The organism is Bacillus sp. J33 (assembly GCF_000518885.1).
Taxonomy (GTDB): Bacteria; Bacillota; Bacilli; order Bacillales; family Cytobacillaceae; genus Cytobacillus.
In genome coordinates, this window is the sequence record NZ_JAEL01000018.1 from 1 (window position 1) to 57,671 (window position 57,671).

The window sequence follows — 57,671 nt, forward strand, 5'->3', positions numbered from 1 at the left end:
TCTTTCCCAAAGGCTGTTCAGTATAGGCTCTTGCTTCATCGAATGTCATTTCTAAATACTTATAGACAGTCGGTCTTGAGATCTTAAGCTCCTTAGCGATTTGTGCTACTTTAAACTTTCTCTTATGTAATTCCTGAATCTTTATATATAACACTAACTTCTCCTCCAAAATCCTAACCTCCAGTAAAATAACGTCACGATCTATTTTACTAAAGTAGTAGGTTGATTGAGCAAAAGTGTAAAATCTTATCGAGCAAAAAGTGTCAACTTTATTCTAGCGTTTACAGTTGAATTCACTTCGGCTGAGACATCGGAGGTATTAATAAGTAATAAAAATATCATACTAATAAAAGCAAAAATCTTTTTCATGCTTCACTCCCCGTTATTTTTATATAGTATTATTGCATTATTTATTTTCCAATTATAACATATTATCTTACCTTGCTTTTTGGTATTTTAAAAATACTAAAAAAAGCATTGAATCCACATATAGGATTCAATGCTTTTTTAGCACATTTTTAGCTTCTCTTTATACTTTCTAATGTATATTCGAGGCCAGTACGAAGATCCACTTCTGGTTTCCAGTTTAGCTCTTTAATGGTCTCTCCGTTAGACAAAATACTGTGCTTTATATCTCCCTTTCTTTCAGGGCCATAAATAGGTTCTTTGCTATAAGAAGATAACTCAGCCATAATTTTATAAAGCTCGTTAACACTTACTTTTTCTTCTCTGGAAACATTAAGTATTCTGTTATCCCCACTCTTTAAAGCCTTAACATTTGCCTGTGCAACATCTTTTACATAAACAAAATCTCTAGTTTGCTCTCCATCTCCGTCGATTGTCAGTTCTTCCTGACTGGAGATTTTATCAGCAAATATAGCTACCACTCCGCCTTCACCTTTTGCGTCCTGCCTAGGACCATAGACATTCGCATACCTTAAAATGGTGTAGTCCATGCCGTGCAGCTTTTTAAACATCCTCAAATAGCGCTCCACAGCGTATTTTGACACTCCATACGGTGCTAAAGGCTCTACTTCATGATGGATATCAACAGGCAGATAATTAGGAGTTCCATACACAGCAGCACTTGAAGCAAAAATTAATTTTCGGACATTATGCTTCACTGCATTTTCAATTACATTTAAAGAGCCGCGTATATTAATTTCTTCATCCTGCATTATATCCACTACTGATTCCGATACACTAACCTGCGCTGCCTGATGGATGACATACTGAGGCTTATGCTTAGCAAATATCCCGGTAAGCTTTTTATCTAAAATAGACATTTCATAAAATTTCACTTTACTTATATCTATATTATTAATATTTCCGGTCCTAAGATTGTCCACAACGATGACTTCAAATCCTTGGTCGATCAGCAAATCAACGATATGGGAACCAATAAAGCCGCATCCACCTGTTACTAACACTGTCTCCATTTTTACACCTACTTTTTTCTTTCAATAAACTCATTATATAGAATGGGAACTCTAAATTCTACTACGATTCGTTACATATCAGCATACCATTAGTGCGATAACTGTCAAAATTTATTAATACCACTAATTTATATTTTATGTTTCAATTATAACTGCTTATTATGACAAATTATATTTTATCAGGTTACATTTTAATTATTTTTATACATTAGTCTTGAAAGAATAACCAACATATTTATGAAAATTCAGCAGATGAAATATAGAAATAGAACTATTGATTTATATGGATCTTTTGTAACAAAAAACAAAAGCTTATCGTCTATATTTATATAGAGTAAGACTTACCTCCTAAATTAATCACTATTCTATTTAAAATTTGGTATTCATTTGAATATAATTCTGTTATTCTATATTTTATGATGTAACTTTTTGTCAATTTATGTGGAGGGAACAGCAATGAGGTCTGAAAATAAAAAGAAAAAAAGAACCTGGCTTAGGGTAATGGGTATTTTGGTCCTATTAATCTTAATCGGTACAGGAGTATATGGCTACACAGTATACAAATCATTAACTACTGCAGTAGAAACCATGCATGAGCCAATAAAGAGGGAAAAATCCGAGAAGCGTACAGAACAAGTCACGCTCGAAAAGAAAGAACCGTTCTCTGTTTTAATCCTCGGTGTAGATGAACGTGAAGGAGACCGTGGTCGGTCTGACTCAATGATTGTTTTGACAGTCAATCCTAACCAAAATTCTGTAAAAATGCTGAGTATTCCAAGAGATACCAGAACAGAAATTATTGGAAAAGGATTTGATGATAAGATCAACCATGCTTATGCGTTTGGCGGGATCGAAATGTCAATGAATACAGTAGAAAACTTCCTGGACATTCCTATTGATTATTATATGCAAATCAATATGGAGGGATTTAAAGACATCGTTGATGCTGTTGGCGGTGTTACAGTCAATAATGACCTGGACTTTACCTATAAAGGAGTGCATTTTACGGAAGGGCAGTTAAAGTTAAATGGAGAAAAGGCTCTAAAGTTTTCCCGGATGAGATATGAGGATCCACGAGGAGATTTCGGCCGCCAGCTAAGGCAACGCGAGGTTATACAAGGAGTACTTAAAGAAGGTGCTAGCTTATCTTCATTAACCAACTTTGATGAGATTTTCCGCGCTCTTGGCAATAATATAAAAACGAATCTAAAGTTTAATGAAATGGTAGAAATACAGAAAAACTACAGGGCAGCTGCCAAATCTGTAGAACAAATGTCCGTTAAAGGGGCAGGTACAAAAATTGATAAAATTTATTATTTAATAGTTTCTAATGAAGAAAAACAACGTGTACAGAATGAGTTAAAATCACATTTAGAAATAAATTAAATAACCATTACTAGTTCCATTTTTAAAAGTATTATTTAAATTCTTAAAGTAAACAACTTTAAATTACTTTTACTTTAATCATTGAAACCCTTCATTGAATTAAAAGGAAGTACACAAATTATATTATTAAAAATAAACAGTGGAGAAAACCTCTCCACTGTTTTTAATTTTGGCTAGCCCCAAACGCCTCTGGTGCCTGATCTATCTTACCGTAATAGTGTAATATAGCTTTAACTATTCTGTTGGAGGCATTGCCATCTCCATAAGGGTTAGAAGCCATAGCCATCTTTTCATACTCCTCCCGATTAGTCAATAATTCTTTTGCTAACTTATAGATATTCTCTTCCTCTGTACCAGCAAGCTTTAATGTACCTGCTTCAATTCCTTCAGGCCTTTCAGTGGTATTTCTAAGTACTAGTACTGGGACACCTAAAGAAGGAGCTTCTTCTTGTACACCACCAGAATCGGTTAATATAACATACGCCCTTGATGCTAAGTTATGGAAATCAATTACTCCTAAAGGATCAATCATGTGGATTCTAGAATTTCCCCCTAGGATTTCATTCGCTACTTCTCGGACTGCAGGGTTTAAGTGTACTGGATAAACGACCTGGACATCATTGTGTTCATTTACCAATTGTTTAATCGCCTTAAACATATTTCTCATCGGTTCCCCTAGGTTTTCACGACGATGCGCAGTAAGCAGAATCATTTTGTCATTACCTAGCTTTTCTAATATTGGATGACTGTAATTCTTTGAAACTGTTGTATTTAAAGCGTCTATTGCTGTATTACCTGTAACAAATATAGTTTCGGGTCTTTTATTTTCACTTAATAAGTTTTGCCGGGACTTAATTGTCGGTGCAAAGTGCAAATCAGCAATTACACCTGTTAGCTGCCGGTTCATTTCTTCAGGAAAAGGTGAGTACTTATTATAAGTACGTAAGCCAGCTTCAACATGCCCTACAGCAACTTGATTATATAAAGCAGCTAAACTAGCAACAAATGTTGTAGAAGTATCACCATGAACAAGAACAAGATCAGGTACAACTTCTTTCATTATTTGGTCTAACCCCTCCAAAGCTCTTACCGTGACTCCTGTTAATGTTTGGCGTTCCTTCATAATGTTAAGATCAAAATTTGGTTCTACATTAAATACATCTAATACTTGGTCTAGCATTTGCCTATGTTGTGCTGTAACAGTTACAATCGAATCGATTTGATCAGGATATTTCTCTAATTCTAAAACTAAAGGAGCCATTTTAATAGCCTCAGGTCTCGTTCCGAATATTGTCATTACTTTTATTTTACGATCCACTAATAAGTCCACTCCTCTAAATAGGTACCCCTTATTGGGTGGTTATAGAAAAAGTTGTTTTTTCTTCTACTAGATCAACAACTATATTAAATTCTTCCGTTTTATAAAAATAATATTGGCTATCACTAGAAATAAATGTAGCATGCTCTCTAAGTCTGTACCATTCATCCCTTTTAGTGTCAATATTACTTACAGTAATTGATTTTGTAATACCCTTTAAATTAGTTTTATATTGCGTATTATAGCCACTATAGTTTAAAATGATTTCTCCGCTATTTGAGATTTCTTCATTTGTAAGTCCTCTTACCTTAGTCTTTACTTCATCCGTTTCTGTATTAAGGAATGTAAAAAAGTACTCAAAGGCATTGGAAAAACTTTCGGGAAATAATGGCAAGAAATCAACAATCCCAACATTAACAATTGGCAGGTCATTTTCCATGAGTTTTATTTTATATTTATGTGTAAACCCCGAACTATCATTTACTCTGATTTTATATATTTCATTATTTATTTGTTCTTCCACATAAACCTCATTACCAAAAGATACTTTACTAATTTTTTCTGTTAAGCTAAAGTCTGAGTAGATGTCAGCATGTCCTGTAAAGACAATTCCCTTTTTCTTTATATCTTTTAAAATAACATCGATTTTTTTATTTTCATTAGTTGCTTCTTCTTTATTTTGTTCCATTTCTTTAGAACTAAAATAATTTTCAATGCTTTGTACAGGTTTTATACCAAACATTAGAGAAGCACTAAGGGCAACACCAAGGAGAAGTAAGAAAAACTGAAATACTAAGGTACCACTCCCTTTTTTCACCTTTTTATCTCTGGTCACTTTCCTAGTGGCGCTCTTATACAGATTTTCATTATCCTCTCTATATTGGTTGCCTAACATTTCTTTTCTATATTTTTTCTTCTCCTGTTCACTTAGTTTATTAAACCATTGTATAAATTCCTTATACTCTTTAATAACTTGACTTGTTTGAGCAATCATCTCTACTTTTCCAAAATGAACCCAAATTACCCGATCACAAAATGACTCAATTTGGGAAAGTGAATGGCTAATAAAAATAATTGTTTTGCCTTGACTCTTAAACTCATTAATTTTTACAAGACATTTTTCATAAAATGTTTGGTCACCTACTGAAAGTGCTTCATCAATTATTAAGATATCAGGGTTGGTGTGAATAGAAATAGCAAAACCTAACCGCGATTTCATCCCACTTGAGTAATTTTTTACTGGCTGACCAATAAACTTACCAATATCAGCAAATTCAATAATATCGGAAGTTAACCTGCTAATTTCTTCTTTTTTTAATCCATGCATTAAACATTTTAATTCAATATTTTCTAACCCTGTCAATTGGTTGTTAAGTCCGGCTGATATAGCTATCAAAGAGGTTTCCCCATTTATTTTTATAGTACCAGATGTAGGAGGGATAATCTGAGCGAGCAAATTTGATAAGGTAGATTTGCCGGATCCATTAAGACCTACAATACCTATTGCTTCACCTTCATAAATTTCAAAAGACAAGTTATTAAGAGCAAAAAAATTATCTTTACTTTTATTGAAAGAAATAATCTCCATTAACTTTTCAGACTGTTTTTTATATAAGTTAAAGCTTTTAGAAACATTATAAAAAGCTATTTTCGGCCTCATAAGATAAGCCTCCAATTAAATGTAATCAACAAATTTATGGCGAAATTTCAAATGAATAGTTGATCCAATAAATAATATCAATATGCTGATAAACCAAAAATATAAACTATATTGAAAATCATGAAAAAACCATTTACCACCCAGCAAAGAGTTTCGGAACCCTTCAATTATATAGAAGAAAGGGTTTAATTTAAGGATATTGACAAATACATCAGGCAATGTATTAACATTCCAAAGAACAGGAAGCATATACAACATAATTCTCATGATTGATTGAACCATAGATTGAATATCCCTAATAATAGTTGTAAGTGTTGATAGCAATATAGTTAATCCAAATAACAAAAAATACAATGCAAATAAATAATAAGGCAACTGTAACAAATAAATCCCTGGAAAGAATCCATAAAGCATTAAAATGACCATTGCTATGAATAACATGAATATAAACGAGAATGAATTAGATACAATTTTTATTGATGGTAATACACTTACAGGAAACTTCATTTTTGAAACTAAATTGATATTGGAATAAATGCTGTTTGATGCCTGTGTGATAGTAGGGGCTATAAAAAGCCAGGGAATTAGTGCAACTATCAGCCACAGGAAAAATGGGGTCTCTCCTACAGGAGATCCCCCTCTTATTCCAAGTCCAAATACAAACCAATAGATTGTTATCTGTATTATTGGATTTAGCATTTGCCAAAATGCACCTAAATAATGCATTTTGTATTTACTTTTCTCTTCATAAAGACCCAGCCTAAATATAAGGTTTAGATTAAGAAGCTGTTCCTTTAAGACTTGCCAAATTAAAGTCATACAAGGCTTGCTTCCTTTTTTAGATACTCATGAAGATTTCCATAGTTAATGTAGTCAACCCCATCTGCCACACTCTTGACAACATTCTTTGTATCAAAAATTCTTATGTTATTCATGCCCGTTAAATTCGCTGCTTCTAAGTTCTTAAATTCATTATGATCAGAAAGAACAACAATGAGGTCAGAACCATTTACTGCTTTTTCCATTTCATTTATTACCCAATCTAATTGAACATGTGGGTCAAACGCTCTAACTTCAAAGTTATTTTGCTCTTGAAGAAGTTCTAAAATCTCTATTGCTGGACTTTCACGAATATCATCAACATTACCTTTATAAGTTAAGCCAAAGACAGTAATTATTTTGCCCTCAACATTCTCCATTAATTTATTAATATTTTCAACCACATAGTGCGGCATCGATGTATTAATAGACCGTGAAAGATTAATTAACTGAGCTGTTTCAGGAGCCTTGGCTACAATAAAGTATGGGTCAACTGCTAAACAATGTCCTCCCACTCCTGGACCCGGGGTATGCAAGTTAACACGTGGATGCTTGTTTGCCATATCAATAACATCTAATGCATTAATTTCTAGCTTATTACAAACTTTAGCTAGCTCATTAGCTAAGGCAATATTAACATCTCTAAAAGTATTCTCCATCAGTTTAGACATTTCTGCTGTTTTTGCATTTGTTTTAATAATTTCACCTTTAACAAAGGTACTATAAACTAATACACCAGCTTCAGTACACTCCGGAGTAATCCCCCCAACAATACGATTATTATAAATAAGCTCATGCATAATTTGACCAGGAAGTACTCTTTCAGGACAGTGAACAAGGAATACGTCCTTACCTACGACAAAACCCGCTTGTTCCACTAAAGGTTTAACAACATCGTCCATACTTCGTGGCCCAATCGTTGACTCGACGATAATGACATTTCCTTTTTCAACATAAGGCAATACTGAATTTACTGCATTAACTACATATGTAAGATCACAAGATTTATACTGATCATTATGATTTGGCGTAGGAACAGAGATTATAAAGGCATTAGCTATTTCTGGCTGTAAAGAAGCTTTAAAAGTGCCCATTTCAATTACTTCCTCAAGAGCTTCCTGTAAACCTGGTTCTTCAATATGAATCTTACCGCTGTTTAGTGAATCAATTACTTCCTGTTTAACATCTACTCCGACGACTTCAACATTGTGTTTTGCGAACATGATGGAAGTTGGTAAGCCAATATACCCTAAGCCTACTGTGCAAATTTTCAATTTAGTTCCTCCTAATAATTTGACTATTTTATTTACTATTTATCGAGTGAGCTAATTTATCAATTACTATTTTCCGGAATATATTTGTAGCTTCTTTAACATTACCTAACTCTGATTTGTAATTAAGCGGATATCCACTTAGAATACTGTTTTTCTCGTATATTCCCCAAATTTTTGTTCCACTTCCAAGATAATCACTTAGTTTAGAAGGGAGATAAGGGTTTATTGACTTATACTTTTTGGTATTTGCATCATTAACTACTAAACAATCAAATTTAGTTGTTAAATTAAGAAACTCATTATAGTTAACATATGGATTAACATTTATATATTTTTCAATTATACTTCCTTTTAACTCCTTCTGAAGATCAGTTGGGTTAGCAGTGAAAATATGGAGCCTTGTATTATTTCTGTGCTCCTCATTCAAATTTTCCAGCCCTCTAAATAAATCCTTTAAATTTCTGGTTTTATAAAAATTACCAAAATATGCAATATTAACTTTACTTGAATCTAAAACATATTTGCTCTTATTAATTTTGTAATAATCCAATTCCAAAGTTGGATGAGGAGAAATAACTGCTTTATCTTTTATAATACTTCTAACTTCCTTAATAGGAAAATTATCAATCATATATTTTAATTGATTTTCATTGGTAAAGATAAGTTCCTCGGCAAAAATATAGGGCAAATATTCACACCAAAGAAACAAATTGGAATCACTAACATACGGTAGTTTATAATTCTTTCTAATCAACTTGTTAGCCTTCTTAACAAATGATCTATCTTCAATATTGGCCTCTCTCTTTTTGCCATGAATATCAAGTAGTATTGGATCTGAGAACTCCGCTACCCATCTTACCCTCGGATTAAGTAATTTATAATGGTAAGCAAGAAAATGAGAACCTGGCCACATTGCCCTGCTATAGATTTCTTTATAATTTTTTGATTTATTAATTTTATTAATCCCTAATTTACAGAAATCTTCAATTGCCTCCCAATTTGAAAAACTAGGATAAGATGGTACTTCTATCCTTTCATCAATAAGGTCATCAACCATAGTGTTTAGTTCTAGGTCTTTCTCCCTTACCTTATCCATTTTATTGTAAACCACATCCACGGTGGAGTTCATATTACGGAGTCTTTTCGCCATTACATTTCCACTTGTATCTACATACGGTGGGAAGCAATAAGAGATAATTAATTTTGAGCCTAATCCCCTGTTCATTATTAAGAATGGGAAATAAGAAAAACACCGTTTTTTTATCTCCTTGATAACTAATTCCTTTTCATTTAAATTCTCTTTAATATATCTATTAATAAATGTTGTCTGTGCATTTATTTTCTGCTTAATAAACGTTTGTTTTTTAATATCAGAAGTGTTACTTAGAAAACTATCTAACCTTTTAATTACATCTAGCCTTTGATTTACATAAAACTCAAATGTCATAGATTGTCTAGATACAGAATTACTACGTAATACTCTATAATAGATAACCTTCTTATCAATAGGTATTACCTTAAATTTCAAATCATTATTCACAATAAGTTCAACAAAAAATACGATATCTTCACCACTTCTTAAAGTAGGATCATATTTTAAATTCTTCAAGCATTTTGTTGGTATCAATTTGCAAGCATTTATAGTAGCGACCATATTTAATGAGGCATAATCATTATTCTCATTTTTCTCTACATTGATTATTTGTTTATTAATAGGATTATTATTTTCTATTTGTCCCTTCTCGTCCACATCAACAATTTGTGAGACAACTACAGCATCAGAACTCGCATAATTATACATTGCTTCTAAATAGTTATCTGAAAGATAATCATCGTCATCTAAAAATAAAGTATATTCTCTTAATGCGTATTGTATCCCGACATTCCTGGCTGATGAAGCACTTGCTTTAGATGAATACAATAGGATAATATTATTCATCCCAGTTTTGTTTATAAAGTCATTCACTATGGATTGGGTAGAATCTTTTTCACCATTAATAACTATAATAATATCAAACAAATCATTTTCTAGAGTTTGTCTATACAAGGAATTCAGACATTTAAGTATTACTTTCTCTCCCCTATATGTGGGTATAACAATACTAACTCCTACTTTAAAAACAGATTTATTATTTGGAACGTCACTTTTGGATAACGAAGGAATAATTGTATTTTGAATTTGCTTCTTTAACTCTGAAATCTCTTTTATTCTTGCTAAAATTTCTTCCTTCTTCATTCAATATTACTCCTTTAAAACTCATTTAGAGTATTTTCGTCTAAGCTGCCAGTATTTTAAGGTAAAAGAACCAAGTTTCGAATTCTTCAAAGCCAAGTATCTTCTTTCTAAAGTACTTATTTTATTTTCTAACTTTTTAATAGAAATTTCATAATTACTTAATTTTTCTTTTTCCTTTAGGCTATTTTGAAGCACGTTTTCTTCACTTTCTAAACTAGAAAGTAACTCGTTTTTTAAGGTATCTACCTGCTTTGTTAACTGTAAAATCATGTTATCTTTTTCTTTAATTTTTAGTAATAAACCCTCAGTCTTTTCGTTATTAACTTGATCGATTTCTTGTTTATTTGTTATTTTTGATTTCAATTCATTAATACTACTATGAAGTTGTTTTATCACATTCAACTCTTCATTTTGCATTTTTAAATCTTCAACTTGTTTGCTTTTACTGACTATTTCATCAGTTATTGTATTGATATTAGATTGGAGAGTCCTTAACTGTTGTTTAAGGTTTAGGATATCTTTTTCTTTTTCTAAAAATTGTTTTTCAAAGGTTTCAAGATAACGACGGTGTTGATTATCAATATTTGTGGTTAAATATTTCAACTCTATGTTTTGTTCTTTAATTTGTTCTAATAACTTTCTGTTTGTTGCTTTTTCTTCATTAATTTCTTCAACTCTTAAATGGTTTAAATCATTAAGTTCATTAATTTTGTAATTTAAGGTCTTTATTTGGTCATCACGTTGTGAGACTTGATTCTTTAAATTCCCAATATACTCTCTATGTTGATTTTGTAACCTGTTTATATAATCATTTTTGTCACGAATATTTTGTTGAAAGTTCTCAATTCTGTTCAGTAACTCTCTTTCAACAATATAAAACGCCTTTTCTAACCTTTTAATTGTTTCCTGGCTAAAAGAATTACCTTTTGAAAAGGATTCTTTTTCTTTATTCTTCTTACAAATAACACCTACCCATTTACCAAGATATTCAATTTCCTCTATTGAGAAGTGCGTTGATAATTGTTCAAACAAATCTAAAAAATAATATGTTCGTTTATGATCAAAGTAGTCATTTATACCAAAAGGAACTGTCACAACCAAACGCCCATCTTCAATTAGGTGTTTTTTTATCTTACATAAAAAGCTGTAGGGGTCTGAAATATGTTCCAAAACTTCAGTTAACAAAATTGTCTCATATGAAACATCTAGCTCCTGATCAGTCATAAAATTGGATATCTTGAAAGTGACATTTTCCTGCACTGTTGTATGTTCATTTCGCAAGTCTAAATTAGCATATTCAATTGACTCCCTAGCAATATCTATTGCATCGACCTGTTTACCTTCCCGGCCTAAAATTATAGGTACTATTCCTTGGGAACATCCAACATCTAAAACCTTGCTTCCCTTAACATTGTTTACAATCCAGTTAATTCTCTCCCTGGTTTTTTTACTGAAATCCTCTCCCATATTTCCTTTATAGGCTTCTGTTATTCTATCCAAAGGCCTTTTAATATCGGTGTTCATGTACATCACCCTCAAGCATAAAAATTTTAAAACAATCATTTAATCATTTTGCTTTTAATAAACATCCCTGTAAATATTTAGTAATTCTTGCTTCTCAGTTTCCCAGTTATATTTATTTCTTGCAATAGAGCAATTTTTACTAATTTCATTTCTTACGTCAGGATTTTCAAGTAAATAGTTTACAGCCCGAGCGATAGATTTATAATCATGTGAGTCTACGCATATTCCAGTTCTCTCATCCTCTACCACTCTCTTAATTTCCGGAAAATCACAAGCTACAACTGGTACTCCAGACATCATGTATTCAAATAATTTATTAGACGATGCAGAATAATGATTGAAACAAACATTGTTCAACACTTGAAACCCTAAATATGCATTCCTTGTATACTTAGGAAGTTCACTTAAATGTACTTTTGGTATAAATCTGACTTTTTCTTGCAGCCCCATCTCATTAACCATTTTTATCAGTTGTGGCTTAATCTTGCCGTCCCCAATTAAAACAAGCGTTCCTTCTTTGAACTTCGGTGCTGCCTGAATTAATTTATCTAACCCTCTTCCTATTTGAATGCCACCCTGATATAGCAAAATCTTTTCATTTGCTGGCAGATTAAGCATCTCGTGTATACTTACTTTTTCACTTGAATTTGAAATCTGCTTAAATGGGTAATTATGAACTACGTTTGGATAAAAGCCATATAAATCTTCGTTATATTTAGCTCTGGTATGATTCTCAACAATCATAGAATCAATTCTTTTTACAAGAAATCCCTCTAAACGCCCATAAATCGGGCCATCATATCCTGTTCGGCTTGTTTGTACCTCATGTGAATCATATATAAGTTTTTTTCTATTAATTCGCCACTTCGCACAGATGTAACCTTGCGGAAGCGTATTTAGGTCATTTGAATGGTAGATACTATATTTTTTTGAGAATCCTCGAAGTATCATCCTTAAAATAACATTTCCCTTGATAATAATTCCTTTTAATTTCGTTTTTAGAATTAGTAAAATAAGTATTGTAGCTGGCATAAAAATAACAGGCAGATACAAACACAACAAGAGCCATAAAATTAAAGATAGAGCTCCTATAGCCTTATATTTAAAAAAGGCCCGATATAATCTTTGAAGTGCTATTAGAGTTACCGGATATCTCCTCACTCTATATATGTGAAAGTTTTCACTTCTTTCTTCGATATAAGGCATTTCCTTGTCTTTCGGGTCATGTATACATACAAGATCAACATCATAACCATTTTCAGAAAGTGCTGTGCACTCCCTTAGTACTCTGGCATCATTGGTAAAATGATTCCAGACAAACATGCAAACTTTTTTATTCATTATTCTTAAACCTCTATTATTTAGTTAGAATGACTTTCAATAATTTCTTCTAATTTAATTATATTTTTCTCCCAAAGAAAGCTTTCACGAATTGACTTCTCACAATTGTTGGACATTTCGCTACTAAGCTGGGGATCTTTAAGCAAATACTCTATATGCTTTAAAATTTCATCAACATCCCTGGTTTCTGATACTAAACCAACTTTATTTTGTTCTATCACCTTTTTCGAATATCCAGAAACTGAGGCAACGATTGGAATTTTACATGTCATGTAGTCAACAACTTTTCCAGGTAAAACTGTATCAAATACTTCCTTGTTATTAAGGCTTACAATTCCTACATGATGGCGGGATATGGTATCCAGACATTCTTTTCTTGTTAGCGGTGAATGCAATGTGACATTCTTAAGTTCCTCCTGCTGGATGTACTCTATTAATTCCTTACTCTTTATCCCATATCCAATAATAGTAAGTTCTATATTTTTCTGACTTAACTTTTTAGCTAGTTGTTTAAAGAATTCAATATTTTGCGCAAGTCCAATATTCCCAGTATAAATTACTTTTGCCTTCCCGGTTGAACTAGGGTTTCTGTTAATCTCAGTCTCCTTTGCAGCATTGGGGATATAGCTGATTTTCCCAAAAGGAATGGATGCCTTATCATGTATATAATCCATGAAGCCCATACTATTAACGATTATATGGTCTGCTTTCTTGTATAAAAACTTTTCAACCTCGCTAAATATTTTTATAATAAAAGTGTTATTAAAAATACCAACACCTTTTAATGACTCGGGCCATAAATCCCTAATATCTAACAGAAAATGGCATCTGAATTTGACTTTAGCAAGAAATCCTACTATTGCGATGAAGATGGGCGGGGACGTAGCAAACACAATGTCGTAATTTCCCTTATCTTTCAGAATTCTTATATATAGCTTTATTGCTACTTCTACATAAAAAAACAGCCTATTCAATATGCTTCTAGAATATTTTCTATTAGTCACCTGAATTCGGCTTATTTTCGAAGTGTTATCCTCAATAGATGGATCATCCCAAAAGTTACTTTGCTCATATATTTTCATATTAGGGTAAGCTGGATCGCTTGTGATAACTGATACTTCGTATCCTTTTTTTGATAATAATTGATAGATATTCTTAATTCTATTTCCTGCACTACCAATTTCGGGATAGAAATGCTGTGAGATAATTAGGACCTTCTTTTTCACCCTCTATCCTCCTAATTGTGTAGAACCCATTAAAATACAGACCAAAATTCCCTATTTTTTAACATAATTCTACATCATTTTATTATTACATTTATGACTTTTTAATTACAATTATCGAGATTCACTTAAAAAGTCAATCAGACTATGTATTTTCACTTTACAATTATATTACAAAATTCTACATAAAAAAACAGTTTGTGTAAATACTTAGGACGATTTCACTAATATTAATTAAACTTTTTAATATGAAACCAAAAATTTTATTATTAGATAGAATAAATAATTTAGTTGAAATGAAAAATAATTCTTTTATAGCATTAGTAACCCCGTTTCACTTTATGCCTTTCCAGAGAAAGAATTTCCACAGAATCCTTTCTCTGGTGCAAGTTTACATAGTATTTATATTTGGGGTTTTTTAACAAAATATAGTGATTGCTTCACAGAATATCCAGTTTGATCTATCTTATTTTACCAAGTAAGGAAAAACACCTTTCCCCACTGAACCTTCTCCTCCCAAAATCGTATAGCTTTTCGAATTTCCTATCTCTATTATTTTTTGGGCGGATGTAGGGAGTTCGTCTCTCTTTGTTAAAAGAATGGTTGTTTTGTCGAATGCCATCAGGACAGATCCTGTTAACGCGTCTGAGAAAGTTGTTCCTGTTGCAATATATAAATGCTCTGCTGCAGGAAAGTACAGGCTTTTAATATTGGCTGCTACTTCATAACGGTCTTTGCCGCCAATCCTCATAGGAGAAGATAACTGATTATAAACAACCGGTTTGACGCTTGCTTCTCCGCCAACAACAATTGTCTCCTCGACAGGATGCTTTACTAGAAGAGCTTTTATGTTTTCGGGCAGTTTATCTGGCCGTGTGAGAAGAATGGGATATCCTTTTTCGGCAGCATAGGGAGCAATTGCAAGGGCATCCGGAAAGTTCAATCCATTGGCTATAATTACTTTTTGATACGTGCCCATCATCTCAGCAATATTTTCAGCCACTACAAAACGATTTTTTCCATCAATTCTGCTTGTTTTAATTCCCAATTTTTTCAGCTCTAATCGAATATTTTCAGAAATGCTTCCTGTTCCGCCAATTAACACAGCTTCCTTTGGCTTCAATCTTTTAATTTCCTCCATGGTTATAAAATGAAGCTTATTTGAAGTAGTTAAAAGAATTGGAGCATTGTATTTGTACGCTAACGGAGAAGCTGCTAAAGCATCCGCAAATGCCTGATTATTAACTATAAAAACAGTATTGGAGGTTTCCCATCTTTCCCTTGAAGTATTTGCAGCTACCTCAAAACGGTCTTTCCCTCCAATTCTTTTGGCATTGACGATAGGTTGGACCAGCCCAAACCCATATAAGGGATCCTTCCCTTGGGCACCTAGATCCTTGGCACTTTCTCTCATCTTACTCCTGATCCATGAGCTTGAGGCAGCTGGAAACATTTCCTTCAACAATGCCAATTTACCGGAAACGAAGGCTGCAGCCATTGAAGTTCCGTCATAATATGCGTATTGGTTATTGAGTACAGTGCTCTCTATACTTACTCCAGGCGCAGAAAATTCTATTCCATCCCCTGTAGCTGAAAAAACTCCCCTGGCATTTGATTTATCGACTGCTGCCACCCCAATAACCGATTGATACTTTGCGGGATAAGATATCGTATCGCCCTCTCCATCCATTTTCCCATTATTCCCTCCTGCTCCTACAACAAGAATGCCTGAAGCTTCAGCTTTATCAACTGCATACTTTAAGGCCTCAGAATGCCCATTTATTACAAGGCTAAGATTTATAATATCCATTTTGTTTTTTATGGCCCAGTCAATACCCTTAATAATATTTGATAAAGACCCGGTGCCTGTTTTGTCCAGAACCTTAACAGCATACAACTGTGAACCCGGAGCAACTCCAACAATTCCTATTTCATTATTGCCTGCACCTATTATTCCCGCTACATGCGTTCCATGTCCGTTATCATCATGGTATGAGCTTGTATAGCCAGAAAACGATGTGCCGCCTGCAATAGATAAATCCGCATGTGGAGAGATCCCTGTATCAAGAACAGCGACTTTAACCCCTTTTCCGCTGAAATTTAGGTCCCAGGCACTTGGTGATTTGATTGATTTAACTCCCCAGCCTAGTACCTGGCCACCTACTTTTGCTTCCAATTCCTTTTCAGCACTTTTTATAGCTGAATTTTGCTTTAATTCATTTAGTCCAGTCTTATCAAAGGAAACCTTTAAGGCTGGTATATTGTCAAACTCTGCTAGAATAGTACCTCCAGCACTCAATATTATCTCTTTCTCTACTTTTTCATGGAAGAGAACAATTAACTCAATTCTTTCTGATTCACCATTTACTTTATGATTGCATATTGGCCCAATAAAGAATGACACAAAAATCAGAGCAGCTATAATAGATTTAATTTTACTCAACTCCCTCTTATCTCTCTTAATAGTTGAAACTATTATATTATGAAAGATTAGATGCTTTAACTTTTATTATCTCTATGGAGTAAAAAAACCCAAAACTTTTGGGCCTCCCGTAACATTATTTACCTTTCAACTTTATTTTAATTCTTGTTAAAAATACACTCTCCAACTTAAATGCCCTATTAATCTCACTGGCGATATTCCAAAACTAGCTATAAAGCCTTCTAGCATGTATCTTAATATTATTTTACAACTACACTTTAAAAGTAAATGGAAATCTTCCTACGGGCAATCAGGAGCAGGGGCCAAATAAAAATATCAAATTGGTTCATGTTGCTTTTATTACAAGACTATTGTATTCGAATACAATTCTCCAAAATTTTGTCGGAAAATTTATGTGCACAACTTCAAATATTTTACAAATTTTTATTTACAGCCCATTAATTTGAAATTAAAATAGGAGTATTAAATTAAAGGGAGATAACCAAATGAAACTTTCAAAATTCATTTCTAGTTTCACCATTGCTGCTCTTCTAAGTTCAAGCATTGCCGGCCATTCAGTATTTGCAGAATCAAATCTTCCTCTTGAGAGAGAACAAAAAAGACTTCAAATTATTAATCAGCTGGAACAGCGAAACATTGAAACTAAATCAGTTAAAACTTCTTCATTACAAGAGCAAACTGCAACAGAGATCCAGTACAATGACTATATTGATGCGTATGAAATACATGAATACTCTTTTTCAACTGCTGGCGGAAACTTCTCATGGGATCTTGTACCGCAAGAAGATGTTGATATATTTATTTATGGATATGACAATGAGGAACTAATCGATCCTGAAGAGTACTCTGCATTTAAACTTCCAGCAGGTGATTATGCTATAGTCGTCATGGGTCTTAGTGAACATCCTGTTGAATATGACTTTTTCCTTGAGGGAGTATTTTCAGGTACACCTGATAATACCTTGCCGGATTTAATTATTCATAATCCGGCGGGTCATGAATTTCGTCTAAGTAAAGGTTCCTCTCCTATGCTAACAGTCTCAGGAGAAACGAAAAATTCAGAGTTTGTAGGAATTTATAGCAATCTTAGAGAATATGAGGTTTATCCTGGGCCATTTAAAGAAGAGATTGAATTGGGCAAAGGGTTTAATACGGTTTCCGTTTATGCTGTAAATTCTGGAGGAAATTCAATCACGTCTTTTTATAATATAACCCTTCCCGGTGTTAGCCGAATTTATGGAAAAGACCGTTATTATGTATCAGGGAATGTAAGCAGTACACTGGATTACTGGGGATACAACAGCGGAACAATCATTATTACACGAGGAGACCTATACCCAGATGCTTTATCTGGCGGACCGCTTGCAAGTCTTGAAGCAGCCCCTATCATGCTGACCCAGACAAATAAACTTCCGGACAAAATTAAAGAAAAAATCTTAGACTATGATGCTAATAGGGCAATAATCCTGGGTGGCACGGGTTCTGTTTCAACAGAAATAGAATCACAACTAAAATCCCTTGGAGTATACGACATTGAACGAATTGGCGGAAAGGATCGGTATGTAGTATCTTCCAGTGTTGCCGAGCAAATTTCATCTTACATGGAATCTGATACCGCAATCATTGCAAGCGGAGAGGTTTTTCCAGATGCACTTTCTGCTTCTACAATAGCAGGAATAGCTGGAATGCCTATTCTGCTGGTGAAATCCCAGGAGATCCCAAGCTCCATTCAAACATTTATTAAAAACCATCCTGAAATTACTAACTTTATTATTGTGGGCGGCCCAGCAACTGTTAAAGACTCTGTTACATTAAAACTAAAAGAGCTGCGCAGGGGTGCAAGCATTGATAGGATTGGCGGAAAAGACCGTTACGAGGTTTCAATTAATGTTGCAAAATATGCAATGGAAAATTTCGGAATGAACTTAAGTACAATTGCTTTTGCTAGGGGAGATCTATTCCCTGACGCATTATCCGGGGCACCTTTAGCAAACTTCTTCTATGCCCCTATCTTATTGACCAGAACAGATAGAGTTGAAGAAAAAGTTAATACCTTCCTAACAAATAACCGCAGTCAGTTGGAGCATATGTACTTAATTGGAGATGTTGGTTCTATTTCTCCGAATACTGAAAATCAATTGTACAATTTAATACGCTAGATGGAAAATTAATAATTACTGCAGAATAAAAACAGCACCCAATTAATAAACCATTTAATTTGAGTGCTGTTTTTGTTGTTATTTAGGGAATTTAAACTCCTAGTTACTGGATGTGCCTCTAATAGTTTAATATTTCTCATTATGTGACGGGAAAGCCATGAAAAAGACTTTGGTGCAAGCCAAATACACTCCCTATTTCCCCCCGGTTAATCCATGTGCCTTGTTATTATCTCCGCATTATTATGTTCAATTCATAAGCAGTTCTAGAAGGTGTCTTTTTTCAATTCCTACTATTCTTTGTACAGAGAAATAATTTTTCTTTATATGTTCTCATATTTAATGTAAGTAAAATTTATCCTGCTATATTCATCCTAATTACCAGCCTTCTTTCTTTGTTAACTTATTAGGACAGCAAAAAACACATCTCCTCTTGTTTGTTCAAGCTCTTCAAAATTGCCCCAGCACCTTTTATTCATTTATCCATTTAATTACGAATAGGGTAAGAAGAATACAACCCTTAGCGTAAAAGGAGCGTTACCATGTTGGGATTCAAAAGGGAGCAGAATAATATCTTTATGCTACTGTCAGTATTGATTGCGACGGCGGTGATCCTTTTGCTTTCAAATCATTACTATCATCACCTGAAAAGCAAGCCAAAGATATCGTCGAGGAATTCTATTCCTATGAACAAGATGGTGAATTTTCATCCTCCTGGGTACTCTTCCACTCCAGCATGAAAAAGAAGTTTACAAATGGGCACTATATCCAAGATCGAGCCAACGTCTTTATGAACCACTTTGGTGTAGATACTTTTACATATACACTTAGGAAGCCGGAAAAGCTTAAATCCTGGAAGAAGTCAAAGGAGGATACCGCTATACAGGATGTCTATAAAATACCAGTAATTCAGACGTTCAAAGGAAAATATGGAATTTTAACATTGAGCAGGATATCTTTGTAGGGAAGGAAAAAGAAGAATGGAAAGTGATTTGGGATTATAAAAAATAAATAGCATTATCTTTAGCGGACTTAAGCTTTTTAAGCAAGTCCGCTCTTTAATTATAGAGATCTATAGCTCCATAATTGCGATAACTAGCCGAGCCTTCAGCAAAAGATTTGAAGTATACAATTTAACGGAATCCTTAGTCTTAAAAAAAAAAGTGTGGAACATAGTTCCTGTTACTGTCCAGCCGTTACTTTATTGCAAACATCAGCAAGATTTTCCAAACACTTTTTTTTAATTCTCTCATGGCATGTGAAATTATGACGTATTTCTGTTTAGAGCATTGAAGCAATAGAAGAAATGTGTTCCATTTTTGGATGTTTAATTCTTTTTTTTCTAAGTATTTTCCTATTTTTTGTTCAAAATATTCAACTTTTCCGAAGAATGCACCCAATTTGATCTCCTCCAAGTTAATATGTTTCCTAATTAACTGTTTCCCTATTGTTTAATGGACGAACCAATAAGATTAATCAGCTGCTGCTTAATGTTAAATAAATAAAACAATACTTATAACCTAATACCATTTCACTATTAGATTCAATAATTTTCTATTTTATTTATTCAAGCAAAATTCCACTCTTCAAATAGGAATTAACCTAATGGAAATTTAAACTTAAATAACCAGTTTTCGGATTTTTTATTAAGTGCAAGCTAATTTTTTATTAAAGTTATTTTACAATAGGGATAAATGTCCATCTTTCGTTTATGATGTGAAACGAGATAGATTCATTTCCAATTATATTAGCAAGGATGTGAGAACAATGAGCAGTGCTCGCGGACATATATCTGAAATTCACATATTAAGGGCAATCGGCTGCCTCTTCGTGGTTGCTGTCCATGTTTCTGGTTCCTTTTACTATGCTCACGGTCAACAATATAATGAATGGACATTATTTATAAATCAAATCAGCCGCTTTGGGACACCTATGTTTGCACTTATAAGCGGTTTTCTGCTTTTTTATCAAACGCGCAATAGAGGATTTAACTTTAAGAAATTTACCACTAGCCGTTTTACTAAAATCGGCCTGCCCTTCCTCTTTTGGAGTAGTTTTTATCTGCTATTTACGTACTTTGTTTTAGGCGCAAACCCGCTCGCATCAGGGGAAAAGTTATTCTTGGTGGACTTTGTTTTCGGTAATGCATTTTATCATTTATACTTCATGTCGATCGTCTTTCAATTTTATTTGCTGTTTCCGCTATTGCAATTATTTAAATCTAAATGGCAATGGCCTGTCTTACTCGTAATATCAATTTTTATCAACTTCTATTTTGTAAAATCCTTTAACCCTGGACAATTTGACGGGATACTCAACAGCATTCTAAGTCAGCGTGCATTTCTTCCCAGCTGGCTGTTTTATTTTATTTTTGGGGGATTCCTGGCTTACTTTTGGGAACCTTTAAATGTTTTTGCCAAAAGATATAAAATCCTTTTAGGCCTTGCAGTATTATTCATTACCGCTGCCGCTGTATGGGAATACAAAACAGCCGGATCTGCACCATCAAATAGAGTAAGCAATATGCTTAATATTCCTGTTATTACTCTATTCGTAATAGGGATTGGCAGCCACTTACAAAAAGTGAAATGGCTAAACAGCTTTTTTATCAAAATTGGGACTCTATCAATGGCTATTTATTTAGTTCATCCATTTGTTCTATATACTTTCGTTCAAATTGCTCCGGACTACATTTGGAAAACCTCTCTTTTCCCAGTTGTTTTCGCCATTATCCTTCTGGGATCGATTGCGATTGTTAAATTAATTAAATTAATGCCGTTTAATCAATATATATTAACCATACCCAGTAATAAGAAGCATAATATCAATACAACTTTCAAGTCTGCGATTGAAAGTTAAATCAAATCTTCAGTAATATCAAAAACCGAGCATCCTAAAAGGCCGCTCGGTTTTTTAATGTTAGCCTTACACACGTCATTGTTGTCAGGCAAATATATACACTTTCATTTTATAATAATATTAGTGGATTTTTCCAGCAGACGATTCTTTCTCGGTAGAATTTTATGTAATAAATGTATATAAGTATATAATAATACCAATCTCTAATTCGACAATTTCTTTTCAATTTCCCAGGAAAAATTTTTAATTCATGCAGATTTTACAGCAAAAGACAGGTTATCGACAGAGATCAACTGTTACCTGATACTCAACTCCTGACATCCCGGTAAGAGGCATAATGCAAAGTCTCGTCCTTCGCCAAGCGGCGGAGCAGGTTGGACAAATTACTATCATTCGAAACTGTCACTTCCTCTACTTTATAATAATACACCTTGGTGGACAGCTCCTGCATAGAGGTATAAACCATCATTTCAAATAGTTCATCTTCCGTAATGGAACCGAGAATAGCCGATCATTGGGCTGCAGCCACGCCGAAGGGATAAATTCTACCTTTGCTATCATTTTTTAAAACACCTTTTAAGGCAAAAACTCTATCTATAGATAACCCTATCAATTTTTAATGATCGACCGGAAAATTTATTTTTATAAACTCTAGTTTTCCTTTTATGAATTAGGTTAATACGAGAAAGAAGCAATTTTTATAGAGGTTGGTACCAAGAAAGCGAACCCAATAAAAAAAAAACGGGATATTCCCCGCTTTTGATAGACTCAATTTTATTTTTAATGTTCAGAAGGGATTCCAAATGTTGAATACGCTGGGCTGTGTTCTGAAGGAATTCCAGCTAATTCCATGCTTTTTACTGGACTATGCTCGGATGGAATTCCTGCCTCTAAATTGCCTGCGAAAGATGAAGCTGCTCCTATTACACTCAAAGCTAAGGCACCGGCTAAAATCAATTTTTTCATATACCCTACTCCTCTCATTTTTTATTAATTTATTATGCATTTAATTATTACATATATCATCATTTATTGAGCAATTTTTCCATTTCTGATTTTACGATTTTAATAAACTTTTCATTTCGCTGCAGCTGAAGAATATAGATAGATTTTTGAAGATGTTCTTTTCCAATTTCTTCATTGCCTAATTTAATATAATTCTCACCACATTGATAATGTAAATTGGCAAATAAATATAGGATTTCTTCATGTATACAAATGTCTATTCCTTTTTGGCAATATACCAGGGATTCTTCAAATTCACCTATTTCAGTTAATGCCTGCGATAAGCCAAACAAAATCCTAACCTTTCCTCTGGATTCTAGTATGTGAGGGAGTTTTTCCAGATCATTTAGAGCTTTTTTAAATATTTCAATGGCATCCTCATATTGGTGAGTATCTTTATACAATATTGCAATACTTGCCAGTATTTCAACTTCTCGTTCTGTAAGGTTTTCTCTTTTAGAATTTGTGAGATCTAACGCTTCGTGCAGTAAATTTATTGCCTTTTCAAAATTATCCTCTAGATAAAAAACACAGATCCCCTGATGCCAGATTAGAAATTGTTTTAACATAACAGGCTGGAATATTGGGTTATCCAATTCTTTTTGAATAATCTCATTAATTGCTTGATAATTCCAATTGCGTTTAAGCTTATTAATAATTTGCATCACAGCAGTAGAATAATTTATAGTGGCCTTAGAGGCAATATTAAAAAAGTAAGTAAGATCAATGTTTAATTTATTTGCTAATTGGTTTAACGTTTCTAAGCTTGGGTATACTCTCTCTTTTTCATAAGAAATAAGTTCTTCCTCAGAACAAATTCCTTCTGCCAACTCCTTAACACTCAAATTTTTATACTGACGAAAAGACTTTAGGCTGTCACCAATTAAATACTCACTTAAATTCATCATCTTTCCCTCACTTAGCATGTTTAGTAGTATTATCGTAGTACAAATATTATGGTTTAATAGAGAATAAGCTTATACCTGAAATTTTAATAAGATATGAAGGAATTTATTAAAAGTTCCTTTAGCTTTAAGAAGTCAGACAGAAAAATACGCCCAAGAATATTACTTCATTAATAAGGGGTAAAAAATAAAAATTCTTCTGGTGCTGAAAGAAAACCCAATTATCATTTAAAGCCCTCTTTAATAATAATTTATATTCGATAAATCAAACATATATCCTTTCAATTTTATTAAAATTATATATAAATTGGTGAAAAAGAATTTCTTTTTGAAACCTATGTATTATAATTAATCTCCAATTTAAAAAAGCCTGTTAAACATATTGGTGTTTAACAGGCTTTTTTTCTTTGTTTAAATCTGCTTGCCCGGTTTAATCGGTTCTATAGAGGCGCTTAGCAGTTGAACAGGCATAATTTTACCAGGATCAGTTTCAACTGCTATAGTCTGTAATTGCGATATTCGTTGCAACCGAAATGGATACTCATGTTTATAATTAGTTGTTGATGTTGTTACCACAATATATCCTTCAACCGTTGCTGTTTATTCGCAATGGCATATACAGCAGATATAAATTATTCTGCATCAGCAGAAGTATATGGAGTAAAAAGACTTAGTATCAAGGTAAAAATACTCAGAAGGCTGAACATGCTTTTCCAGCGCTTTTTACAGTACAATTAGATATTGTAAAAATTGCATAAATATAGGGAAAATAAGAAAATAGAAATGTTTTTATGTAGGTATTTATACTTGGAAGAGTATTTTGTTTTTAGCTCTTACCCTTATAACCTAGTAAGCAATGATTCATTTAAAGGGTAGAGGAAATAAATATTAAACAACTCCGTACTTTTGTAGTACCGCCTCAAAATAAAACCCCTTTCTTTTAAAAAGGGGATCGATTTTTTGCAGAAATATTTAAACTATATAATAATAGATAATTAATTTGCCATTATCTTTCTCAAGTCATTTTCAATTTCCATAAGCAGCTGGTTTACACTTATATCTTTATCCCAAATGCCCTTTTCATATGCTCTCGTAAGCATGTCCATAAAAAGCTTATATATAGCATCAGAATCTTCTTTTCCTAACAACTTAACCCCCTCCTTTTTTTCTAATCTTATAGACACTATTCTATTCCTTTCCCGATCATTTGACAATATTTTTCCAAATATTATTAAAAAGAACCACCCCTGAGTAAGGAAGTGGCCAAAAGTGGAGATTTAAAAGGATTAAAACTTTAGTAACAACATACTTTTGTTTAGGGATTTACCCTTAACATAATTGGTTCTTAACCATTAAAACATTTTTATAATATTTTTGTATCAATGATTAAATCTCAAAATTAGAGGATTTCAATCCTAAATCACTTGTTTATGACGAATTTCAATAGTAAAAATAACTATAAGAATATTTTTAGGGGGGCATTAGATTGGATTTTTCTGTGATAGGGAAAAAAATAAAAGAATTGCGGAAATCAGTAGGTTTTTCTCAAAGAGATCTGGCTAGAGACATATGTACACAAGCGCAAATAAGTAAAATTGAAAAAGGAGATGTACTTCCACTAGCATCCACTTTGTACTTCATTTCACAGCGTTTAGGAGTTGATATAAACTATTTCTTTGATCTCGGCACAACACCTAGACTTGATTATGTTCAGGAAGTTAATAACCAGCTTAAATTGGCTAGACGCAAACTTGATTATCCCCTTATAAAAGAAATAGTGGAGATTGAAGAAAAGAATCCTCTTTTTACAACAAACAAGAAGAATTATCAGACTCTTCTCTGGCATAAAGCTATATACGAATACCATGTTAATCACCATGCTGAAAAAGCTCTCTCACTAGTCGATAAAGCCATTACCTTAACATTTGAGAAGGTTTGGGCTGAAAGAGAGATTGAAATTATAATAAGCAAAGGTATCTTTTTGTACGAAGAAGGAAGGTACGAAGAGGCTCTTGATATCTATTTGCCAGCAAAAGATCATTTAGACGACATTATTTATTTAAATGACGAAACCATTCGCAGCAGGCTACTTTATAATATGGCTAAAGCGTTCACAAAGTTAGAAAACTATAAACAATCTATCAATGTTTGCGAGCAGGCCATCCAAACCTGTATTAGGAAGGATCTCCTTTTTCTATTAGGCGAGCTCCATTATCATATTGGATATAATTACGAACTTAGAAACCAGTTCCATTTGGCAAAAAAATTCATGCAGCAAGCCCTTGACATTTTTCACCTTCAGAAGAACGACCAATACAGTGACTTTATACACAAAAAAATGGTTATTTTCGACAAACATCTACAATATTAACTAATCGACGCGTCGAAATGAGTATACAGACCTAAATTATTGTAAAATAATAACTATATTTTGTATAATGATGTAAATAAATGATCTTTTTGGACGATATATGTGATAAAATGATTAAAAAAGTCCAAGGAGTGATTTGGAAAAGTGAAAAAACAGATGGTTTCAATTGCTGCCGTTGCGATGCTCTCTTCTACTTTTGCCTCACAGGCTTCTGCTGATACATACATAGTAAAAAAAGGGGACACCCTATATCAACTAGCTATTAAATACAAAACCACAGTAACAGATTTAAAAAAGTTAAATGATTTAAATTCTGATTTTCTCTCAATCAATCAAAAGATTCACATACCTGGGGCAACAGCAAAACCTGAATCCAGTCAGCAAACACCAGCATCTCCTGCCAGCAATTCAGCCAGCACATATACAGTTAAGAGCGGCGATACCCTTTCTAAAATTGCGTTAAGTCATAATATTAGTTTAAAAGATTTAATGAGTTGGAATAATCTAAACACGCATTTGATTTTCCCGGGGCAAGTTTTAAAAGTATCAAAATCTGCCGATAATACATCAGGTGATAATAAGGAGCAGGCAGGCTCTCCAACGTCAGCCACTGCCCCAGAACCAGAAAGCAGTTTAGCCATTTATGTTGTTAAAAAAGGGGATACATTGAGCGGCATTGCCACCAAGTATAAGACCACTGTTCAACAAATTAAAACATGGAACAACCTTAACACGGATCTTATTCTGATTGGACAGAATCTAAAATTGGGCGCAACCCAGAGTTCAGGTGAAACAGCAGTTAAAGAACAACCTGCTAAGGAAGCAGAAAAAGATAACCCAGAAGGATCTTCCCTTCTTGCAGAAGCTCAAAAACATGTAGGAGTCCCTTATAAATGGGCCGGCTCCACTCCTTCAGGATTTGATTGCAGCGGGTTTATCTATTATGTTCTGAAACAAACAGGTTCCAAAATGGGACGCTACTCTTCTGAAGGCTATTACAGCCGCTCTTATTATGTAGACAAGCCACAGCCAGGCGATTTGGTATTTTTTGAGAATACATATAAACCGGGCATTTCTCATCTGGGTTTCTATATTGGGGATAATACGTTTATCCACGCTGGTTCATCTGGCGTTGAAATCTCCAGTCTGGATAACTCGTATTATAAGAAACATTTTGATGGGTTTAAGAGGTTTTATTAAGGCACCTTTTTACAGGTGTCTTTTTTCATATTCTGGAAGGGAAATTCAAATGCTTTGAAGAATGATAAAGATAACGGGGTCTAAAGGAGGAGATAAAATGAACTTCGTGGGCATTATTACATTTTTGTCATTATCTTTATTATTCATGAGTCTACTATTAATCTATTCCAAGTTTCATAATAAGACCTTGGGTAAATTATTGATGATTATTATTTTCTTCCTATTTAATGCACTCCCCCTTGTCTACATAGTCTATATGGAACAAAGATTTCCATTTAGGAGCAAAACCATTAATCTTGGCTCTGCCTTTCTGTTTGTGTGGCTTATTACTGCCTGTTCCCTATTTTTCGGTATCCTTTTTAGATTTCGCGTTAAAAAAGAAGATTCTTATTATTAGACAATCAAAAAACCAGCAGCTGTTCACGGCTGCTGGTTTTTTGCTATCTCGAGAGGAAGCCCCTGGCTGAGTATTTTAGCATATCGTTCTTTCCTAACTCTCTTAGATCTTTCTTTTTCAGTTTCGGAATCTCTATTGGCGTAATGAATGGAGAGCCGCTTTTCAGAAAGAGCGGCCGCTCCAGGAGAACCAGTTCCCCTTTCTGCAATCCTTCTTTTACTTCTTGGGTTTGACTGATATTCAGGCCTGTTTGGAGTTCCCTTTTATCTAGCTGTCCGTTTTGCAGGATGGTATATGCATACTTACCTTTCTTTGTTTTTTTAATCGCCTTGGCAGGAACAGTCAACGTATCGCTTACTTCATTTGTCACGATTTTCAGGTTCACATGCTCACCATGAAAACTTTGCTGTTCTGGAGCTTCATCCATCACAACCGTGAATTCATAATGGCTCTCTTTATCTGCATGGGGCTCTGAAACAGGATAATTATAGATTTTTTCTATCGTTCCGTCTATCTTTTTGTTGCTGCCTTCAGGAGTGATAAAAACCTTCATTCCTTGTGCTGCTTTCTTTATTTCCTTTTCAGATAATGTGCCTTCAATTTTTTGTATGTTTGAAATGATCGTCACAATAGGATTTGTAAGATCATGCTTAATGCTTTTCACAGTTCCCGAAATTTCACTTAATGCAGTAAGGTTTAGCAGGCTCTCATCCGCTGCATCAATAAGATCCTCATACTTTTCGATTTCATTCTTAATCCTGCTGATTTGCAGCTCTTTTTCATAAATATCCCGTTCGAGCGTTTGGATCATATATTCATTCTGATTGAGCTCATCATCCAATGTAGTAATCCTGAGATCATCCTGCATATCCTCAAGATCTTGTATGTGGTTTTCTAAGCTTATTTGTTCGCGTTCAAGCTTTTCTTTTTCTATTTTGAATTTTTCTTTCGCTTGCGTGATATCTTCAGGAGAGTATTCAAACAATGCTGTTCCTGCTTCGACCTCATCTCCTTTTTCTACGAGAAATCCGTTAAAATTCCCCATATTGCTTTCGTAATATAAATATTGTTCTTCCTTTGGAGCCAGTACTCCTTTTGCTGGCATCATTTCAAGCAGATCCTGCTTTTTTACTGCAGTCCACTCATCAATATAGTAGGTTCTGCTTATTTTTTCACTTTTCATGAAAAGCAGGGTAAAATTGCAAGCTAGGAATAGAAGCACACCGATTATAAGTAATCTGGTTTTCCACATCATAGATGAATCCCTCACTTAAATTAGCTTTTCCAATTGGATGGATGAAAGCAGCGCTGAGACAATAATGAAAAACAAATTTATTCCGAGCACCAATAGGAAAAGGAACCGCGGACTCTTCTCGGAAATAATTTTCAAGTACTTATATTGCAGGACAAATGTCCATATTTTAAAAAGTGTGATGGCAGAGAACAGATAGACTAGCGTCTTGATGGATATTGCTGCTTGAGCAATGATTCCGAATGAAAAAATGGAAGAATCAGTGTTGAGTCCCAGCAAGATAAAGAGTGGTATATTAATCGCTTTTTCTGTTAATAAAATAAGCAGAACCAACAGCTGAATAGCAATTAACTTACGGTATTCAACCTCTACAAGCGTCCAAAAGAACAGCGAAGGTACAAAAATGATAATGATCGCATAGAAAATGCCCCAGACGACCTGTCCAGCTCCAAAGAATAACTTGTACAGATTATACTCGCTCTCGGAAAAATCCGTGATATTCCTTGTAACCTGCTCACTGCCTATACCAAAGAAAGCACTAAGTCCATAAACAAACGCACTTAGGGCAATCAAAAGCAGCATTTGCTTCCATAGACCAGCAAGCCTTTCCTCTTTCCTTAACTGATGTGATACCAAATAAGGCTCCTTCAACCCTCTCAAGAGCGGCACCCGATAACCCATAAATAATCCCCCAACCAAATAATCTACTATTCTCCTATCTTACCCCAAAATCAAAATTTTGGGAAATAGGCAGAATTGTGGAGAATTGTCATCTGGTACCCCAAAAATTTTGTCGAACATCTGGGACAACTGTACTTTTTCTATATTTTATACGGAATTTCACCATGCAGCGCTGTCGGAATTTGCAAAAACTTTTGTTGTTTTAATCTGATAGAATGGCGGTATAGATAAGTAAAAATTTTACAACTATGTCCTTGTCCCATATAAATAATAATGAGGAGGGGTTAATATGAAAATTAAAGCAGGTAATTGGAGAATGCTGAGCATACAAGAGAAGTTATTTATATTAGAGGCTGTCAGCTTTTTTCAATCCAGAACGAAAAAGAGGCATTAAAATTAAATGCGGAATTTGTATATCTACTATAACCTTCAATTAAAAAAATAGGCACCTTTGCCTTACACGAAAAGGAAAGGTGCCTATTCATATTAAATAAGGTTTTTATTCCTCAAGTTCCTCGCCTAAAGCCAGACTAAAATTCTGTCCTCTATTAAATAGGGTACACAAATTCCAATAGGTATAGCTCCTTATTTACTCCTTCCCTCGGCCCTTTATAATTTAGTCTTTCCCCCCTGCCAAACTACAACTTTCTCATATAAATCTTGAATTGCCTGATGAGAAGAATAAATACAAGTGCCTCTATCAGGGATAAGTGACACCTGTAATGGCACCTCAGTATTTCAACGCCACATTCTTCACCTGCGTATAATTCCGCTATGCTTATAGCCGCCAAACGGCTGGGTAATGCCTCCATCAGCTCCATAATGGTTGATAAAGACCTGGCCGCATTCAAGGGCATTGGCTACGCGATGGACACGGCCGGCATTTTCAGTCCATCCCACTGCAACAAGGCCGTATGATGTGCCGTTTGCAATTTCAATGGCTTTTCTTCTGATTCAAAAGTAGTAACTGTAAGAACCGGTCCGAAGATTTCCTCCTGAGCGAGATGATGGTTTGCTAAAAATCGTCGGCTGCAGATAATAGCCTGATTCGCAGCCTTCTACCGGATGACGCTTTCCGCCTGTTTCCACCCGAAGAGAACCTTTTTCGATTCTTATGCCAGGTCATCCAGGGAGTGATTAATAAGGGTGCCAGCTTTAGTTCATTAACGCGTTTTGATGACATTTTCGAGGCCTTAGGCAAAAATGTGAAAACAGACATTACGTTTAATGAGATGATTGACATTCAAAAGAATTATAAGGATACCAGGCATAATATAAGCCAGCTGACCATTGAAGGGGATGGCCAATACATTGGGAATGTATGGTATCTCATTGTGCCAGATGAAGAAAAACAAAGAGTGCAAACTGAACTTAAAGAACACCTGGAAATATAGCCAAATTCCTGCTAAACAGCAAAAAACAGTGCCATTCTGAGAAGAGTTGCACTGTTTTTTAATTCATTTTTTAAGTGAAAACATTCAGGGAGAAGTGAACCTGTCGAGGTTTACATAAAGATTAAACTGAAGTTTTTGAAGCCTTTCATAAACAAATATTCCACTAATATAAAGGACTTGCGGAAATCAGGTCTAAACGGCTGCCAATTTCCCTTTGCTGATTTTTCCGCATGCTTTAGATAAATTTTCAAGACACTCTTTCCTAAGTCTCTCGTGACAGTGAAAATCGTATAAAAGCTCATTTTCCAATTTAGAAGTAATGGTTTTAAATTTTTCCAGCTTTGATGCCTTTAAACGGTTATCAGAAAGATACGTTGTGATCTCCTTTTCAAAGTACTCCACCGTTCCAAACAGTACGCCCAATAGATTCTCCTCCTATTTTTTTATTTTTCAGTCATTAATCCGTTCCCTTATCTAAAACAAACAAACCCATAAAACAGCAAAGAGGCCCACCATAAGGGCAGACCTGTTTTCCAGTTACAAAAAATGCGAGATAAATAAACCTCCATTTCTTCTGCAACCCGACTATCCTAGTCCATGACCTTAGACTCGTGGCTTTGCGTCCCAATCTTTCAATAGGTTTGCCAAATATACAATTCTGTTACTATTATAATAAAACTTTAGACTTATATTTTTCAACATTTTTCGATAATTCCACTAATAATAATCTATTTCGACTATTTATATTCCAAATATTTCATGTTATAACGTGGTGTATTCAGCTCCTGTTTATGTAATTTATATGCTGGCATTTTTGTTTTATTTACTTAATGAGTTGTTTTTGCAGGTTTCCTCTTAAATAACAGAGTTACATTTATCCAGTCAGCGTGCAATTTTCCAGCATTTTGAGCCCGCAAAAAAAGGATGCAGCAAAGTATCTGCATCCTTTTGTAAAAGTAGATTAATATTTCAAAGCCACATTCTTCACCTGCGTATAATTCCGCAATGCTTCCAGCCCTTTTTCCCGGCCAAAGCCGCTATGCTTATAGCCGCCAAACGGCTGGGTAATGCCGCCGCCTGCTCCGTAATGGTTGATGAAGACCTGGCCGCATTCCAGTGCGTTGGCTACGCGATGGGCGCGTCCGGCGTTTTCAGTCCATACCCCTGCAACAAGGCCGTATGATGTGCCGTTTGCGATTTCAATCGCTTCTTCTTCTGTTTCAAAGGTGGTGACGGCAAGAACCGGTCCGAAGATTTCCTCCTGGGCGAGATGATGGTTTGCCGGTACATGATCAAAAATGGTCGGCTGCAGATAATAGCCTGATTCGCAGCCTTCTACCGGCTGGCGTTTTCCGCCTGTTGCTATCCGGATTCCGTCGTCCTCAGCTAGCTGCAGGAAGCCCTGAATCCGTTCAAATTGCTTTTGGTTTAAAACCGGCCCAAGATCCGGATTGTTTATTCCCGGTCCAATGGTGAGCTTTTCCATGGCTGCAGCGAGCTTTTCCACAAATGGATCCTTAATTGATTTTTCAATGACAAGCCTTGAGCCTGCAGAACAGGTTTGGCCGGCATTCTGGACGATTGACTTCAGCACCCACTCTAAGGCTTTCTCTTCATCGCAGTCAGCAAACACAATGTTCGGCGATTTGCCTCCAAGTTCCAGAGTAACTGGTATGACGTTCTTTGCCGCTGTTTCCATGACTCTTTTCCCTGTTTCGACCGAACCGGTAAAGGTTACATGGCTGACGCCAGGATGAGCGGATAATGCCGCTCCAGCCTCATGACCATAGCCGGTTACCACATTAAGGATTCCCTTTGGCAGTCCAAGGCTCTCCATAAGTTCAACAAGCTTCAAGGTCGATAAAGGAGTATCTTCTGCAGGCTTCAGCACGGCTGCGTTTCCGGTTGCGATCGATACAGCGATGCTTCGTGCCGCAATTTGCAGCGGATAATTCCAAGGGATGATATGCCCGACAACCCCAAGCGGCTCTCGGACCGTGTAATCTATGATGCCGCGTTCCACCGGAATCGTTTCGCCCATGATTTTATCGGCCACGCCTGCGTAAAACTCAAAATAGCGGGCAGCAATTTCCACATCCGTTTCAGCCTGGACAAGCGGCTTTCCGACATTTAACGTTTCCAATCTGGCTAATCCTTCTTTGTTGCCGCGGATAAGATCGGCAGTTTTAAACAGCAGTCTTCCCCGGTTATGGGCCTGCAAAGACTTCCACTCCTCTGAACGGAATGCCTTTTTAGCTGCCTTGACCGCTTTGTCCACTTCTTCCTGATCTCCGCGGGGCACTAACGCCAGAACGGAGGCGTCAGCAGGATTTTTCACTTCTATTAATCTGCTTTCATCCGGAACGGTCCACTCTCCATCAATATAGCATCCTTGAATTTTTACATCTGTTGCTTTCATCAATTAGATCCCCCTTCCGCCATCCACGTTCAGGACAGAACCTGTAACAATAGCAGATTCTTTTGAACATAAATAGACTAATGAATTCGCAATATCAATTGGCTGAATAAGCCTTCCTAATGGCACGCTCTTCTTGAAAATCGTATCCTTTGTTGCTTCGATGTCTGCATCCCTTGCTGTGAACTGGCCGAGCATGCCTGTGTCTGCTGGCCCCGGATTCACGACATTTACGCGAATACCGTATTCAGCAAGCTCAATGGCCAGGGCCTGTGAAAAAGAAACGGCAGCCCCTTTGGAGGCGATATAGGCATTCAAACCAGGACGCGGACGCACCATCGAAATCGAAGCGATATTAACGATAACCCCTTCTCCCTGCTTTTTCATATAAGGAACCGCTTCACGGCATGTTAGAAAAAGGGATGTTGCGTTGACAGCCATAATTTTCTCCCAATCTGCCAGACTCACTTCTTCAATTGGGGTTGCTGGCTGGGCAATGCCGGCAATATTGACCAGGCCGCTGATTTTTCCAAAGTTCTCGCTTGCTTCAGAAAAAATTCTCGCCACATCTTCTTCCTTTGTTAAATCGCCGGCAATGGGCAGAAGGCGGTCTGTCTTTTCGGCCTCATCCACATTCAAATCAACCGCTGCCACATAGGCGCCTTCTTCCAAAAAGCGCTTAACCGTTTCTTTTCCCATGCCGCCCTGGGCACCGGTAACAACAAATACTTCATCCTGCAATCTCATTTTACAAACCTTCCTTCACTAGAAGTTTTTGCTGTAAAGCCTCGCTGATGGCAGCTCCCATTTCACTTGTTTTAGAAGTTCCGCCTAAATCAGGTGTACGTACAATGCCTTTAACCAGCACGTGTTCAATGGCATCTATAATAACGGCACTTAAATCCGCTCTGCCCAAGTGCTCAAGCATAAGTGCAGCTGACCAGATTTGGGCAATTGGATTGGCAATTCCTTTCCCTGCAATATCAGGTGCGGAGCCATGGACAGGCTCAAACATCGATGGGAAATCCCCTTCCGGATTCAGGTTGGCAGAAGGAGACAGGCCAAGGCCGCCCACCACTGCAGATCCCAGATCGCTTAAAATATCGCCAAATAAATTGGACGCGACAACCACATCAAAATCAGCAGGCCTTGCTACGAAATAAGCGGCAAGTGCATCAATATAATAGCTATCCAGTTTAATAGACGGATACTGTTCTGCCACTGTGCGTACCACATCATCCCATAGTTTCATTGAATGGATGATGGCATTGGATTTTGTTGCACTCGCAACGGATTTTTTGCCATGCTTTTGTGCATAGTCAAATGCAAACTTTGCGGCTTTCGCTGTGCCAATTCGCGTAATAATCGTATTTTGGACAGCCACTTCCTCTTCAAGGCCAGGATATAGCCGGCCGCCGCTGTTCGAGTATTCTCCTTCTGCATTTTCACGGACGATGACGAAATCAATATCTTCTCCCTCAAAACGGGAAGGAACGCCTTTCAGCATTTTGACAGGCCTTAAATTAATGTACTGGCGGAATTGCTTCCTGATCGGCATGATCAGCTCCCAAACCGTTACATCGTCAGGAACCCTTTTGTCGCCAATGGCGCCGAATAAAATAGCATCATATTTTTTCAGTGTTTCAAGTGCATGATCCGGCATCATTTTTCCATGCTGGAGATAGTACTCACTGCTCCAGTCAAACGTTTCAAACTCCAGATCCAAAGTTGGGTCCAGCTTTTTTAAGAGCTCCAATACCTTAACTGCTTCATTTACTACCTCAGGGCCGATGCCGTCACCAGGCAAAACGGCGATACGATGGCTTGCCATTAATTATGCACCTCTTCCATTTCTACGATTTTTCCAGGGTTCAGAATGTTTAGCGGATCCAATGCTTTTTTGATCATTCTCATAACCGGCAAAGCTGTGCTCCGCTCTTCTTTTAAAAATTTCATTTTTCCAATGCCGACGCCATGCTCACCTGTACATGTGCCGCGATGGTCAATTGCGAACCTCACCATTTTTTCATTAAACGCATGGAAGCGTTCCATCTCGTCTCGATTATCTGTGTCCAATCCGAACGCCACATGGAAATTCCCGTCGCCGACATGTCCAAGAATTGCCCCATCAAGCTTGTACTCATCGAGCAGCTTGCGGGTATGGGCAATCGTTACAGCCAGTTGTGAAATCGGCAGGCACACATCTGTCGCAACCAGCTTGCATCCGGGCTTTTTGCCGAGAATTGCGAGCGCTGCCTGATGGCGGGCTTCCCAAAGCTGCGCCCGTTTCAGGGAATCCTGCTCAAACTCAAACTTCACTGCTCCGGCATCTTCCATCAGCTCTTTTATAACTGCAATTCCCTGAACGGCCGCTTCTGCCGTCCCGCTGTATTCCAAGAAAAGGGTTGGCACTTCTTCAAAATCTGTCCCTTTGAATTCATTCACTGCCTGAATCGTCGCAGCGTCCACAAGCTCCATTTTTCCAATATCCACGCCAGACTGGAGGACAAGCTCAGCCGCCTTTCCGGCTTCCTCGACGCTGTCGAAGGCTGCTTTTGCTACGACGGTAGCTTCCGGGATTCCGGCAAGCTTCAGTGTCAGTTCTGTAAAAATGCCAAGTGTTCCTTCCGACCCGATCAGCAGCTCGGTCAGGTTATAGCCAGCCGATGATTTAACCGTCTGTCCGCCGGCCGCAACAACACTTCCATCTGCCAGGACCGCTTGAAGACCAAGGACATTATGCTTCATTGTTCCGTATTTAACGGCATTCGTTCCGCTTGCATTCGTTGCAGCCATTCCGCCAATCGTGGCATCTGCACCAGGATCAATCGGAAAGAACAGCCCATACTTTTTCAAATGCTTATTCAGCTGCATCCTCGTCACACCCGGCTGGACTTTTACAAGAAAGTCCTCCGGATAAACGGCAACCACTTCGTTCATTAATGTAAAATCCATGCTGATTCCGCCATTAAGGGGGAGGAGATGGCCTTCCAGGCTGCTTCCTGCCCCAAAAGGAACGACAGCAATCTTGTTGGCAGCTGCGTATTTAACAATGGCGGCAACTTCTTCTTCGGTTTTCGGGAAGACAACTACATCAGGCTTTTTCCTTTCGTGGTAATCCATGCCGCCTGCATGATGCTCAAGCACCGTTTCATTCACACTGACACGTTCAGGGTCTTTTATAATCTCCAGCAAATCTTGATACATTTTTCCTTCACCTCTATTTATCTAGTAAAAACAAGCTGATTGACGGCATAAAACTTAGAATTAATACGTCAATAATTAAAACAATAATAAATGGCATAATCGCCCGGACGATGTGCTCCAGCCTGATCTTGGCGATATTGGACGCCACGAAAAGGTTGATGCCGACAGGCGGTGTAATCATTCCGATGGCCAGGTTGACCACCATGATGACCCCAAAATGGACAAGATCCATACCTGCTGCAGAAGCAATTGGGACAAGAATGGGCGCCATGATGACGATCGCTGCAGATGTCTCCAGGAATGTCCCGACAATCAGCAAAATCACATTAATAATGATCAGAATCATAATGGCATTTGACGTAATCCCCAGCATGCCATCTGAAATCTGTGCAGGAATCTGTTCCCTTGTTAGAAGGAAACCGAAGATGGATGCACAGGAAATGATGAATAATATGACGGAAGAAGTAATAGCCGAGGAAATGAAAATTTCCGGCAGATCCTTCCACTTAATTTCCCTGTAGATTAATAGACCTACAATCAGGCCATATACAACTGCCACAACAGAACCTTCTGTAGGTGTAAAAATTCCGCCGTAGATGCCGCCAAGAATAATGACTGGCATTAAAATGGCTAAAATGGCGCTTCTGAACGCAGCAGCCACTTCCTTGAACGAACTCTTCTGTTCCTTGCCGTAGCCCTTTTTACGGGAGATAAAATACGCGACTAAAATAAGCGATATTCCAACAAAAACCCCTGGGATGATTCCGGCAATAAACAGGTCTCCGATTGATGCCCCTGCAATGACGCCGAATAAGATCAGCGGTACACTTGGCGGAATCATGACCCCAATCGTGCCGCCGGCCGCCTGAATGGCAGTTGAAAAGCTTTTATCATAGCCGCGCTTCACCATTGCCGGAATCAGGATGCTTCCGACTGCAGCCGTTGTAGCGGCTGCCGACCCTGAAATAGCCGCGAAAAACATACACGTAACGATTGATACCATTGCCAATCCGCCGTGAAGGCTTCCGACAAGCGTACTGGAAAAGCTGATTAGACGCCTGGATATTCCGCCTGATTCCATCAGCTTGCCGGCCAGGATGAAAAACGGCACTGCCATAAGCGTAAAAGAATCGGTTGACGTAAACATTTTTTGGACAATCACCATTAATGGAACATTGTCCTGAACCATTAACACAATCATGGAAGCGAGCCCAAGTGCCACCGCAACCGGGACATTAATGAGAAAAAGCACTAATAGCAATCCGAATAATAGCCATGCCATCAGCTGCTCGCCTCCTTTCCCCACTCCGATACAGTGATATAAAGCAGATTGATCACAAATAAGATGCTGGCGATCGGGATAACCATATAAACCAGTCCCATCGGGAGCTGCAGGGCCGGGGAGGTTTGCATCATGCTCCGTTCAATAAATACGAAGGAATTGACGATAACCTGATAGAAGAAGAAAACGATTAACAAGGCAGAAAGAACCAGCATAATTCTTCTCACTGCCTTATTGGCTTTTTCAAAAAGCAGCTCGATGCTCGGATGTGCTTTTACACTGACCGCATAGCCCGCCCCTAAGAAAGTCATCCATACGAGCAGGTATCGGGATAATTCCTCCGTCCAGGCAAGCGGCTGGTCAAGCACAAACCGGAAAAGCACCTGCAGGAAAACCACGATAACCATAATGAAAAAGAGAAGGATCAGTATCCATTTAATAAACGCATTCAATGAATCTACTATTTTTTTAACCACCATAGACTTCCCCTTATGAGTAAAAAACTTGGTCTGTGCCGGCATCTCTTATCCGGCACTCGCCAAGTTTTCCTTTTTTTATTTCGTATTTAAAATGGCGTCCAATTTTTCCTTGCCGAATTCAGATTCATATTTTTCATAGACAGGCTGGATCGCTTCACGGAAAGGAGCTACATCCACTTCCTCCACGATTTCCATTCCCTGCTCTTTCAGTACCTCTAAGGATTCTTCATCAGACTTTGTGATCAGGTCGCGGATCTGGTCGCCGGCCTTTTTCGATTCTTCTTTCAGGATATCCTGGTACTCTGCAGGAAGCGTATCCCACACCGTTTTACTGAACATGATGACAGCCGGTGAATACAGGTGGCCTGTTAATGACATGTGCTTTTGGTTTGCTTCATAAAGCTTGTACGTATCTGCAACAACAATTGGGTTCTCCTGGGCATCCACTACTCCCTGCTGAAGGGCTGTCAATGCTTCTGTCCAGGCCATTGGCGTTGGCTTTGCACCTAAAGCATTAAAGGCATCAAGATGGATCGGGTTTTCCTGCGTACGGATCTTTAAGCCTTTCAAATCTTCCGGCTTATTAATTGGCTTCTTGGCATTTGTGATATGGCGGAAACCATTTTCACCCCAGGCAAGGCCGACAATTCCTACATTCTCCATGCCTTTTAGCAGCTCCTGGCCAATTTCGCCGTCCAGAACCTTGTAAGCGTGTTCTCTTGATTCAAATAAAAAAGGCATGTCCACAATCCCAATTTCCGGATAGAAGTTAGCGATTGGCGCAGTAGATGAAATCGACATATCTGCCGTTCCAAGCGTAAGGGCCTCAGTCAATTCCCTTTCCGCTCCAAGCTGGCTTAACGGGAATACTTCTATCTTCACCTTGCCGTCAGTGCGCTCCTCCACATTCTTGGCAAGCTCTTGTAAACCAATATGATAAGGATGGTCCTCTGTTAAGGAGTGGCCTGCCTTTAAACTAAATGTCTTGCCGCTATCCTTTTCCCCTGATTCAGCATCACCGCCAGCCGAACTGGAACCGCCGCCTCCGCAAGCCGACAAAATCAGACTCAGCACCAGCATCGGCACTAACCACAATAATCTCTTTCTCATAGCTAAATCCCCCTTCTATTTTTATATTTATTAGAATATACAGGCAATTATAACACCTTTCGCGCTTTTATGCGGTAAATTTTTTATGAATTTTTAGAATAATATGTGTGCCAAATTTTGTTGAAAAAAGAAGCATTCGAGTATTATAAATGCTTCTGGATTTCGGCCCGCCCGGTTTGTTCGCCAGTTATACTATTTTGTTCGCTAATTTCATCAATTTGTTCGTCAAATTTTAAGTTTCTTCGCTAAAATTCACCATTTATTCGCTAAAAACAGGAATTTATTCGCTAAGTTCACAATTTTTCAAATTAACTCCATCCTTAAACCCAATTCAAAATATAAACATACACAAAGGCTATGACCGTTATGGAGAGAAAATAAATTCCATTCCACCTGAAAGCAACTGTTACTCCGTTCCTTTGAACACATTGGCTAATGATGATATTCATGGCGTTTAGTGGAGAGATGGCGGAGGAAAGCATCCAGGTAAAAATACACATAAAGGCCACACTGGCCACTGCGACATTAGGCATATCAGCAAAATTCAAAGAGGTCAGGACAAGCGGGATCACAATAATTTGATGTACCCCCAAAAAGGCCATAAGGGTAACAAACAGGATAATGAATAAAAATAAAATACTAATGGATTGAGTGGCAGACCATTGCATGGACCGCTCCAGCAGCTGTTTTACTGGTGTATGTGAAACAGCATTGCCAAATAGCCCGGCACTCAAAAAAAGGCAAATCTCCATTTTTTGAGAAATCATTTTATTTTTATAAAGAGAAAGCTCTTCTTTAATTACCTTATATCGATTCCGCAGAATGACCCAAGCTGCCGGAACTATTATGCAGACAATGCTTACTAACAAAAGCATTGACTTATGAAATACTTGCTCCATAACAATTAGAATCAGAACGAGACCCAGGACAAATCCTATTAGCATATAAATATCCCGTTTTCTTCCTCTTCCCTCAGACGCAATTTCCTTAGCAGCTTCAACAGCAGCATCTTCTTCAACAGAACCGGGACGGAACAATAAGAATCCCACAGCCATTTGCATAACGGCAAACAAAACACCGACCACCACATAAGACATATATGTGATATCTAAATAAAATAAAACAATGCCTACCGACGCAAAAAATGGCGACCAAATTACAGCTGGGGTAAACCCTACATAATAGGATCTTGACAATAGTTTTGAAGGGAATTTTATGCTCTCCACAAACCCGTGTACAATCCTTAATGCGCCCATATTTAAGATAGGCGCCAACGTTAACATAAACGAACTTATGCCATAAAAAGTATTTCTGGGATTGGTTTTCAGCTCATTTAAATAGATGATTACTGTTTCAATAACCCCTTCTCTTCTTAAAGGAACCGATAAGAGCGGCGCTAAAATCAGAATGGAAAGCAGCGCTAGATTCTGAGTGATTCCCTCGACCAGGTGAATACCCGTGTCCCCAACTATAAAGTGGATCAGCATTCCAGTACTAAACAGACCCAATGTAAAAATCCTGCCTTTCCACTCCAATAGTGGAAGCATGACAAAAAAAGCAGCGACAGCCACTAGGTTAAAAATAAAACCAATATATATATTTGGCACAAATGCTTCAGCAATATATAACAAACACATACTCAATACGAGAGAAAAACGTATCATTTTGTCCCTTCTCTCTGTAGTTTAAATCATGATCAAACTAGTTTTTTGGTAAACATTATCTTCCGGCAGGCGAGTAGCCGAAAAGATTCTCTAAAACTTTTTCAAGCCGGGCTGGTCTAAAGGCGATTCCTCTGCCTCAATAAAAAAGGCCCCTATGCTTTTGGACCGCCGGCAGCATATAAGACCTGGCCGCTAATAAAAGAAGAAGCCGGGCTTGCAAAAAAGCTTGCCGCCTAGGCGATATCTTCTGGCTTCCCAGCCCTATTGACCGGTATTTGCTTCACTTTGGTTTCAATGAATTCTCAAATGTAATATCTATTTCAAATTCCTGTACAATAGCTGGAGTCGATGCTCATATTCCTTCACGATATCCTGAATAATCTCTTTTGCACTTTTAATTTCCTTAATCAAGCCGATTGTCTGCCCCAATGAAATAACACCTGCGTTTTCATTTCCGGTATTTATTAATTCCAGGTAGGATTCACCGCTGATATAAGGAAAAATCTCCTCCAGTGAAGCTCCTGCTTCTTCCTTTTCTGCCAGATCGATGGCACGTTCCGATTTCATAACCCTCATCGCTTTTCCAATTGATTTTTTCACCAGAATAGTATCCGTTTCCTGTAAATCTATTAATTTATCTTTAATAGATGAATGCAGGGCAGCTTCCTTGGAAGCTAAAAATCTTGTACCCATCTGGATACCTTGGGCCCCTAAAGCAAAAGCAGCAAGAGCAGATTTCCCTGTCGAAAATCCTCCTGCTGCAATGACAGGTATCGAAAGCTCATCTACCGCCTTTTGGATCAAGGTAAGGCTTGTTACGTCGTCTCTCCCGGGGTGGCCGCCGCACTCATATCCGACCACAACAACTGCATCACATCCGATCGCTTCAGCCTTTTTGGCAAACCTCACAGACGGGACCACATGGACCACTTTAATCCCGTTTTCTTTTAAGCGATCCATATATTTCTCCGGGTTGTTACCCGAGGTAAAAACAACCGGAACACGAGCTTCTATGGCTCCCTCAACAAACTCATCCATCGGCTTGCGGAATCCAATTGCAATATTTACGCCAAAAGGCTTTGATGTAAGCCTTCTCGCTGCCTCAATATCCTTCATCATCTCTTCCTTGGAAGCAAAGCTGCCTGCTGTTATAAGCCCAAGCCCGCCCGCATTTGATACTGCTGAAACAAGCGGAGACGTTCCAAGCCCTTGCAGGCCCCCTTGGATGATGGGATATTGGATATTAAACATTTTGGATATAGCTGTATTCATCATACTTGTTCACCTTTAAAAAGCTTAAAAGTTCCTGTACAATGGCCAAGCAGTTCACCGTCTTCATTCCTAAGCCTTCCTTCAATGAATACCGTGTTTCGGTTTTGGTGAATAATCTCCGCTTCTGCTGTTACGATTCCTTCCATAACAGATTTTACATACTGGATGTTTAAATGCAGTGTGGCCACTTCATCAAACCCCAATGACCTTCCTGCCATTCCCATAGCTGTATCCAGTACTGATGCATACATGCCTCCATGAACTGTATTTCTCACATTAATAAACTCTCTCTGGATTGGCAGGGCCAATAAGACATACCCGTCTCTTAACTCTCTTAATTCCAATCCAACAAAATTCCAGAATGGGCTGTTTTCAAAATCTGTTTTTACGTTCTGTAAATGTTCAGCTGTCATGAGAATAACCCCTTTCCCGCTTTAGCCAGTTCAGCTTGATTGGCAATGACAGAAAGCTTTTTACCATAAATTGCGCTTATAAGATTCTCAGCAATCAGCACGGAGGTTTTTCTTGCTGCCTCAAGGCTTATTCCGCCAATATGGGGGCTCGTGGTTACTTGCTTCAGCTGAAACAAGGGGTGATCAGCAGGCGGCGGCTCATCTGAAAACACGTCAATCCCGGCGCCAAGAATTCGTCTCTGGCTCAGTACTTTCACTAAATCAGGTTCATTGATAATGCCCCCACGGGCTGTGTTTATTAGAACAGCCGATTCCTTCATAAGAGCCAGCAATTTATAATCCACAAGCTTTTCTGTTTCTCTGGTTAATGGGATATGTAAGCTTACTGCATCACTTTCCGAAAAGACTTTTTCCAGAGAAGTGGTTAATTCCACCCCGATATGATTAGCAGCCTGCATTTTTTCTTCATTAATATTTCTGACATATACCATAGCCTTCATTCCAAAACCATGGACTAGAATTTTAGCAGCTTTTTGTGCAATACTGCCAAAGCCTATTAGCCCCAGCTGTTTTCCTTCCAGTTCATAGGAATAGGCTCCATCCCTTGCCTGAAAGTTTCCGCTTCTTGTTTCCCTGTTAAAATAGACCGTTTTTTTCATGACCGCCAAAAGCAGGCTCACCGCATGTTCTGCGGTTGCCGTACTATTCAGCTTTGGTGCATGCAAAATTGGAATCCCCTTTTTCGTGGCATAGCCCACATCAATATTATCAAGTCCCACTCCTGCTCCGGAAATCGCTTTTACTTGCTGGCAGCTGTCCAAAATGGCAGGCGTGATCCTGGCTGGGGCCCGAAGGATGATTCCATCGACACGATGATGCTGGAGATAATCGCATATCTCCGGTTCAGTAAATTCAGCAAATTTCTTCACTTTAGCATGTTTGTTAAGAAGATCCTCCCCATCAGGATGGTACATGGGGAGAATCTGAACAATATGAGGCTTGCTCATTTCAACACTTCCTTCTTGGACATACCCATTTAGGCATGAAGGTTCTCGATAATAGTCGATATTCCCTGGCCGCCGCCGATACAAAGAGTGACTAAACCATACTTTTCGCCTCTTCGTTCCATCTCGTGAAGCAGCTTTGTCATCAGGATTGCTCCTGTAGCCCCAATTGGATGTCCTAATGCAATGGCTCCGCCGTTTACATTCACCTTGTTGATATCCATGCCGGATTCACGAATGACTGAAAGCGCCTGGGCAGCAAAGGCTTCATTCAGCTCGATCAGCCCGATATCATTGATGGATAGTCCGCATTGCTTTAAAGCTTTAAATGTGGAAGTTACAGGACCAATCCCCATAATTTCTGGAGACACCCCGCTCACTGCCTGGGCTATGATTTTGGCTTTTGGTTTTACACCATACTCATTTAATTTCGCCTCATTCATCATTAAGATTGCTGAAGCTCCATCATTTCGCCCGCTTGCATTGCCTGCTGTTACTGTGCCATTTTCCTTAAAAACTGCCTTCAGCTTTGAGAGCTTCTCGATTGTGGTGCTGCGCGGATGTTCGTCAACAGTAAATAGCCGAGTTTCCCTTTTTTGCTTATATTCAACCGGGACAATCTCCTTTTCAAAACGGCCTGATTCGATTGCTGCCTGCGCAAGCTCCTGGCTGCGAAGCGCAAACTCATCCTGTTCTGTTCTGGAAATATTATATTTTTCTGCAAGGTTTTCCGCAGTCAGTCCCATTGTCAGATGGCCGTATTTTTCGATAGGCTGGGAACAAGGCTGGCTTTCTGTATTCGGATCCAGTATTTGCGCATTTCCGGCTTGGAAGCCATAACGGGCATTGCGGATATAGTAAGGGGCTGTGCTCATGCTTTCAGCTCCGCCTGCTATTACTACATCAGAGTAGCCAAGCTTAATCTGCATATCGGCATTATTGATGGCTTGAAGCCCGGATCCACATTGCCTGTGCACGGTATAACCTGTAACCTCAATAGGGAGCTCAGCCCTCAAGGCCGCAAGACGTGCAAGATTGGAGGTATCCGCACTTTGCTTTGCCTGGCCAAGAATCACTTCATCAACTTCAACTTCAGAATGGGAACGGTTTAGCACTTCACGAATCACTTTCTCTGCCAGATGGTCTACCGGCACATCTTTTATCGTTCCGCCCATTCTTCCAATAGCTGTTCGGACTGATTCAACAATATATGGCTGATTCACTCCTTACACCCCCACATATGAGGCTTCGCGTTTTAGTTCATTGGCAATAATATTACGCTGTATTTCCGAGGTGCCTTCATATATTTTCGTAATTCTCGCATCACGGAAGTAACGTTCGATTGGATAATCTCTCATATATCCGATGCCGCCATGAATCTGTACAGCTAAATCAGCCACCTTGTTATATACTTCTGACGCAAACAACTTTGCTATGGCAGCCTCTTTAACCACTCGCATTTTTTGATCGGTCATCCAGGCAACACGATAAGTCATCGATCTAAGAACCTCTATTTGCATGCTGATTTCTGCAAGCATATGCTGAACGGCCTGCACCTCGATGATTGGCTTGCCGAATTGCTCGCGTTCCTGTGCATATTGCAAGCAATGCTCCAGAAGCTTTACACAAGAGCCAAGATTTCTTGCAGCCAGACCAGCACGGCCATTGGCAAGGATTTTTAAAGCATTGATATATCCCTGTCCTTCCGTTCCAAGGACGTTTTCTGCAGGGACCTCCATATTTTCAAAGAAAAGTTCAGCAGAATGGGAACCTCTTAACCCCATTTTTTGTTCAACATTTCCAAGAACAAAGCCAGGGAAATCTTTTTCTACGATAAAGGAGGTAATCCCCTTTGCTCCCTTAGCACGATCTGTTACAGCCATTACAGTAAAAACGTGCCCATCGACTGCGTTCGTAATATAATGCTTGGAGCCATTCAGGATGAATTTATCACCCTTTCTGACAGCAGTGGTTTTCAATGCTGCCGCATTTGAGCCAGCGCTCGGTTCGGTTAAAGCAAAAGCACCAATCCATTCTCCGGTTGCCATTTTAGGCAGATACTTTTGCTTTTGTTCTTCCGTCCCCAGCTCCACAATCCCGACAGATCCAATCCCAGTGTGAGCGCCAATCAATGTTGTATAGCCATTGTGCGTCTTGCCAAGCTCCTCATAAATGGCACACTTCCCAACCATATCAAGCCCCAGACCGCCGTATTCTTCCGGAATACTTAAGCCGAATAAGCCCATTTCCTTGGACATTTCCACCAGTTTTTCCGGTATCATGTCCTTTTCCTCTATTTCCATTGCCAAAGGTTCTGCTTCCTCTTTGACAAATTTGCGCACATTATCCTTTAAAAATTTTATATCTTCCGAAAAATTAAAATCCAATTCTATCTCTCCCTTTTTATTGATTGCTGAATTCAGCTGCCCTTTTTTCCAGGAATGCTTGAGTTCCCTCTTTTTTATCATCTGTCCCAAACGCAACAGCCTGTGCCAGCTTTTCAATCAGCATGGCCGTTTCAAGATCCGCATCGTACCCTTTATGGATTGCAAGCTTTGCCAGCCTGATGGCAACAGGGCCCTTTTTCATAACCTGGGAAGCTACCTCTGCTGCCTTTTTCTCCAATTCATCTTCCTCAGCAAGATAAGAAGCAAGACCGATTCTTTCCGCTTCCTCTCCATTAATCATTTTTCCGGTAAGGACCATATCCAGCGCTCTCCCTTTGCCGACAATCCTGGATAGGCGCTGTGTGCCGCCTGCTCCAGGAATAATGCCAAGGTTTAGCTCAGGCAGCCCGAATTTTGCATTTTTAGTGGCAATCCGGATATCACAGGCCATAGCAAGCTCACAGCCCCCGCCCAAAGCGTAGCCTTTTACCGCAGCAATGGTGACTTTGCTGGATTGCTCTATTTTCTTATAGAGACCCTGCATGCCAGGTATTAGTGCCTCAAGCATTTTTCTTTCATGAAGCTGCCTTATATCTGCTCCTGCCGCAAAAGACTTTCCCCCTGCCCCTTGAATAATGATCACTTTTACATCATGATTGGCTTCTGCCCACTGAAAGGCATCCTCAAGTTCCTGAAGTGTTTCCCGGTTTAATGCATTCCGGGATTCTGGCCGGTTTATTGTCAGCCACATAGAACCCTGTTCGATTTGAACCTGGAGATTTTCATACTGGTGCATATTCTTAACCTCCTTATGAATATTGGTAGAAACCGCTTCCGCTTTTTTTGCCCAGACGCCCGGCTTTCACATACTTGATCAACAGCGGACAGGGGCGATACTTTTCGCCAAGCGTCTGATATAGGTACTCCATATTCCGCAATCGTGTATCCAAACCGACTAAATCTGCCAGTTCAAGCGGACCCATTGGGTGGTTAAGCCCCAGCTTCAGCGCTTTATCAATGTCTTCAGCAGACGCAACACCCTCCATTAGCATATTCATAGCCTCATTGCCTATCAGGCAATTCATGCGTGAAGTAACAAAACCAGGAAACTCATTCACTTCAACAGTTTCCTTCTTAAGCTTTTCGCCGACCTCTTTCACAATGCGTACAGTGTCATCAGAGGTTTCCAGTCCACGGATGATCTCGATCAGCTTCATTTTATGAACCGGATTGAAGAAATGCATAGCTGCCACTTTTTCCGGCCGGGATGTTTGAGCCCCAATCTCCGTAGGGCTCATGGTTGATGTATTCGTTGCTAAAATCGTTTCTGGAGAACAGATACGGTCCAGCTTTTTAAAAATATCAATCTTCAATTCTATTTTTTCCAGAACAGCTTCAATGACCAGATCTGCACTTGTTGCAGCAGACTCCAGATCTTTTTCAAAGAAAAGGCGGTCTTTTGCCTTCCCATATTGAGCTTCAGAAATAAACCCTTTTTGAAGGCTGTCTTCCAATAGGCTGTAAATCTCGTTTTTCGCTTTTTCCAATATTTCTTCATTAATGTCATTCAAGTAAACTGTAAAACCGGAAACGGCACAGGTATAAGCAATTCCTTTTCCCATTACACCCGAACCTACTACTGTGATGGTATTCATCCTGTTCCCCCTTAGTTTGATATCGTATTTTCAACCGTTGAATTTTTAGATACAAACTTTTGATATAAATACACGGCTGCAAGGATCGCAAATCCAATTAAGTCAGATACAGCTCCCGGATTGATCATTAGAAGGGCACCGATAAAAAGAACTGCTCTTTCATACCAATAGGCGTGCCGGAAAAGCCATCCCTCTGCAGCCCAAGCGATTCCAATAATTCCAATGATGGAGGTTATAACAGATAGAATAATATCCGGAACGTCCCCTACTAGAAGCAAGGTTTCCCCGTATACGAACATATAAGGGACAATGAAGGCGGCAAGGCCCAGCCTTACTGCTGTTAAGCCCGTTTTCATTGGATCGGATCCGGAAAGCCCTGCTGCTGCAAATGCGGCCAGTGCCACTGGTGGTGTAATCGCAGATAAAGCTGCAAAATAGAACACAAACATATGTGCAGCAAGCGGGGATACACCCAGTTCGATTAATGCCGGAATGGTAAGCGGAACCTGTACGATGTAAGCCGCAACTGTGGGAAGGCCCATTCCGAGAATGATGCTTGTGATCATCGTGAATACAAGCGTAATGATTAAAATACCGCCGGATAATTCAATAATTAAACTGCTGAATTTAAGACCGATGCCAGTCAGTCCAATAATCCCGATGATAAAGCCTGATGCCGCACAGGCAATTGCCGTTTCAATTGCAGCTCTGGCTCCTAAATCCAGTGCCTTGAAGACTTTAGAAAAAGATAATCTTGTAGCACTTTTTAAAGCGGCGACCACTATTGTCACACCAATGGAATAGAGACCTGCCTTCATTGGTGAAGAGCCCGATGCAAGCATGACCACAATCACCACTAGCGGTATAAAGAACATAAATCCGCTTTTCAGCACACTCGTAACCTTTGGAAGTTCCTCTTTTTTTAAGCCAACTAGCCCCAAACGTCTTGCCCGCATATCGACCTGGAAATACAAACAGCAGTAATAAAGGACTGCCGGGATTAGAGCGGCTATGGCTATGTCCATATAAGGCACACCTAAATAGGAAGCAATGATGAAAGCGGAAGCTCCCATGATCGGAGGCATAATCTGGCCGCCTGTAGAGGAAACCGCTTCTACTGCAGCTGCAAAGTGGCTCTTATAGCCCGTTTTCTTCATTAAAGGAATCGTAAAAGCACCTGTTGTCACCGTATTTGCTACTGCACTTCCAGAAATGGTTCCCAAAATGGAACTGGCTACAATAGCTGTCTTTGCGGGACCTCCCCGATATTTCCCCATTCCTGCTACAGATAAATCGATAAAAAATTGTCCAGCTCCTGAAACTTCTAAAAACTTACCGAACAAGATGAAAAGGAAAATAAAGGTTGCTGATACTCCAAGTGGAGTACTAAAGATACCTGTAACCGTATAGAAGAGGTGATCAATAATCCACATCACTGTAAATTCACGGTGGGAAAGAGTGCCAGTAATCAGGTGTCCCCAGACTCCGTAAACGAGACAAATAAAGATAATGATCACAAGCGTATTGCCAATCACGCGTCGTGTTGCTTCAATTAGCAGCAAACCAGATATTATGCCAATGGCAATTTCCAGCGCTGTCAGCGGTTCAATATAGCTCATTCGGGACGAAATGACTTGAGAATTCATGACATAATAGGAATAACAAGCAATTGACAAAATCATAAATAGCCAGTCATACCAAGGGATGCTTTCATTTTTTACTGCTTTCTTGGAAGGCTTGTATATGGCAAATGTTAAAACCAGCGCAAACGCCAGGTGGGCTGACCGCTGCAAAATAGATTCAAATACCCCAAAGAATGCGGTATATAAATGGAAAAGCGACATTAAGACAGCAGCAATGGATATGATTTTTGCAGCTGCACCTTTTAAAAGGCGCAGCTTACTGTTGAGATTCCCATCTTCATCATATTCAGCAGCAATTTTCCGGGCTTCCAAATCTGTTAAACCTTGCTTAGACATCATTTCACCTTCTTTTTTTAGGGGATATTATAAGGGCTTGGCTTACTTAAGTGCCCCGACTTCTTTGTAATATTTCTCTGCTCCCGGATGAAGCTTGCCCACATTGTTTTTCACTGAATACTCTGCATTAAAGTCCTTCATAATTGGTGATAATGTCGTCCATGTATCTTTTTCCTCTACCATCATTTTTGTAAGCTTATAAACGGTCTCTTCGTCCATTAGGTCATCATTAACCAATAACACAGTATAGCCAGCAACCGTTTTAACATCCTCTTTTACGTTTGAATAGGTGCCGCCTTCAATGTTATATTCCAGGTATCCTTCATTTTTCTCATGAAGGCCTTTAATCGTTTCATCATCTAAAGGAATCAAGCGAATTCCAAGGGTCGTGTCAAGCTCCTGGAAAGTCGAAACCGGCGCTGAAACCATGCCTACTATTGCATCGATATGTCCATCCCGAAGAAGATCTGCTCCATCAGCTGTACCGATATACTCAATTCCGCCAAGGTCGTCATAACTCATATCGTTCAGCTCCAAAATATCCATGAAAGCAAGCTCTCCGCTGTACCCTTTAATCCCCGGGCTAACCTTCTTGCCCTTTAAATCTTTAACGGATTTAATATCAGAATCTGCGCGGACAACGATATGGAATACATTTGGATACAAGGTTGCAACTGTGCTGACATTATCAACTTTTTCTTTGAAAGAATTGATTCCGTTCAGCGCCTCCGGAACCGTTTGGCCATTACTGAATCCAAGAGCGAATGTGCCCTGGCTTAAGCCCAAAAGATTGGAAACCGATCCGCCCTCAACAACAGTCACTGAAGATTCCGGAAAAACTTCCTTCATTTTTTCGCCCATTGCTCCGGACAATGTATACCAGAATCCGCCGACAGTCGCCGATCCAAAGGCCATGTCTCTAGGGGCACCCTCTCCGCCTTGCTGTGCTTTTTCTTTCTCCGTGCTTCCTGCCTCATCTGAAGAACATGCTGCTAATACCACTAACATGAATGCAATTAATACTGTTAAAAGCTTTTTCAACGTTAAATCCCCCTTAATTTGCTTTTATTTTTGTATTTCCTAATCGCTCTGTTATCATAAATTGTTGTTTTTACTTATAAATTTTGCCCGTTGATTTCAGCACGGGGCACTTGCTTTCCGCGGGGAGGAATGAGAGCCTCCTCGGCTACGCCTGTGGGGTCTCCCACTTCCCTCTCTTCTGAGCAGGAGTCAATTGCCCTCTGCTACAATCAACTCAGTTGGTTAACCTTAGTTAGCCCTGAAAAACAATAAACTTTAAGAAAACAGCGTTTCTAATAAATAAAAATCGGCATCTGTCATCTCCCGCAATGCCTCAACAGAAACATCGGAAAGAATTTCAGCAAGATACATCCTGCCATCGATAAACTTAAATACTGCATGCTCGGTCACAATCATATCGGCCTTCCTTACACCGCTGCTCGGGAATGAAAGCCTTTTTACAATCTTTGGACTTCCATCCTTTGATAAGTGCAAGGATGCAATGATCATTCGTTTCGCTCCTGCTACTAAATCCATTGCTCCTCCTACTCCGAGGATGGTTTCACCTGGAACTGCCCAGTTTGCCACTTCACCAGTTTCATCCACCTGCAAAGCACCCAGAACGGCCGTATCAACATGGCCTCCGCGGATCATGAGGAAAGAATCAGAGCTATCAAAGAGTGAGGCTCCGACCTCCATGGAAACAGGTTTTTTACTGGCACTGATCAAATCCATATCAATGTCCTCATCTGCTGGTGTCGGCCCCATACCAAGGAGCCCATTTTCAGACTGCAAATAAACCTTCTTGCCACCAAGGTAATCTGGGATTAGGGTAGGAATGCCGACTCCCAAATTGACAATTTCACCTTCCTTTAATTCCTGTGCTGCCCTTTTGGCAATTTTAATTCTCTCAGACTGACTCAACGTATCTCCCCCCTTTTTTCACATATCGGTTTATGACGATATAGTCTACATATAAGTGAGGCGTCACGACTTCTTCCGGTGCAAATGCCCCCGCTTCCACAATCTCGTCCACCTCCGCAATAACCACCTTAGCTGCCGTTGCCATAACCGGATTGAAATTCCTTGCTGTCTTGTCATAAATTAAATTTCCCAGTGTATCAGCCTTAAGTGCTTTAATAATGGCTACATCCCCCTTGATTGCTTTTTCAAAAATGTAGGGTTCACCATCGATTACTTTTTCTTCCTTGCCTTCAGCCAGTTTGGTCCCAACACCTGTCTTCGTATAGAAGCCGCCAATGCCTGCCCCGCCGCAGCGGATCGCTTCAGCTAATGTGCCTTGCGGGATCAATTCAATTTCCAGTTCGCCTTTTGACCAGGCTTTGACAGCATCTCGATTAGTAGTAAAGTAAGAGCCCTTTGCTTTTTTTAGCTTTCCTGCAACTAGAAGTTTGCCAAGCCCTCTGCCTTCCTCACCTAAGTTATTGCTGATGACTGTCAGATTGTCTTTATCTGATGTCACCAGTTCATCTATTAAAGTAAGCGGGGTCCCCGAAAGCCCGAAGCCACCAACTAGCAAGGTATCACCGCTTTGGATATGCTTGAGTGCATCAGATGGATTTAATTGTTTTTTCATTCTGGCCCTCCTCTCGATTTTGGCAAGCTGAGTAATTTACATATGCTGACAATGCTTTGATTGCTGTATTCTCATGAAAAAAATATGGCTTCTTCGTTTCCTTTAATATGTCAATAGCTAGCTCATCCTGATATCCCTGGGACATGAAAATTGGTATAAAAATACAATTACTCTCATTCATCCATTTTTTTATCTGTCCTGATAGAATTTCATTTTGGTAGTCAACTTGGAACGGAAAAGGAACAATCATATTATCAAAATCTCCCGATTCCAGCAGGACCTCCAAACAGCTGGTAAGCTTCGATAAATCATCATAGACAACGGTTGTCAGGTCCAGGGGGTTCATAAACGATTTTTCGATCCCGGTGATATTGGCCATTTGCTTCTGAAGTTCTGATGCTAGTGGAGGAAGCGCGATTCCATACTTTGCACATAAGTCGGCCAAGTAAATGGAGGTAGCCCCTGCCCATGAAAAAATGACTGTCCGCTCTCCTCTTGCTTTTTTGTATGTATCAAACAGCCAGGAAACTGCCACAACTTCATCAATGCTTTCAGCTTTTATCAATCCCGGATGATTGACCATATCCCACGGGATTGCATAATCATTATTTCTGCCAAGATGATGCTTCACCGCTAAACGGGAAATCTTTGAATGTCCGACTGGCAGCAGTATAACTGGCTTCTGCTTGATGTAGGCTTGATGCAGCAGACGGAAGAACCTCTCCTCTTCTGAAATGGATTCGATAATTAATAGAATGGTTTCTGTGGATGGGTCATGAATTAAAAATTCAAAGCAGTCGTTCATGTTGATATCCATTTCATTCCCGGGTGAAAACCAATATGAAAATCCCAGACCTTTTTCGTTGGCATCAAGAACTGCCCTGCCAAGACTGCCGCCGTGGCTAATTAAACCAACAGATCCTTTTCGGAAATTTTTTGGTTCAAAACGGGGGGAAAAGGATATTCCCCAGTTTTTGATAAAATGATAGAATCCTGGTGAGTTAGGTCCATAAACCGCTATATCTGTTCCCTTAATTATTTCCTGAAGTTCCTTTTCCCTGATAATGCCATCCGGTCCGCTTTCAGAAAAACCCGAGCTAATAATAAGGACGCTTTTCACCTGCTTTTCAACGCATTCTTTTAAGATTTTTGGCGTGTATTTGTATGGAACAATGACACACACAAGATCAATCTCTTCTTTAATATCAAGTACACTTGGATAACATGGGATTCCGGAAATCGTTTCATAGTTGGGATTAACAAGAAAAATCTCCCCGGCGAAATTTGATTTCTGAAGATTCACCATCACACGCCCAGCATTTTGATGGAATCTTTCTGAAGCACCTATTATGGCAATACTTTTAGGGGAAACAATGTGCTGTAATGTTCTCATGATCTTAAGGATCCCCCCTCAAATTTTTTTACCTTCCGTACAATGGTGGATGGATTTACTTCAAGTACTCTGGCAATGCCCCGATAGGACTTTTCTGATTGGGATGCCTTATAGATGAGCTCTCTTTCCAATTCATCTACAGCTTCTTTTAAAGGCAAAACTTTATTTACAATAATGGCTTTATTAACATTTGCTTTTCGCTCGTCTGCCTTGCTGAATAAGGAGAGAACATCCTGCTCTTTTACCTCCGTATTTGTGGCTGTTACGAAAATTCTTTCAATGATATTAACAAGTTCTCTCACATTTCCCGGCCACTGATAACTGGTAAGCACTTGTATGGCTTTCTTTGAAAATCTGAGATGCTTGCCATATTTCGCGGTAAACATTTTGGCGTACGCATCAATAAGAAGCGGGATATCTTCAACCCTCTTTCTCAGAGGGGGAATAGAAATGGGAATAACATTGAGCCGATAAAATAAATCCTCACGGAAGCTTCCTTCCAGGACTAGTTCCTGCAAATTCCTGTTTGTAGCTGCAATTACCCGGACATCTATCTTGGCTGGCGCCGCCGAGCCTACCCGGGTAATCTCCATTTCCTGCAGTACCCGTAAAAGCTTAACCTGAAGGTGGTTAGGTATTTCCCCAATCTCATCCAGGAAAAGGGTTCCATTATTTGCTTGTTCAAACAAACCTGCTTTCCCCTTCTTCAAAGCACCTGTAAATGCGCCGCCTTCATAGCCAAATAGTTCCGATTCCATTAGTGTTTCCGGAATGGCCCCGCAATTCACCTTAATAAATGGCTGCTCCGCCCGCGGACTTGATTGTTGAATCAGCTTTGCAATTTCCTCTTTCCCTACTCCGGACTCCCCTGTTAACAGAACAGTTACGTCCACTTTGGCTACTTGTTCAACTGTTTCAATCAGTCTCTTCATCTCTGTGGATTGGGCAATAAACGAATCAGTTTTTTCGGCAAGATGCATATGTTCCAAAATGGACTTCGTTTTTTCAAGTTCATTTCTTAAAGCATCGATTTCCGTCATATCTTTCACATTGATCACTACTCTTTCAATCTGATTGCTGCTATTTTTAATTGGATTTGCGGTTATGATTAAAGAGTTTTCGGTTTCTTTGCTTGTTTCCATCACATTATGCGATTTGCCTTTCACCGCTGCCTGACGGACAATGTTTTTTATATATTCCGGAGCCTCACACTGTTCGCTTTGATTAATGTCAAAAATCTCGCGGAAGCTTTGGTTGCTTTTAATCATGTTTCCTTTGCCATCTGTAATGCATATACCATCAGTGGAGTTATCAAGAATCGTTTCTTGCTCTTTTAAAAGCTGTTTGACCGATTCCAGTTCATTGGATACAAATTCTATTTCAGAGATATCCTGAAAGACTCCTACCGCACCTGCAAGATTATTGCCATCATAAACTGGTGTCCTGTGAGTTAAATATTTTCTTTTTCCAACCCGATATTTTTCCGTATGTCCTTTGCCTGTCCGAATCACATTCAGAAGGCCGCTTGGTGCAACAACATCAGTCAGAAACTTGCCAATTGCCTTATCTTTTGTTGTCATGGCCATTTTTTCTGCTGCTGGATTCATAGATGTGATCTTTCCCTCCAAATTGATGGAAATGATGCCATTATGTGCAGAATTAAAAATGGCATCAAGGCGGTTAAGCTCTAACTGAGAATCTCTTGAATAGGCAGCCAGGTATTGCTCTTTTGTCAGGAACCCGGTTATCTGGCCATTTTTGTTTTGGACTGGCCATATCTCCTGATCTATACGTTTTATATTTTTCAAGTCATCCATTTCATTAAGGATGTAAAAGTTTGTTTGATAAATCTCTGACAAAACTTTCTTCTCTTTCAGCAATCCTTCTAAAATGTCATGCTCTGAAAAGCACCCTGCTAACTCATCTTTTAGGTTAAAAACCACACCGCCTTTCATTTTAGAATCAAGCAAGCTTTTTGCAGCCCTATTGATGTAATCGTTTTCAAAAAACTTGAATGAAGTTCGAGTCATCGCATCTTTAACTAACAATTTCCCCGCTCCTTTGAGTGATCCACTCATAAATTTATTATGCAAGAAGTGTGCCAACGTTTGAAAATTAATAAAATGCCGATATTTCAAACATTTTGTAATATTTAAACTATATAACTGTTATAAAATTGTTGCAATACCGCAACAGGTGTTGCAGAACTGCATATAAAACAAACTTGTTTCATATAATAAGAGACATTCAACAAGTCATCATATTATGAAACAGGCGCTTCACCTCTCTTAACTGTTGCTTTATTGCAACAACCAAAGAAAAAAACAGGTATTTAGCAGCGGAAACAAAGCTAAAAAAGAACCCTTATATGGCATGCATCTTTCAGGACGGTACCAGGCACCACCCGAATTTTGCCGAATAAAAAAGTGCCTGCCTCCTATTCAGGAATGCAGACACTTTCATTTCATCTGAAATTATTAGAAACGAGCTTTATTTTCCTCGAATACCTTCTTCACTTTTTCAACAACCACTTTCGATCCCCCGCTGTTTTCAACCCCTTCCACCATCATGGCGATGAGCAGCTTAGGCGACTGCGGGTTGTAGGCAACGAATAGGCCATTCTCCTGGCCCTTTTCGTCAGCGCTTTTCTTTAACTCTGCTGTGCCAGTTTTACCGGCAAGTGGATAATCCTTCATATAAGCAGCCCGGCCGGTACCGCTTGGATCCTGAATGACTTTAGCCATTGCCGCTGCAACCGTGTTAGCTGTTTCCTCGCTCATTATGCCTTCCTTCAGTACTTGGCCCTTTTCCTCTCCTTCCAAGAGGACTGGCTTGATCATCGAGCCCTTGTTGATGAAAGGTGTATACGAAGCTGCGAGATGAACAATACTCATTTCCACCTGCCCCTGGCCGTAGCCGGAGTCCGCGAGTTTGATTTCACTGTCCATGCTGCCGATTTGGGACTGTTCAAGCGGAAATGCATAAGGAATTTCCTCCTCAAATGCAAACTTCTTGAGTCCTGCTGCAAACCGATCCTTTCCAAGCTCTAAAGCCTCCTGGGCAAAATAAATATTATCCGAATACATCATCGCTTTCTCAAAATTAACCGGACCGCCAGGATCTTTTACACGCGTAACTTTATAGCCGCCCCATGAACTGCTCTTTTGCCATTGGAGGCCTTTTACATTAATCGTTTCGTCCAGTGTTAATGTACCTTCTGTCAGTCCGATTGCCCCTGTCAGCGGTTTCATCACTGAGCCTGGGGCATAAGTTTGCTTAAAGCGGGTCATAAGCGGCATATTCTTGTTCCCTTCAAGCGCCTTCCACTCTTCACCTGTGAAGCCGAGTGAAGCCTGGTTTGGATCAAAGCTTGGGCTGCTGACTAATGCTAATGTTTCACCGGTTACAGGATCAATCGCCGCTGCGGTTCCCGGCTTTCCGCCCAATTCTTTGAAAAGGGATTGCTGCAGATTGAAATCAATAGTAAGCTGAATATTTTCACCGTTCTCAACAGGTTTTTCAGCCAGCACCACTTCTGAACCATCCTGTTTTTTAATGCCAATTTTGATTCCGTTCGAACCTTTTAATCGTTTTTCCAAGACCTGTTCAAGTCCTCTTTTTCCGATCATATCAGTACTTGAATAGCCTTCGTTTTCTTTCATTTCTTCTTCTGTTATTGGTCCCACATATCCGATCAGATGGGCAGCTGCTTCACCCATTGGATACACTCTGCCTTTTACATCCTGCTTGAGAACTCCTTTTAACGCAAATACTTTATCAAGCGTTGCTTTATCCTCCGGAGAAACCTTTTTAATCGGCACAAAATAACCCGGCTGCACCCAGCTGGCATTCAAATTTTTATTAATCTGTTCCTCCGGGACTCCAAGCGCCTCAGACAAACCTTTGATGG

45 protein-coding genes, 3 pseudogenes and 1 riboswitch (1 of these 49 running past the window's edge) are annotated in these 57,671 nt (G+C 38.7%); of the genes and pseudogenes, 6 read left to right on the forward strand and 42 right to left on the reverse strand.

All coding sequences use genetic code 11. The features are described from left to right. A partial coding sequence (locus tag L634_RS32560; RefSeq protein WP_157452374.1) for a helix-turn-helix domain-containing protein occupies positions 1 to 154 on the reverse strand: 154 nt, incomplete at its 3' end. 364 nt (positions 155 to 518) lie between these two features. Continuing rightward, positions 519 to 1,439 carry an NAD-dependent epimerase/dehydratase family protein gene (locus L634_RS0107680; protein WP_026581952.1) on the reverse strand — a complete coding sequence of 307 codons (921 nt, stop codon included), beginning with the start codon at positions 1,437 to 1,439 and terminating at the stop codon, positions 519 to 521. A 456-nt stretch (positions 1,440 to 1,895) separates the two neighbouring features. Between L634_RS0107680 and tagU the strand changes: the two genes are divergently transcribed. Beyond that, complete coding sequence (tagU, locus tag L634_RS0107685) at positions 1,896 to 2,825, forward strand: polyisoprenyl-teichoic acid--peptidoglycan teichoic acid transferase TagU (protein WP_026581953.1); 930 nt, start codon at positions 1,896 to 1,898, stop codon at positions 2,823 to 2,825. A gap of 163 nt (positions 2,826 to 2,988) precedes the next feature. On the opposite strand, the gene wecB is transcribed toward tagU, so the two are convergent. From wecB to L634_RS32215, 9 genes are all read right to left on the reverse strand, one after another. After that, positions 2,989 to 4,143 (reverse strand): non-hydrolyzing UDP-N-acetylglucosamine 2-epimerase, encoded by a 1,155-nt coding sequence (wecB, locus tag L634_RS0107690; RefSeq protein WP_026581954.1) that lies wholly within the window; start codon positions 4,141 to 4,143, stop codon positions 2,989 to 2,991. A gap of 31 nt (positions 4,144 to 4,174) precedes the next feature. Further along, on the reverse strand, positions 4,175 to 5,803 hold the full coding sequence (locus tag L634_RS30765; RefSeq protein ID WP_051428280.1) for an ATP-binding cassette domain-containing protein: 1,629 nt from the start codon (positions 5,801 to 5,803) through the stop codon (positions 4,175 to 4,177). 15 nt (positions 5,804 to 5,818) lie between these two features. Further along, a complete protein-coding gene (locus tag L634_RS0107700; protein WP_026581955.1) occupies positions 5,819 to 6,622 on the reverse strand; it encodes an ABC transporter permease in 804 nt (267 codons plus the stop codon). Next, positions 6,619 to 7,896, reverse strand: coding sequence for a nucleotide sugar dehydrogenase (locus L634_RS0107705; RefSeq protein ID WP_026581956.1), 1,278 nt, complete (start codon positions 7,894 to 7,896; stop codon positions 6,619 to 6,621). Before L634_RS0107705 ends, L634_RS0107700 begins: the two co-directional genes overlap by 4 nt. 28 nt (positions 7,897 to 7,924) lie before the next feature. Next, positions 7,925 to 10,132: a glycosyltransferase gene (locus tag L634_RS0107710; RefSeq protein WP_026581957.1), complete on the reverse strand. Its 2,208-nt coding sequence runs from the start codon at positions 10,130 to 10,132 to the stop codon at positions 7,925 to 7,927. A 21-nt stretch (positions 10,133 to 10,153) separates the two neighbouring features. Next, a complete protein-coding gene (locus L634_RS32210; protein ID WP_051428281.1) occupies positions 10,154 to 11,656 on the reverse strand; it encodes a methyltransferase domain-containing protein in 1,503 nt (500 codons plus the stop codon). Between the two features lie 54 nt (positions 11,657 to 11,710). Beyond that, positions 11,711 to 13,000, reverse strand: coding sequence for a glycosyltransferase (locus tag L634_RS0107720; protein ID WP_157452372.1), 1,290 nt, complete (start codon positions 12,998 to 13,000; stop codon positions 11,711 to 11,713). A gap of 17 nt (positions 13,001 to 13,017) precedes the next feature. After that, on the reverse strand, positions 13,018 to 14,223 hold the full coding sequence (locus L634_RS0107725) for a glycosyltransferase family 4 protein (RefSeq protein ID WP_026581959.1): 1,206 nt from the start codon (positions 14,221 to 14,223) through the stop codon (positions 13,018 to 13,020). Between the two features lie 463 nt (positions 14,224 to 14,686). After that, positions 14,687 to 16,663, reverse strand: coding sequence for a S8 family serine peptidase (locus L634_RS32215; protein ID WP_051428282.1), 1,977 nt, complete (start codon positions 16,661 to 16,663; stop codon positions 14,687 to 14,689). 485 nt (positions 16,664 to 17,148) lie between these two features. Here L634_RS32215 and L634_RS0107735 point away from each other — a divergent pair, with 485 nt between their 5' ends. Both L634_RS0107735 and L634_RS30785 read left to right on the forward strand, forming a co-directional pair. Beyond that, a complete protein-coding gene (locus tag L634_RS0107735) occupies positions 17,149 to 18,822 on the forward strand; it encodes a cell wall-binding repeat-containing protein (RefSeq protein ID WP_026581960.1) in 1,674 nt (557 codons plus the stop codon). A gap of 1,764 nt (positions 18,823 to 20,586) precedes the next feature. Continuing rightward, positions 20,587 to 21,678, forward strand: coding sequence for an acyltransferase (locus L634_RS30785; RefSeq protein ID WP_051428283.1), 1,092 nt, complete (start codon positions 20,587 to 20,589; stop codon positions 21,676 to 21,678). A gap of 316 nt (positions 21,679 to 21,994) precedes the next feature. Here L634_RS30785 and L634_RS32565 read toward each other — a convergent pair. The 4 genes and pseudogenes from L634_RS32565 to L634_RS33330 all read right to left on the reverse strand — a co-directional run. Beyond that, positions 21,995 to 22,183: pseudogene (locus L634_RS32565) on the reverse strand (acyl-ACP desaturase); the annotation flags it as partial. 275 nt (positions 22,184 to 22,458) lie between these two features. Beyond that, complete coding sequence (locus tag L634_RS0107755) at positions 22,459 to 22,644, reverse strand: hypothetical protein (protein WP_026581962.1); 186 nt, start codon at positions 22,642 to 22,644, stop codon at positions 22,459 to 22,461. A gap of 59 nt (positions 22,645 to 22,703) precedes the next feature. Then, complete coding sequence (locus L634_RS0107760) at positions 22,704 to 23,591, reverse strand: helix-turn-helix domain-containing protein (protein ID WP_232233728.1); 888 nt, start codon at positions 23,589 to 23,591, stop codon at positions 22,704 to 22,706. Between the two features lie 992 nt (positions 23,592 to 24,583). Continuing rightward, positions 24,584 to 24,736: a hypothetical protein gene (locus L634_RS33330; RefSeq protein WP_157452373.1), complete on the reverse strand. Its 153-nt coding sequence runs from the start codon at positions 24,734 to 24,736 to the stop codon at positions 24,584 to 24,586. Positions 24,737 to 25,074: 338 nt separating this feature from the next. Here L634_RS33330 and L634_RS0107770 point away from each other — a divergent pair, with 338 nt between their 5' ends. Together L634_RS0107770 and L634_RS0107775 are read left to right on the forward strand one after the other, a co-directional pair. After that, a complete protein-coding gene (locus tag L634_RS0107770; protein WP_026581964.1) occupies positions 25,075 to 25,959 on the forward strand; it encodes a helix-turn-helix domain-containing protein in 885 nt (294 codons plus the stop codon). 144 nt (positions 25,960 to 26,103) lie between these two features. Further along, positions 26,104 to 27,159: a C40 family peptidase gene (locus L634_RS0107775; protein WP_026581965.1), complete on the forward strand. Its 1,056-nt coding sequence runs from the start codon at positions 26,104 to 26,106 to the stop codon at positions 27,157 to 27,159. Between the two features lie 440 nt (positions 27,160 to 27,599). Here the strand turns inward: L634_RS0107775 and L634_RS0107785 are convergent, their stop codons facing one another. The 3 genes and pseudogenes from L634_RS0107785 to L634_RS34895 all read right to left on the reverse strand — a co-directional run bounded on the left by L634_RS0107785 (position 27,600) and on the right by L634_RS34895 (position 30,529). After that, positions 27,600 to 28,811, reverse strand: a complete 1,212-nt coding sequence (locus L634_RS0107785) for an efflux RND transporter periplasmic adaptor subunit (RefSeq protein WP_026581967.1) — start codon at positions 28,809 to 28,811, stop codon at positions 27,600 to 27,602. Between the two features lie 15 nt (positions 28,812 to 28,826). Beyond that, positions 28,827 to 29,489, reverse strand: a complete 663-nt coding sequence (locus L634_RS0107790) for a hypothetical protein (protein ID WP_026581968.1) — start codon at positions 29,487 to 29,489, stop codon at positions 28,827 to 28,829. 753 nt (positions 29,490 to 30,242) lie between these two features. Further along, positions 30,243 to 30,529: pseudogene (locus L634_RS34895) on the reverse strand (aldehyde dehydrogenase family protein). Positions 30,530 to 30,622: 93 nt separating this feature from the next. Here L634_RS34895 and L634_RS0107805 point away from each other — a divergent pair. Continuing rightward, the gene (locus L634_RS0107805) at positions 30,623 to 30,883 is read left to right on the forward strand and encodes a hypothetical protein (protein WP_026581969.1); all 261 of its coding nucleotides are present in this window, start codon (positions 30,623 to 30,625) and stop codon (positions 30,881 to 30,883) included. Between the two features lie 192 nt (positions 30,884 to 31,075). Here L634_RS0107805 and L634_RS0107810 read toward each other — a convergent pair whose 3' ends face one another. The 24 genes and pseudogenes from L634_RS0107810 to L634_RS0107920 all read right to left on the reverse strand — a co-directional run. Beyond that, positions 31,076 to 31,306, reverse strand: a complete 231-nt coding sequence (locus tag L634_RS0107810; RefSeq protein ID WP_026581970.1) for a hypothetical protein — start codon at positions 31,304 to 31,306, stop codon at positions 31,076 to 31,078. A 149-nt stretch (positions 31,307 to 31,455) separates the two neighbouring features. Next, a riboswitch (cyclic di-GMP riboswitch) is annotated at positions 31,456 to 31,539 on the reverse strand. Positions 31,540 to 31,844: 305 nt separating this feature from the next. Next, positions 31,845 to 33,302, reverse strand: a complete 1,458-nt coding sequence (locus tag L634_RS0107815) for an aldehyde dehydrogenase family protein (RefSeq protein ID WP_026581971.1) — start codon at positions 33,300 to 33,302, stop codon at positions 31,845 to 31,847. 3 nt (positions 33,303 to 33,305) lie between these two features. Continuing rightward, entirely contained in the window at positions 33,306 to 34,046 is a 741-nt protein-coding gene (locus tag L634_RS0107820) for an SDR family NAD(P)-dependent oxidoreductase (protein ID WP_026581972.1), read from the reverse strand. Position 34,047: 1 nt separating this feature from the next. Then, positions 34,048 to 35,130 carry a tartrate dehydrogenase gene (locus L634_RS0107825; RefSeq protein WP_026581973.1) on the reverse strand — a complete coding sequence of 361 codons (1,083 nt, stop codon included), beginning with the start codon at positions 35,128 to 35,130 and terminating at the stop codon, positions 34,048 to 34,050. Continuing rightward, a complete protein-coding gene (locus L634_RS0107830) occupies positions 35,130 to 36,506 on the reverse strand; it encodes an FAD-binding oxidoreductase (protein WP_034262227.1) in 1,377 nt (458 codons plus the stop codon). Before L634_RS0107830 ends, L634_RS0107825 begins: the two co-directional genes overlap by 1 nt. A gap of 13 nt (positions 36,507 to 36,519) precedes the next feature. Further along, positions 36,520 to 37,788 (reverse strand): TRAP transporter large permease, encoded by a 1,269-nt coding sequence (locus L634_RS0107835; protein ID WP_026581975.1) that lies wholly within the window; start codon positions 37,786 to 37,788, stop codon positions 36,520 to 36,522. After that, positions 37,788 to 38,267: a TRAP transporter small permease gene (locus L634_RS0107840; RefSeq protein ID WP_026581976.1), complete on the reverse strand. Its 480-nt coding sequence runs from the start codon at positions 38,265 to 38,267 to the stop codon at positions 37,788 to 37,790. Before L634_RS0107840 ends, L634_RS0107835 begins: the two co-directional genes overlap by 1 nt. A gap of 75 nt (positions 38,268 to 38,342) precedes the next feature. Beyond that, positions 38,343 to 39,377: a TRAP transporter substrate-binding protein gene (locus L634_RS0107845; RefSeq protein ID WP_026581977.1), complete on the reverse strand. Its 1,035-nt coding sequence runs from the start codon at positions 39,375 to 39,377 to the stop codon at positions 38,343 to 38,345. 320 nt (positions 39,378 to 39,697) lie between these two features. Continuing rightward, positions 39,698 to 41,041, reverse strand: a complete 1,344-nt coding sequence (locus L634_RS0107850) for a hypothetical protein (RefSeq protein WP_026581978.1) — start codon at positions 41,039 to 41,041, stop codon at positions 39,698 to 39,700. Between the two features lie 152 nt (positions 41,042 to 41,193). After that, positions 41,194 to 41,325 (reverse strand): annotated as a pseudogene (locus L634_RS34225) (SDR family oxidoreductase); the annotation flags it as partial. Positions 41,326 to 41,356: 31 nt separating this feature from the next. Continuing rightward, positions 41,357 to 42,316, reverse strand: coding sequence for an NAD(P)H-dependent flavin oxidoreductase (locus tag L634_RS0107855; RefSeq protein WP_026581979.1), 960 nt, complete (start codon positions 42,314 to 42,316; stop codon positions 41,357 to 41,359). Next, entirely contained in the window at positions 42,313 to 42,726 is a 414-nt protein-coding gene (locus L634_RS0107860; RefSeq protein ID WP_026581980.1) for a PaaI family thioesterase, read from the reverse strand. Before L634_RS0107860 ends, L634_RS0107855 begins: the two co-directional genes overlap by 4 nt. Next, the gene (locus tag L634_RS0107865; RefSeq protein ID WP_026581981.1) at positions 42,723 to 43,733 is read right to left on the reverse strand and encodes an NAD(P)-dependent oxidoreductase; all 1,011 of its coding nucleotides are present in this window, start codon (positions 43,731 to 43,733) and stop codon (positions 42,723 to 42,725) included. Before L634_RS0107865 ends, L634_RS0107860 begins: the two co-directional genes overlap by 4 nt. Positions 43,734 to 43,762: 29 nt before the next feature. Continuing rightward, on the reverse strand, positions 43,763 to 44,953 hold the full coding sequence (locus L634_RS0107870; RefSeq protein WP_026581982.1) for a thiolase family protein: 1,191 nt from the start codon (positions 44,951 to 44,953) through the stop codon (positions 43,763 to 43,765). A 3-nt stretch (positions 44,954 to 44,956) separates the two neighbouring features. Further along, entirely contained in the window at positions 44,957 to 46,117 is a 1,161-nt protein-coding gene (locus tag L634_RS0107875; protein WP_026581983.1) for an acyl-CoA dehydrogenase family protein, read from the reverse strand. 16 nt (positions 46,118 to 46,133) lie between these two features. Then, positions 46,134 to 46,913 carry an enoyl-CoA hydratase/isomerase family protein gene (locus L634_RS0107880; protein ID WP_026581984.1) on the reverse strand — a complete coding sequence of 260 codons (780 nt, stop codon included), beginning with the start codon at positions 46,911 to 46,913 and terminating at the stop codon, positions 46,134 to 46,136. A gap of 13 nt (positions 46,914 to 46,926) precedes the next feature. Further along, a complete protein-coding gene (locus L634_RS0107885) occupies positions 46,927 to 47,772 on the reverse strand; it encodes a 3-hydroxyacyl-CoA dehydrogenase (protein ID WP_026581985.1) in 846 nt (281 codons plus the stop codon). An 11-nt stretch (positions 47,773 to 47,783) separates the two neighbouring features. Continuing rightward, entirely contained in the window at positions 47,784 to 49,751 is a 1,968-nt protein-coding gene (locus L634_RS0107890) for a TRAP transporter permease (RefSeq protein ID WP_026581986.1), read from the reverse strand. Between the two features lie 42 nt (positions 49,752 to 49,793). Continuing rightward, positions 49,794 to 50,792 carry a TAXI family TRAP transporter solute-binding subunit gene (locus L634_RS0107895; RefSeq protein WP_026581987.1) on the reverse strand — a complete coding sequence of 333 codons (999 nt, stop codon included), beginning with the start codon at positions 50,790 to 50,792 and terminating at the stop codon, positions 49,794 to 49,796. Between the two features lie 255 nt (positions 50,793 to 51,047). Further along, positions 51,048 to 51,695 carry a 3-oxoacid CoA-transferase subunit B gene (locus L634_RS0107900; protein ID WP_026581988.1) on the reverse strand — a complete coding sequence of 216 codons (648 nt, stop codon included), beginning with the start codon at positions 51,693 to 51,695 and terminating at the stop codon, positions 51,048 to 51,050. Further along, a complete protein-coding gene (locus tag L634_RS0107905) occupies positions 51,682 to 52,368 on the reverse strand; it encodes a CoA transferase subunit A (RefSeq protein WP_026581989.1) in 687 nt (228 codons plus the stop codon). The genes L634_RS0107900 and L634_RS0107905 overlap by 14 nt, the downstream gene beginning before the upstream one ends. Further along, entirely contained in the window at positions 52,343 to 53,761 is a 1,419-nt protein-coding gene (locus tag L634_RS0107910; protein WP_026581990.1) for a CoA-binding protein, read from the reverse strand. The genes L634_RS0107905 and L634_RS0107910 overlap by 26 nt, the downstream gene beginning before the upstream one ends. Further along, positions 53,758 to 55,809 (reverse strand): sigma 54-interacting transcriptional regulator, encoded by a 2,052-nt coding sequence (locus L634_RS0107915; protein ID WP_026581991.1) that lies wholly within the window; start codon positions 55,807 to 55,809, stop codon positions 53,758 to 53,760. Before L634_RS0107915 ends, L634_RS0107910 begins: the two co-directional genes overlap by 4 nt. 429 nt (positions 55,810 to 56,238) lie before the next feature. Continuing rightward, a protein-coding gene (locus L634_RS0107920; RefSeq protein ID WP_026581992.1) for a penicillin-binding transpeptidase domain-containing protein crosses the window boundary here: on the reverse strand, positions 56,239 to 57,671 show its 3' portion. Its footprint extends 574 nt past the window's final position; the window shows 1,433 of its 2,007 coding nt (coding positions 575–2,007); the start codon falls outside the window, past its right edge — the gene reads right to left on this strand; it ends in the stop codon at positions 56,239 to 56,241.

What these genes read in the sequence shown, in the direction of transcription:
- L634_RS30765 (WP_051428280.1), bottom strand. Translation starts at nt 5,803, where the DNA reads ATGAGGCCGAAAATAGCTTTTTATAATGTTTCTAAAAGCTTTAACTTA.
- L634_RS0107830 (WP_034262227.1), bottom strand. Translation starts at nt 36,506, where the DNA reads ATGTATCAAGATTTGCTGGAGATTATAAAAGACCCTGAACGTGTCAGT.
- L634_RS0107710 (WP_026581957.1), bottom strand. Translation starts at nt 10,132, where the DNA reads ATGAAGAAGGAAGAAATTTTAGCAAGAATAAAAGAGATTTCAGAGTTA.
- L634_RS0107865 (WP_026581981.1), bottom strand. Translation starts at nt 43,733, where the DNA reads ATGAGCAAGCCTCATATTGTTCAGATTCTCCCCATGTACCATCCTGAT.
- L634_RS0107735 (WP_026581960.1), top strand. Translation starts at nt 17,149, where the DNA reads ATGAAACTTTCAAAATTCATTTCTAGTTTCACCATTGCTGCTCTTCTA.
- L634_RS0107885 (WP_026581985.1), bottom strand. Translation starts at nt 47,772, where the DNA reads ATGAATACCATCACAGTAGTAGGTTCGGGTGTAATGGGAAAAGGAATT.
- L634_RS0107880 (WP_026581984.1), bottom strand. Translation starts at nt 46,913, where the DNA reads ATGCACCAGTATGAAAATCTCCAGGTTCAAATCGAACAGGGTTCTATG.
- L634_RS0107815 (WP_026581971.1), bottom strand. Translation starts at nt 33,302, where the DNA reads ATGAAAGCAACAGATGTAAAAATTCAAGGATGCTATATTGATGGAGAG.
- L634_RS0107845 (WP_026581977.1), bottom strand. Translation starts at nt 39,377, where the DNA reads ATGAGAAAGAGATTATTGTGGTTAGTGCCGATGCTGGTGCTGAGTCTG.
- L634_RS0107825 (WP_026581973.1), bottom strand. Translation starts at nt 35,130, where the DNA reads ATGGCAAGCCATCGTATCGCCGTTTTGCCTGGTGACGGCATCGGCCCT.
- L634_RS0107785 (WP_026581967.1), bottom strand. Translation starts at nt 28,811, where the DNA reads ATGATGTGGAAAACCAGATTACTTATAATCGGTGTGCTTCTATTCCTA.
- L634_RS30785 (WP_051428283.1), top strand. Translation starts at nt 20,587, where the DNA reads ATGAGCAGTGCTCGCGGACATATATCTGAAATTCACATATTAAGGGCA.
- L634_RS0107835 (WP_026581975.1), bottom strand. Translation starts at nt 37,788, where the DNA reads ATGGCATGGCTATTATTCGGATTGCTATTAGTGCTTTTTCTCATTAAT.
- tagU (WP_026581953.1), top strand. Translation starts at nt 1,896, where the DNA reads ATGAGGTCTGAAAATAAAAAGAAAAAAAGAACCTGGCTTAGGGTAATG.
- L634_RS0107760 (WP_232233728.1), bottom strand. Translation starts at nt 23,591, where the DNA reads ATGATGAATTTAAGTGAGTATTTAATTGGTGACAGCCTAAAGTCTTTT.
- L634_RS0107820 (WP_026581972.1), bottom strand. Translation starts at nt 34,046, where the DNA reads ATGAGATTGCAGGATGAAGTATTTGTTGTTACCGGTGCCCAGGGCGGC.
- L634_RS0107850 (WP_026581978.1), bottom strand. Translation starts at nt 41,041, where the DNA reads ATGATACGTTTTTCTCTCGTATTGAGTATGTGTTTGTTATATATTGCT.
- L634_RS32210 (WP_051428281.1), bottom strand. Translation starts at nt 11,656, where the DNA reads ATGAACACCGATATTAAAAGGCCTTTGGATAGAATAACAGAAGCCTAT.
- L634_RS0107790 (WP_026581968.1), bottom strand. Translation starts at nt 29,489, where the DNA reads ATGGGTTATCGGGTGCCGCTCTTGAGAGGGTTGAAGGAGCCTTATTTG.
- L634_RS0107910 (WP_026581990.1), bottom strand. Translation starts at nt 53,761, where the DNA reads ATGAGAACATTACAGCACATTGTTTCCCCTAAAAGTATTGCCATAATA.
- L634_RS0107855 (WP_026581979.1), bottom strand. Translation starts at nt 42,316, where the DNA reads ATGATGAATACAGCTATATCCAAAATGTTTAATATCCAATATCCCATC.
- L634_RS0107840 (WP_026581976.1), bottom strand. Translation starts at nt 38,267, where the DNA reads ATGGTGGTTAAAAAAATAGTAGATTCATTGAATGCGTTTATTAAATGG.
- L634_RS0107905 (WP_026581989.1), bottom strand. Translation starts at nt 52,368, where the DNA reads ATGAAAAAACAATTAAATCCATCTGATGCACTCAAGCATATCCAAAGC.
- L634_RS0107700 (WP_026581955.1), bottom strand. Translation starts at nt 6,622, where the DNA reads ATGACTTTAATTTGGCAAGTCTTAAAGGAACAGCTTCTTAATCTAAAC.
- L634_RS0107860 (WP_026581980.1), bottom strand. Translation starts at nt 42,726, where the DNA reads ATGACAGCTGAACATTTACAGAACGTAAAAACAGATTTTGAAAACAGC.
- L634_RS0107890 (WP_026581986.1), bottom strand. Translation starts at nt 49,751, where the DNA reads ATGTCTAAGCAAGGTTTAACAGATTTGGAAGCCCGGAAAATTGCTGCT.
- L634_RS0107755 (WP_026581962.1), bottom strand. Translation starts at nt 22,644, where the DNA reads ATGAAAAAATTGATTTTAGCCGGTGCCTTAGCTTTGAGTGTAATAGGA.
- L634_RS0107680 (WP_026581952.1), bottom strand. Translation starts at nt 1,439, where the DNA reads ATGGAGACAGTGTTAGTAACAGGTGGATGCGGCTTTATTGGTTCCCAT.